57 protein-coding genes and 1 tRNA gene (2 of these 58 cut by a window edge) are annotated in these 55,887 nt (G+C 70.0%); 23 read left to right on the top strand and 35 right to left on the bottom strand.

Translation table 11 applies throughout. The annotated features are described in order from the left end of the window. The 8 genes from QBE02_RS15460 to QBE02_RS15425 form a co-directional block, all read right to left on the bottom strand. Positions 1–981, bottom strand: the 5' portion of a protein-coding gene (locus tag QBE02_RS15460; protein WP_279366508.1) for a DUF2510 domain-containing protein. 384 nt of this gene lie to the left of the window's left edge; the window shows 981 of its 1,365 coding nt (coding positions 1–981); it begins with the start codon at positions 979–981; its stop codon lies off the left edge, out of view. Between the two features lie 64 nt (positions 982–1,045). Further along, entirely contained in the window at positions 1,046–4,597 is a 3,552-nt protein-coding gene (locus QBE02_RS15455) for an error-prone DNA polymerase (protein ID WP_279366507.1), read from the bottom strand. A 39-nt stretch (positions 4,598–4,636) separates the two neighbouring features. Next, complete coding sequence (locus QBE02_RS15450) at positions 4,637–6,181, bottom strand: DNA polymerase Y family protein (RefSeq protein WP_279367903.1); 1,545 nt, start codon at positions 6,179–6,181, stop codon at positions 4,637–4,639. Further along, positions 6,181–6,909 carry a hypothetical protein gene (locus tag QBE02_RS15445; RefSeq protein ID WP_431844572.1) on the bottom strand — a complete coding sequence of 243 codons (729 nt, stop codon included), beginning with the start codon at positions 6,907–6,909 and terminating at the stop codon, positions 6,181–6,183. Before QBE02_RS15445 ends, QBE02_RS15450 begins: the two co-directional genes overlap by 1 nt. A gap of 144 nt (positions 6,910–7,053) precedes the next feature. Further along, positions 7,054–7,611 (bottom strand): cysteine hydrolase family protein, encoded by a 558-nt coding sequence (locus QBE02_RS15440; protein ID WP_279366506.1) that lies wholly within the window; start codon positions 7,609–7,611, stop codon positions 7,054–7,056. A gap of 67 nt (positions 7,612–7,678) precedes the next feature. After that, the gene (locus QBE02_RS15435) at positions 7,679–8,176 is read right to left on the bottom strand and encodes an HNH endonuclease (RefSeq protein WP_056229154.1); all 498 of its coding nucleotides are present in this window, start codon (positions 8,174–8,176) and stop codon (positions 7,679–7,681) included. Positions 8,177–8,514: 338 nt separating this feature from the next. After that, a complete protein-coding gene (locus QBE02_RS15430) occupies positions 8,515–9,435 on the bottom strand; it encodes a M23 family metallopeptidase (protein ID WP_279366505.1) in 921 nt (306 codons plus the stop codon). A 239-nt stretch (positions 9,436–9,674) separates the two neighbouring features. Next, complete coding sequence (locus QBE02_RS15425) at positions 9,675–10,373, bottom strand: metal-dependent transcriptional regulator (protein WP_279366504.1); 699 nt, start codon at positions 10,371–10,373, stop codon at positions 9,675–9,677. A 99-nt stretch (positions 10,374–10,472) separates the two neighbouring features. On the opposite strand from QBE02_RS15425, the gene serC reads away from it, so the two are divergent. After that, entirely contained in the window at positions 10,473–11,594 is a 1,122-nt protein-coding gene (serC, locus tag QBE02_RS15420) for a phosphoserine transaminase (RefSeq protein ID WP_279366503.1), read from the top strand. Between the two features lie 59 nt (positions 11,595–11,653). Here the strand turns inward: serC and QBE02_RS15415 are convergent, their stop codons facing one another. After that, positions 11,654–12,250 carry a DUF3027 domain-containing protein gene (locus QBE02_RS15415; RefSeq protein WP_279366502.1) on the bottom strand — a complete coding sequence of 199 codons (597 nt, stop codon included), beginning with the start codon at positions 12,248–12,250 and terminating at the stop codon, positions 11,654–11,656. Beyond that, positions 12,234–12,617 carry a cold-shock protein gene (locus tag QBE02_RS15410; RefSeq protein ID WP_056229171.1) on the bottom strand — a complete coding sequence of 128 codons (384 nt, stop codon included), beginning with the start codon at positions 12,615–12,617 and terminating at the stop codon, positions 12,234–12,236. Before QBE02_RS15410 ends, QBE02_RS15415 begins: the two co-directional genes overlap by 17 nt. Before the next feature lie 106 nt (positions 12,618–12,723). Between QBE02_RS15410 and QBE02_RS15405 the strand changes: the two genes are divergently transcribed. From QBE02_RS15405 to QBE02_RS15385, 5 genes are all read left to right on the top strand, one after another. Then, a complete protein-coding gene (locus QBE02_RS15405; protein ID WP_056229175.1) occupies positions 12,724–13,002 on the top strand; it encodes a hypothetical protein in 279 nt (92 codons plus the stop codon). A 4-nt stretch (positions 13,003–13,006) separates the two neighbouring features. Then, positions 13,007–14,728: a helicase-associated domain-containing protein gene (locus QBE02_RS15400; protein WP_279366501.1), complete on the top strand. Its 1,722-nt coding sequence runs from the start codon at positions 13,007–13,009 to the stop codon at positions 14,726–14,728. Between the two features lie 47 nt (positions 14,729–14,775). Further along, positions 14,776–16,425, top strand: a complete 1,650-nt coding sequence (locus tag QBE02_RS15395) for a DNA repair helicase XPB (protein WP_279366500.1) — start codon at positions 14,776–14,778, stop codon at positions 16,423–16,425. Positions 16,426–16,494: 69 nt separating this feature from the next. Then, on the top strand, positions 16,495–17,187 hold the full coding sequence (locus tag QBE02_RS15390) for a response regulator transcription factor (protein WP_055956651.1): 693 nt from the start codon (positions 16,495–16,497) through the stop codon (positions 17,185–17,187). Between the two features lie 134 nt (positions 17,188–17,321). Then, positions 17,322–19,001 carry a sensor histidine kinase gene (locus tag QBE02_RS15385; RefSeq protein ID WP_279366499.1) on the top strand — a complete coding sequence of 560 codons (1,680 nt, stop codon included), beginning with the start codon at positions 17,322–17,324 and terminating at the stop codon, positions 18,999–19,001. 150 nt (positions 19,002–19,151) lie between these two features. Here the strand turns inward: QBE02_RS15385 and QBE02_RS15380 are convergent, their stop codons facing one another. The 6 genes from QBE02_RS15380 to QBE02_RS15355 all read right to left on the bottom strand — a co-directional run bounded on the left by QBE02_RS15380 (position 19,152) and on the right by QBE02_RS15355 (position 23,708). Then, positions 19,152–19,460 (bottom strand): hypothetical protein, encoded by a 309-nt coding sequence (locus tag QBE02_RS15380; RefSeq protein ID WP_279366498.1) that lies wholly within the window; start codon positions 19,458–19,460, stop codon positions 19,152–19,154. Between the two features lie 234 nt (positions 19,461–19,694). Further along, positions 19,695–21,314, bottom strand: a complete 1,620-nt coding sequence (groL, locus tag QBE02_RS15375; protein WP_279366497.1) for a chaperonin GroEL — start codon at positions 21,312–21,314, stop codon at positions 19,695–19,697. Positions 21,315–21,484: 170 nt separating this feature from the next. Next, positions 21,485–21,685, bottom strand: a complete 201-nt coding sequence (locus tag QBE02_RS15370) for a cold-shock protein (RefSeq protein WP_056229192.1) — start codon at positions 21,683–21,685, stop codon at positions 21,485–21,487. Between the two features lie 131 nt (positions 21,686–21,816). Next, the gene (locus QBE02_RS15365) at positions 21,817–22,419 is read right to left on the bottom strand and encodes a LytR C-terminal domain-containing protein (protein ID WP_279366496.1); all 603 of its coding nucleotides are present in this window, start codon (positions 22,417–22,419) and stop codon (positions 21,817–21,819) included. Positions 22,420–22,454: 35 nt separating this feature from the next. Then, positions 22,455–22,709: a DUF3263 domain-containing protein gene (locus QBE02_RS15360; protein ID WP_279366495.1), complete on the bottom strand. Its 255-nt coding sequence runs from the start codon at positions 22,707–22,709 to the stop codon at positions 22,455–22,457. A 9-nt stretch (positions 22,710–22,718) separates the two neighbouring features. Beyond that, entirely contained in the window at positions 22,719–23,708 is a 990-nt protein-coding gene (locus QBE02_RS15355; RefSeq protein WP_279366494.1) for a DUF2332 domain-containing protein, read from the bottom strand. A 72-nt stretch (positions 23,709–23,780) separates the two neighbouring features. On the opposite strand from QBE02_RS15355, the gene msrB reads away from it, so the two are divergent. Next, the gene (msrB, locus tag QBE02_RS15350; RefSeq protein ID WP_056229208.1) at positions 23,781–24,200 is read left to right on the top strand and encodes a peptide-methionine (R)-S-oxide reductase MsrB; all 420 of its coding nucleotides are present in this window, start codon (positions 23,781–23,783) and stop codon (positions 24,198–24,200) included. After that, positions 24,197–24,766 (top strand): nitroreductase family protein, encoded by a 570-nt coding sequence (locus QBE02_RS15345; protein WP_279366493.1) that lies wholly within the window; start codon positions 24,197–24,199, stop codon positions 24,764–24,766. The genes msrB and QBE02_RS15345 overlap by 4 nt, the downstream gene beginning before the upstream one ends. 60 nt (positions 24,767–24,826) lie before the next feature. Here QBE02_RS15345 and QBE02_RS15340 read toward each other — a convergent pair whose 3' ends face one another. Continuing rightward, positions 24,827–25,768 carry a DMT family transporter gene (locus QBE02_RS15340; RefSeq protein WP_279366492.1) on the bottom strand — a complete coding sequence of 314 codons (942 nt, stop codon included), beginning with the start codon at positions 25,766–25,768 and terminating at the stop codon, positions 24,827–24,829. Between the two features lie 138 nt (positions 25,769–25,906). Here QBE02_RS15340 and QBE02_RS15335 point away from each other — a divergent pair, with 138 nt between their 5' ends. From QBE02_RS15335 to QBE02_RS15325, 3 genes are all read left to right on the top strand, one after another. After that, the gene (locus tag QBE02_RS15335; RefSeq protein WP_431844571.1) at positions 25,907–27,793 is read left to right on the top strand and encodes an amylosucrase; all 1,887 of its coding nucleotides are present in this window, start codon (positions 25,907–25,909) and stop codon (positions 27,791–27,793) included. Positions 27,794–27,796: 3 nt separating this feature from the next. Beyond that, positions 27,797–28,078 carry a hypothetical protein gene (locus QBE02_RS15330; RefSeq protein ID WP_074696645.1) on the top strand — a complete coding sequence of 94 codons (282 nt, stop codon included), beginning with the start codon at positions 27,797–27,799 and terminating at the stop codon, positions 28,076–28,078. A gap of 70 nt (positions 28,079–28,148) precedes the next feature. After that, the gene (locus tag QBE02_RS15325) at positions 28,149–28,622 is read left to right on the top strand and encodes a nucleoside deaminase (protein WP_279366491.1); all 474 of its coding nucleotides are present in this window, start codon (positions 28,149–28,151) and stop codon (positions 28,620–28,622) included. A 13-nt stretch (positions 28,623–28,635) separates the two neighbouring features. Here QBE02_RS15325 and QBE02_RS15320 read toward each other — a convergent pair whose 3' ends face one another. After that, positions 28,636–29,046: a hypothetical protein gene (locus QBE02_RS15320; RefSeq protein WP_279366490.1), complete on the bottom strand. Its 411-nt coding sequence runs from the start codon at positions 29,044–29,046 to the stop codon at positions 28,636–28,638. A 133-nt stretch (positions 29,047–29,179) separates the two neighbouring features. Here QBE02_RS15320 and QBE02_RS15315 point away from each other — a divergent pair, with 133 nt between their 5' ends. Then, the gene (locus tag QBE02_RS15315) at positions 29,180–29,485 is read left to right on the top strand and encodes a hypothetical protein (protein WP_268104395.1); all 306 of its coding nucleotides are present in this window, start codon (positions 29,180–29,182) and stop codon (positions 29,483–29,485) included. A gap of 27 nt (positions 29,486–29,512) precedes the next feature. On the opposite strand, the gene QBE02_RS15310 is transcribed toward QBE02_RS15315, so the two are convergent. The 3 genes from QBE02_RS15310 to QBE02_RS15300 all read right to left on the bottom strand — a co-directional run bounded on the left by QBE02_RS15310 (position 29,513) and on the right by QBE02_RS15300 (position 31,046). Continuing rightward, positions 29,513–29,585, bottom strand: a tRNA-Thr gene (locus QBE02_RS15310). Between the two features lie 60 nt (positions 29,586–29,645). Next, entirely contained in the window at positions 29,646–30,023 is a 378-nt protein-coding gene (locus QBE02_RS15305) for a hypothetical protein (RefSeq protein WP_279366489.1), read from the bottom strand. Positions 30,024–30,065: 42 nt separating this feature from the next. After that, on the bottom strand, positions 30,066–31,046 hold the full coding sequence (locus QBE02_RS15300; RefSeq protein WP_279366488.1) for a DsbA family protein: 981 nt from the start codon (positions 31,044–31,046) through the stop codon (positions 30,066–30,068). A gap of 213 nt (positions 31,047–31,259) precedes the next feature. Between QBE02_RS15300 and QBE02_RS15295 the strand changes: the two genes are divergently transcribed. Both QBE02_RS15295 and QBE02_RS15290 read left to right on the top strand, forming a co-directional pair. Further along, a complete protein-coding gene (locus QBE02_RS15295; protein WP_279366487.1) occupies positions 31,260–32,363 on the top strand; it encodes an ABC transporter ATP-binding protein in 1,104 nt (367 codons plus the stop codon). A 79-nt stretch (positions 32,364–32,442) separates the two neighbouring features. Beyond that, positions 32,443–33,765: a DUF4032 domain-containing protein gene (locus QBE02_RS15290; RefSeq protein WP_279366486.1), complete on the top strand. Its 1,323-nt coding sequence runs from the start codon at positions 32,443–32,445 to the stop codon at positions 33,763–33,765. A gap of 94 nt (positions 33,766–33,859) precedes the next feature. Here the strand turns inward: QBE02_RS15290 and QBE02_RS15285 are convergent, their stop codons facing one another. The 3 genes from QBE02_RS15285 to cysS form a co-directional block, all read right to left on the bottom strand. Further along, positions 33,860–34,501 carry an NAD(P)-dependent oxidoreductase gene (locus QBE02_RS15285; protein ID WP_279366485.1) on the bottom strand — a complete coding sequence of 214 codons (642 nt, stop codon included), beginning with the start codon at positions 34,499–34,501 and terminating at the stop codon, positions 33,860–33,862. Positions 34,502–34,622: 121 nt separating this feature from the next. After that, positions 34,623–35,621, bottom strand: coding sequence for a 23S rRNA (guanosine(2251)-2'-O)-methyltransferase RlmB (gene rlmB / locus QBE02_RS15280; protein WP_279366484.1), 999 nt, complete (start codon positions 35,619–35,621; stop codon positions 34,623–34,625). Continuing rightward, positions 35,614–37,014 (bottom strand): cysteine--tRNA ligase, encoded by a 1,401-nt coding sequence (gene cysS / locus QBE02_RS15275; protein ID WP_279366483.1) that lies wholly within the window; start codon positions 37,012–37,014, stop codon positions 35,614–35,616. The genes rlmB and cysS overlap by 8 nt, the downstream gene beginning before the upstream one ends. Positions 37,015–37,091: 77 nt before the next feature. On the opposite strand from cysS, the gene QBE02_RS15270 reads away from it, so the two are divergent. Next, positions 37,092–37,544, top strand: coding sequence for a GNAT family N-acetyltransferase (locus tag QBE02_RS15270; protein ID WP_279367900.1), 453 nt, complete (start codon positions 37,092–37,094; stop codon positions 37,542–37,544). On the opposite strand, the gene ispD is transcribed toward QBE02_RS15270, so the two are convergent. Together ispD and QBE02_RS15260 are read right to left on the bottom strand one after the other, a co-directional pair. Continuing rightward, a complete protein-coding gene (ispD, locus tag QBE02_RS15265; RefSeq protein WP_279366482.1) occupies positions 37,541–38,743 on the bottom strand; it encodes a 2-C-methyl-D-erythritol 4-phosphate cytidylyltransferase in 1,203 nt (400 codons plus the stop codon). The genes QBE02_RS15270 and ispD overlap by 4 nt on opposite strands. A gap of 115 nt (positions 38,744–38,858) precedes the next feature. Then, positions 38,859–39,341, bottom strand: coding sequence for a CarD family transcriptional regulator (locus QBE02_RS15260; protein WP_056229249.1), 483 nt, complete (start codon positions 39,339–39,341; stop codon positions 38,859–38,861). Between the two features lie 160 nt (positions 39,342–39,501). Between QBE02_RS15260 and QBE02_RS15255 the strand changes: the two genes are divergently transcribed. After that, the gene (locus tag QBE02_RS15255) at positions 39,502–40,062 is read left to right on the top strand and encodes a DNA modification methylase (protein ID WP_279366481.1); all 561 of its coding nucleotides are present in this window, start codon (positions 39,502–39,504) and stop codon (positions 40,060–40,062) included. Between the two features lie 56 nt (positions 40,063–40,118). Here QBE02_RS15255 and QBE02_RS15250 read toward each other — a convergent pair whose 3' ends face one another. After that, on the bottom strand, positions 40,119–40,802 hold the full coding sequence (locus QBE02_RS15250; RefSeq protein WP_056229258.1) for a response regulator transcription factor: 684 nt from the start codon (positions 40,800–40,802) through the stop codon (positions 40,119–40,121). Then, positions 40,799–42,013 carry a sensor histidine kinase gene (locus tag QBE02_RS15245; protein WP_056229261.1) on the bottom strand — a complete coding sequence of 405 codons (1,215 nt, stop codon included), beginning with the start codon at positions 42,011–42,013 and terminating at the stop codon, positions 40,799–40,801. The genes QBE02_RS15250 and QBE02_RS15245 overlap by 4 nt, the downstream gene beginning before the upstream one ends. Before the next feature lie 172 nt (positions 42,014–42,185). On the opposite strand from QBE02_RS15245, the gene phoU reads away from it, so the two are divergent. Then, positions 42,186–42,869, top strand: a complete 684-nt coding sequence (gene phoU, locus QBE02_RS15240) for a phosphate signaling complex protein PhoU (RefSeq protein WP_074696631.1) — start codon at positions 42,186–42,188, stop codon at positions 42,867–42,869. Positions 42,870–42,932: 63 nt separating this feature from the next. On the opposite strand, the gene QBE02_RS15235 is transcribed toward phoU, so the two are convergent. Then, a complete protein-coding gene (locus QBE02_RS15235) occupies positions 42,933–43,679 on the bottom strand; it encodes a phosphoglyceromutase (protein WP_074696629.1) in 747 nt (248 codons plus the stop codon). A gap of 62 nt (positions 43,680–43,741) precedes the next feature. Here QBE02_RS15235 and QBE02_RS15230 point away from each other — a divergent pair, with 62 nt between their 5' ends. Beyond that, positions 43,742–44,530, top strand: coding sequence for a class I SAM-dependent methyltransferase (locus QBE02_RS15230; protein WP_279366480.1), 789 nt, complete (start codon positions 43,742–43,744; stop codon positions 44,528–44,530). A gap of 3 nt (positions 44,531–44,533) precedes the next feature. Here QBE02_RS15230 and QBE02_RS15225 read toward each other — a convergent pair whose 3' ends face one another. From QBE02_RS15225 to QBE02_RS15210, 4 genes are all read right to left on the bottom strand, one after another. Next, positions 44,534–45,643, bottom strand: a complete 1,110-nt coding sequence (locus tag QBE02_RS15225) for an FUSC family protein (protein WP_279366479.1) — start codon at positions 45,641–45,643, stop codon at positions 44,534–44,536. Further along, positions 45,640–46,728 (bottom strand): YgfZ/GcvT domain-containing protein, encoded by a 1,089-nt coding sequence (locus tag QBE02_RS15220; RefSeq protein WP_279366478.1) that lies wholly within the window; start codon positions 46,726–46,728, stop codon positions 45,640–45,642. Before QBE02_RS15220 ends, QBE02_RS15225 begins: the two co-directional genes overlap by 4 nt. 2 nt (positions 46,729–46,730) lie before the next feature. Continuing rightward, complete coding sequence (locus tag QBE02_RS15215) at positions 46,731–47,330, bottom strand: FABP family protein (protein ID WP_279366477.1); 600 nt, start codon at positions 47,328–47,330, stop codon at positions 46,731–46,733. Between the two features lie 130 nt (positions 47,331–47,460). Beyond that, positions 47,461–47,751: a hypothetical protein gene (locus QBE02_RS15210; protein WP_279366476.1), complete on the bottom strand. Its 291-nt coding sequence runs from the start codon at positions 47,749–47,751 to the stop codon at positions 47,461–47,463. Positions 47,752–47,865: 114 nt separating this feature from the next. On the opposite strand from QBE02_RS15210, the gene QBE02_RS15205 reads away from it, so the two are divergent. From QBE02_RS15205 to QBE02_RS15185, 5 genes are all read left to right on the top strand, one after another. Continuing rightward, positions 47,866–48,558 carry a winged helix-turn-helix domain-containing protein gene (locus QBE02_RS15205; RefSeq protein WP_056229289.1) on the top strand — a complete coding sequence of 231 codons (693 nt, stop codon included), beginning with the start codon at positions 47,866–47,868 and terminating at the stop codon, positions 48,556–48,558. 56 nt (positions 48,559–48,614) lie between these two features. Further along, positions 48,615–50,783 carry an RNA degradosome polyphosphate kinase gene (locus tag QBE02_RS15200; RefSeq protein ID WP_074696623.1) on the top strand — a complete coding sequence of 723 codons (2,169 nt, stop codon included), beginning with the start codon at positions 48,615–48,617 and terminating at the stop codon, positions 50,781–50,783. Further along, on the top strand, positions 50,780–51,730 hold the full coding sequence (locus QBE02_RS15195) for an NUDIX hydrolase (protein WP_279366475.1): 951 nt from the start codon (positions 50,780–50,782) through the stop codon (positions 51,728–51,730). The genes QBE02_RS15200 and QBE02_RS15195 overlap by 4 nt, the downstream gene beginning before the upstream one ends. Beyond that, complete coding sequence (locus tag QBE02_RS15190; protein WP_279366474.1) at positions 51,727–52,368, top strand: hypothetical protein; 642 nt, start codon at positions 51,727–51,729, stop codon at positions 52,366–52,368. Before QBE02_RS15195 ends, QBE02_RS15190 begins: the two co-directional genes overlap by 4 nt. A gap of 107 nt (positions 52,369–52,475) precedes the next feature. Beyond that, positions 52,476–53,819, top strand: a complete 1,344-nt coding sequence (locus QBE02_RS15185) for an HNH endonuclease signature motif containing protein (RefSeq protein ID WP_279366473.1) — start codon at positions 52,476–52,478, stop codon at positions 53,817–53,819. A 359-nt stretch (positions 53,820–54,178) separates the two neighbouring features. Here QBE02_RS15185 and QBE02_RS15180 read toward each other — a convergent pair whose 3' ends face one another. Then, positions 54,179–55,477, bottom strand: a complete 1,299-nt coding sequence (locus tag QBE02_RS15180; protein WP_279366472.1) for a M1 family metallopeptidase — start codon at positions 55,475–55,477, stop codon at positions 54,179–54,181. Further along, positions 55,474–55,887, bottom strand: partial view of a Pls/PosA family non-ribosomal peptide synthetase gene (locus tag QBE02_RS15175; protein ID WP_279366471.1) — the 3' end only. It continues 3,525 nt past the right edge of the window; only the last 414 of its 3,939 coding nucleotides appear in the window; its start codon lies beyond the right edge, outside the window; it ends in the stop codon at positions 55,474–55,476. The genes QBE02_RS15180 and QBE02_RS15175 overlap by 4 nt, the downstream gene beginning before the upstream one ends.

Raw genomic sequence — 55,887 nt, 5'->3', positions numbered from 1 at the left:
GGAGTACACACCGGCGTAGAAGGAGTCTCGGAAGTACGACGACCAGTCGAAGATGACTATTCCGAGCAGGTTGAGCACCGGGAGGAAGACCATGAGCCACACCCACACGGTGTTGGTCTTGATGTCGCGGCGAGGGGCCGCGGTGTCGTACGACACCGGGGGTGCGCTCGGGTAGCCCGGAACCGCGGCGTAGCCGGCCCCGGCCGCTCCGGCGTACGCCGGAGCGGAGGGGTACGCCGGAGCGGAGGAGGAAGCCGGCGCGCCCGGGAAAGCCGGCGCGGACGTGTAGGCAGGGGCTGCGGGCGGAGCGACGGGGGCGGTGGGCGGAGCCACGGGGGCTGCGGGCGGAGCCACGGGCGGCACGCCCGCGCCGGCGGCTGCCCCGGCGGCGGAGTACGCCGAATCCGGAGCCGCCGAGGGCGCGGAGTCGGACGATGTCGAGCCGTGCGACGCCGAGCGGTGCGAGGCGGACTCGGGCGCTGCGGAGTCATGCGACGGGGACTCGTGCGCGACAGAGTCGTGCGCGGCTGAGTCGTGCGCGACAGAGTCGTGCGGAGCCGGGTCGTGCGGAGCAGGAGCCGCCGGCTCGGAGGCGGTGAGCGGCACGGCCGCACCGTGCGCGCCGACAGGGCCGTGCGTGTCGTGGCTGTCCGCACCGCCTGCGGCGTACGCCGACGGGGTTTCGTGCGACGGAGTGCCCGCGTGCGCCGAAGCGTCGGCCGACGCTCCCTCGTGCGCCGCGCCTGCGGAGTGCTCCTGCGGGTCGAGGCTCGACGAGATGTCGTACGACGACCCTTCGGTGGCCGCGGAGCCCTGGTCCGCCGAGCTGTCGCCGGGTCGCGGCGCGGCGTCGTGCGCCGACGCGGATTCCGTGGCGGAGCGCACCTCGTCGGTCCAGCCGGTGCCGTTCCAGCGGCGCAGACCGCCCCCTCCGGCGGGGTCGGGATACCAGCCGTCGGGCGGAGTGGGAGTGTCGGTCATGTCGTTTCCCCTGTCAGGTGCGGAACCGGGCGAGATGGCCCGAGTCTAGTGATGGCGTCCGACGTCATCGGAAGTCTCGCGACGCGTGGGACACTCCCACGCGCAGATCGGTGAATCCGTCGGCGACCACGTTGGTCACTCCCTCAACCGAGCGTTCCAGCATCCCGCGCACGATGAGAGCGGGTGATTCGCGCGCGACGCGGCGGTATCTGTTCCACACGCCGACCGAGCAGATGATGTTCATCAGGCCGTGTTCGTCTTCGAGGTTGAGGAACGTGATCCCGGATGCCGTGGCCGGCCGCTGTCGGTGCGTCACGAGCCCCGCCACCTCGATGCGCCGGTCGGTCTCGAAGGTGCGGAGCTCACGCGAGGTCAGCACCCCGCGGGCATCGAGCGCGGCCCGGAAATGGGTGAGCGGATGGTCGTCCGCCGACAGGCCCGTGGCCCACAGGTCGGATGCGAGGATCTCGTAGCTCGACGGGTCGGTGAACAAAGGAGGCTGGACGGCCACCAGGGAGTCGGGGAGGAACTCCGGACGGTCGAGGGCGGCCGACCCCGACAACCAGATCGCCTCGCGCCTCGTGTGCCCGAGGCAGTCGAACGCTCCCGCCGTGGCGAGGGCTTCGAGCTGAGCCGTGACCAATCCCGTCCGCCGCACGAGGTCGCGCAGGTCGCGGTAGTCTCCGCCGTTCTCTCGCTCGTCGACGATGCGCGCGGCGACCTTGGCTCCGATTCCGGTGACGCCGGCCAGCCCGAGACGCACGGCGAAACCCCCGTCGCGGCGATGGGCGAGCGTCTCATCGGCCTCGGCGGGGTCGAACTCCCCCGTCGGCGGCTGGATCGCGTGAGCACACGCCTTGAGCCCGGTCGCCGGCCTCCTCGCCCGCCGCGGTGCCGAACCCGGTGACGCCGCCCCCGCCGGATCCGCCCCCGCGGCATCCGCCCCTCTCGCCGCCCCCGCGGCATCCGCCCCTCTCGCCGTCCCCGCGGCATCCGTCCGCTCCGATCCCCTCTCGCTGTCCGTGTCGTCCACAGGCTCGAGGGTCGCCTCGACCCCCGAGCGCAGCAGATCGGGCCGACGTACCTGCACCCCGTGCCGGCGGGCATCGGCGGTGAGTGTGGCGGGCGAGTAGAACCCCATGGGCTGTGCGCGCAGGAGCCCGGCGAGGAAGGCGGCCGGGTAGTGCAGCTTGATCCAGGAGCTGGCGTAGACCAGAAGAGCGAACGACAGCGAATGCGACTCCGCGAAACCGAAGTTCGCGAAGGCCTGGATCTTGGCGTAGAGCTCGTCGGCGACCTGCCCCACCAGGCCGTTCTCGGCCATGCCCGCGTAGAGCGTCTCCCGCAAGGAGTCGATCCGCTCCAGACCACGCTTGGATCCCATGGCGCGACGCAGCAGATCGGCGTCTTCGGCGGAGCAGTTGCCGATGGCCACGGCCATCTGCATGAGTTGTTCTTGGAACACCGGTACTCCCATGGTGCGTGAGAGCACCGGCTCGAGCTTGGGGTGCACGTAGGTGATCGGCTCCTGGCCGAGCTTGCGGCGCACGAACGGGTGGACGGCCCCGCCCTGGATCGGGCCGGGGCGGATGAGGGCGATCTGCACCACGAGGTCGTAGAACGTGCGGGGCTGCAACCGGGGCAGAAGACCCATCTGCGCGCGCGACTCCACCTGGAACACCCCGATCGAATCCGCACGGCAGAGCATGTCGTACACCGCCTTCTCTTCCTTCGGCAGAGTCGACAGTTCCCACTCCTCCCCCGTGGCGTCGCGGATCAGGTCGAAGCAGTACTGCAGGGCCGCGAGCATGCCGAGGCCCAGGAGGTCGAACTTGACCAGCCCCATCCACGCGGCATCGTCCTTGTCCCACTGGATCACCGTGCGGTTCTCCATCCGCGCGTGCTCGATGGGGACGACCTCGCCCACCGGGCGGTCCGTGAGCACCATTCCCCCGGAGTGGATGCCGAGGTGGCGCGGCGCCTTCAACAGCTCCGACGCGAACTCGATGACCTGGTCGGGGATGTCGTGATCGGCTCCGCTCTCGAGGGTGGCTCCCCACCGCTCGACCTGCTTCGACCAGGCATCCTGCTGGCCCGGGGAGTGCCCGAGCGCACGGGCCATGTCGCGCACGGCGTTCTTGGGGCGGTACTGGATCACGTTCGCGACCTGCGCCGCTCGTTCACGCCCGTACTCGCCGTAGACCCACTGGATGATCTCTTCGCGACGGTCGGAGTCGAAGTCGACGTCGATGTCGGGCTCTTCGTCGCGCAGGCTCGAGAGGAACCGTTCGAACGGCAGCTTGTAGAAGATCGAGTCGACGGCGGTGATGTCGAGCAGATAGCAGACGGCGCTGTTGGCCGCCGACCCCCGCCCCTGGCACAGGATTCCGCGCCGCCGCGCCTCGGCCACGATGCCGTAGACGATGAGGAAGTAGCCCGGGAAATCCTTCATCTCGATGACCTCGAGCTCGCGTTCGATGCGTCGCCGGTCGTCGTCGGACAGATTCGGGTACTTGCGCGGTACGGCCGCCCAGACCAGGTGCCGCAGCCACGACATGGGCGTGTGCCCCTCGGGTACCTTCTGCTTCGGCAGGGCGGGCTTGGCCCGACGCAACGGAAAAGCGATCTCATCGGCGAGCTCGACCGTGCGCGCCACCGCTCCCGGGTAGCGCCGGAACCGCGCCGCCATCTCGACCCCCGAACGCAGATGCGCCCCGGCATGGGAGGGGAGCCAGCCGTCGAGCTCGTCGAGGCCCCGGTTCGCCCGCACCGCGGCGACGGCGGCGGCCAACAGCTCCTTCTGCGGAGCGGCGTAGTGCACGTTGTTGGTGGCGAGGATCGGCAACCCTCGCTCGGCGGCGAGCGCGGCCAGGACGTCGTTGCGGCGCGAGTCGAGCGGATCGCCGTGATCCATCAGCTCGACATAGACCGCCTCGGTGCCGAACAGGTCGACGAGGGTGTCGAGTTCACGCGCGGCTCCGGCCGGACCCTCGAAGGCGAGCGCCTGGCGTACCGCCCCCTTGCGGCATCCGGTGAGTACCGCCCACTGCGGGTCGCCCGGTCCCCCGGCTCGTTCCGCGAGGTCTTCGAGGTCGTAGACCGGCCGGCCCTTCTCTGCACCGGTCAGCTGGGCGTGGGTGATGGCGGCGGCGAGGCGGTGATAACCCTCCTCCTGGCGGGCCAGGACGAGCAGGTGCGAGCCGGTCGGGTCCGCCTCCCCGTTCTGGGGGCCGGGGAGCCCGAGCGACAACTCCGCGCCGAAGACGGTGTTCACGGCCCGCTGTTCGGCCGCCTCGGCGAATCGCACGATGCCGTAGAAGCCGTCGTGGTCGGTGAGGGCGAGAGCGTGCAGCCCCAAGCGCTCGGCCTCTTCGACGAGTTCTTCGGGTGAGGACGCGCCGTCGAGGAACGAGTACGACGAGTGCGCGTGGAGCTCGGCGTAGGGCACCGTATCGGTGGGCCGCTCGATCGAGGGCGGTACGTAGGCTCCGCGTTTGTGCGACCAGGCGGGGCTGTCACCGCCGTCGCCGTTCGGCGGTGCGCCGGTGGGTCTGCGGGCGTCGCTGAGCACGCGCTCGAGCTCGGACCACTTCACGGGAGGGTTGGTCCACCCCATCAGCGCGACCCCTTCTGCGGACCGGGGGTGCGCGGAGCCTCAGTCATAGCGTCCCTCTGCTCTCCACTCGCCCTCTTCGACCACCAGCAACCAGGCACCGCCATCGGTGTCGACCACCTGGAACCGGTGAGCCTTGCGCGCCCGCAGGGCATCCCACCCCCGCTCGCTGATCGGCCACGGACCCGCCCACTCGCTGATGCGGCGTCGCTGCCCGGCGGTCTCGAGGACGGCCGGCGGAGCGCTCAGCACGTCGCGTTCGCCCACCGTGACCGGCGCACCGGCGATGTCGGTGACCCCCACCAGACGCGGCTCCGGATAGACGGTGGCGGGCAGAGGGTCGGGGAGGCTGCCCGGCCACGGCCGCGTCCGCACCTTCTCGGTGATCGCCCGATCACCCCACGGCACGAGCACCTGACGCTCGGCGAGCCAGCGTCCGCCACCGATCGTGGGGGTGACCACGCCGCGGTGGCCGAGCATCGCCTGGACGCGAGAGAGAGCGTGATGCACCCGCTCGTCGGGTCCGGCCCCGAACAGCCCCTTGGCGTGGTGCGCTGCGGCGTCGACGGCCTCCGGCTCGATGTGCACCCCCGCGACCCCGCTACCGAAGATGCCCTGCGCGTCTTCGGCGAGCTGCCAGCGCACGCGGTCGACCACCCCGGCGGCGTCGAACGAACCGGGGTGCAGCCACACGCGCTCACTGCGTTCTCCTCGTTCACCCGAGAGCACGACGCGCAGCTCGGTGCACACCAGATCGTGCACGCCGAGCTGGGCGATGAACTCCTCGGCGGCGACACGCATGCCGAAGGCGACCTGGTCGGCGAGCTCGAGAGGCGGTTCGAAGGCGACGTCGCGGTGCAACTCGGGAGGGGGCGTCCGTGGCTGGACCGGCTGCGAATCGAGTCCCCCGGCGAGGGCGTGCAGGCGAACCCCCCTCTCGCCGAACCGTTCCCGCACCCGCTCGACCTGGAGTCCCGCCAGTTCGCCCAGGGTGTGCACTCCCAGTCGAGACAGCAGGCTGCCGAACTCGGCGTCGTCGAGAGTCGCGATCGACAGGGGCGCGAGGAAGGCCCCGGCCCCACCGGGCTCGACGATGCGGACGGGGTCGTCATCAGGTGCCGTCCGAGCCGCCTGCTCCGCGGTGAACACCCCGTCGGCGACACTCGCGCGCACGCCCCCGAACCCGTCGTCGTCGAGCTGCCGGATCAGCATGCGCGCAGCCTCGACCTCACCGCCGTAATAGCGCGCCGGTCCTCGTGCGCGGAGGGCACAGAGACCGGGCCGGACGACCTGAACGCCGGGAGCGCGCTCCTCGATCCGGGCGACGACCGGGGCGAATGCTCGTGCATCTCGCACGGGATCGGCCGGCACCACCTGCAGTCCCGGGCACAGCGCCTGCGCATCACGGCGCTTCTGTCCGCGGCGCACGCCCTGCGCCCGGGCGGCCCACGAGCAGGCGACGACGACATTGTGGGAGAACACCGCCACCGCGGCATCCGGCCGGGGAGGGCTCACCGCCTCGTTCGAGAACGCCGTGATGGGCCAGTCGGGGAACCACAGCACGAGGCTGCGCGTGGGGGCCTGCATCATCCCACCGCCCGCACCGGGAAGGCATCGCGCTCGCGCGGAACCAGTCGCTCCGCCGGAGCACCCAGCAGCTCGATCGTCCCGTCTGCGGCGGGCAGCAGCATGCGCGCGCGTCGGGCGTTCGGCGAGCGTCGGCTGGTCACGGACACGGTCAGCTCACGCCCGGCGAGGTACCCGTGTCCGTGGCCGAGCCCTGACCACCGCGGATCGGCGACATCGATCACCGCCTCGGCCTGGGGCCAGGCTCCCTGCACGAGCAGGACCGAACCGCGATCGCGGAGCCGCGCGGCCAGTCTCGTGGTCTCGGCACCTCCGCGGGCGGCCGTCGACCCCGAGGGAGGGCGCACCGCCACCACGGGTAGCACTTCGGAGATCGTCGCCGTCACGGCGAGCCATCGGGGACCCGGGTCGGGGATGAACACGAGTCGATCGAGGTCGAGACCGTACTTCTCGGCGGCCTCGACTCCGAGCTCGGGCATGCCGATCACCCCGCACCACGCGCCGTCCTGCGAGGGTCGCGCCATGAGCGCCAGCAGAAGAGACGCCGAGCGGGCCAGCGCGTATGCCGACCCCGACCGCAATCCCCCACCGGGCAGCAGCGAAGAGAAAGCCGGATGCGTCGGCAGGACCGGTGCGTCCATGCGCCGCCCCTGCATGCGCTCGAGGCGATCGCGCAGCGCATGGATGTCGGGTACGTCCTGTACCTGGTCTCTCACGATCGCCCTCACTCCCACAGGTTAGAACATCTGTTCGATGACCTCAATCCCTGTGGGTCGAAGATACGATCGACCTCCGACATTGGGCGGACAGCCCCGATCGCGCGACCGGATCAGCACACCGGCTCCCCCGCGTCCCGCCGGTGACAGCCCCGCTCAGACCAGATCGGCCGTCGCCGCGATCCGCGCGAATCCCCCCTGCTGCAGCACGATGGCGGTGTTCGCCATGAGCTCCGCCGCCGTGCGGGTGACGGTACCGAGCCCCGCGACCTCCCCGGTCAGGTCGAAGGTGCGCGTGGCATCCAGGACGACCGTCACGTCGTAGCCGAGGTTGCCCGCCATCCGCGCCGTCGTCTCGACGCACATGTTCGTCTGGATGCCGCAGATCACCAGTTCCCGGATGCCGCGCTCGTGCAACCACACATTCAGATCGGGATCTCCGTAGAACGCCGAGTTGACGCTCTTCGAGACGACGAGAGCGGCGGGAGCAGCGGCGACCGCGTCGACGAGCCCGTTGCCCTCGGCATCCGGGTGAAGGGGGGAACCGACGGACGCCGACTCATGGCGTACCACGACGATCGGCTCGTCGTCACGACGCCACGCATCGATCAGCGCCGCGACATGCGCCTCGCAATCCGGATTCGCGGTCGGACCCCAGAACGAGAGGTCGTCGAAACCCCGCTGCATGTCGATGACGAGAAGAGCACGAGTCATGCCCCCATCCCATCACCCGGAACGCCTCACCCACCACACGTGCGCAGAAGGATCCCGGATGCCGGTCTCACGCGGCCAACGCCAGGTACGGCTCCCACCGCGGGTCGCTCTTGTCCACACCGCGCACCGTCCACGACGATCCCCTCGGAGGCGCCGGGACGAGCCGCAGCTCCCACCGCATCTCCTGAGGAGTGCGATCGCCCTTGACGTTGTTGCACAGCAGGCAGCACGCCACGAGGTTCTCCCACGTGTCCTTGCCGCCGCGCGAACGGGGCAGCACGTGATCGATCGTCGACGCGGCCTTGCCGCAGTATCCGCAACGGTGGGCGTCGCGGCGCAGGACCCCTCGACGGGTGACCGGCACCTGGCGGGCCCCCGGAACCCGCACGTAACGGGTCAGGATGATCACCGCCGGGCGATCATAGGTTCCGTGGGCGGCCCAGACCGGGTCTTCGTCGATGCTCTCGACGACGGTGGCCTTGTCGTTCATCACGAGCACGAGGGCTCGCTTGAACGACACGACCGCGAGGGGCTCGTAGCCCGCGTTCAGCACCAGTGTGCGCATTTCTCGTCCTCTCGAATGGCCGAGACGGCTTCTCGGATGTTCGACTCGCGACGACGGAAGGTGCGAAAGGGTATGAAAAAGGCGCTGTCTAGGCAGACAGCGCCTGGGAGGTCACGGTGAAACCGCGGCATCCGAACACACGATGCCGAAGAACGAGCAGCCCGAGCGCATCCATGGTGCGGATGCGCGGACTGGTGTTCATCGGCATGTCCCTTCGGTTCTTCCGACGTCGCTGACAGGCTAACCCACTGCGACACGCCCGGGGTCGGCCGCGGAGGGAAACAAGAAGCGGCGTGTCGGAGAACGATGTCCTCCGGCACGCCGCCTCGTGTGGAATATCAGCCGGCGTTCTGCTGCAGCCAGGCGTAAGGATCGACGACCGAGCCGTTGATGTGCACCTCGAAGTGGAGGTGGTTGGCGGTCGAGCTGCCCGTCGAGCCGACCAGGCCGATGAGCTGACCCGGGGCGACGGTCTGTCCGGCCTGCACCTGACGGCTGCCGTACGTCATGTGACCGTACGTGGTCGAGACCTTCTGACCGTTGATCACGTGTTCGATCACGATCGCGACACCGTAGCCGCCGTAGCTCTCCTGCGAGACGCTGACGACTCCGCCGGCCGCCGCGAAGATGGGCTGTCCGCCGGGGGCGAGGAGGTCGACTCCCTGGTGGTAACCGGAGTCCCACAGGCCACGGCCGAGCGTGTAGCTCGTCAGCGGCCAGCGCACCTCACCCGATCCGGGTGCGGTCATGTTGAGGTCGATCGAGCTCACCGACGTCGACGCCTTCGTGGCGTTGGCGGCCAGCTGACGCGCGCGCTCCGCGGCGGCAGCCGCGGCGGCTTCTTGATCCTTCTTCTTCTGGATCTCGTCGGCGGTCGTGGCGGAGTAGCTGCTGCGGTCGAGGGTCTCGGCGGTGGCGTCCGAGGCCACGACGAGCGACTGGTTGTCGGCGGCCGACATCTGCTGGAGCGTCATGGTCTCGGCGGCCGGCATGGTCGCCGCGTACGCGGGGATGGCGACCGTGGCGACGAGCCCGGCGACCATCGACAGGATGACGGCGCTGCGCAACGGCTTGCCGACGCGACGCGGCGACGAGGCGCTACGAGCGGGAGCGGTGCGTGCGACGGGTGCGGTCGCGGGGGCCGTGATCTGCAGGGCGCGACCGGTCGGGCGGGTCACCGCGGCGCGCGCGCCCTTGCGGGTGGGTCCCGTCGCGGCACCTTCGGGTAGGTCCGCTGCGGGCTCGTTGTGTTCAGCCAAAGTTCCTCCGGCGCCTCTGCGTCTTCGGGGACGCTGGCTCGTCAGCACTCGAATGTGGGGCACGATGTGCGGGCTGGGCCCTGCGCGGACGACGAGCCGATGAGGCAAACCGCGAGGGGTCCGACGGCGGGCTTCTCGCCTGTGGACTTTCTGAGGCTACCCGAAGATAACGAACATGTCACGCTTCAGTAACCGCTCCCAGGCGATGCTCGGCCCGGCACCGTCGAACGCGGCCGCGCTCAGTCCTCGGCGACGAGGAAGATGTGCGAGGCGACCTCGACGGGCAGCTCGAGTCCCTCATCGACGCCGTCCATCTGCACGAGCACGTAGCCCTCGTTGAAGCGGTAGTCGCCGTGAGCACCGGGGAGCACTCCCGCGGCCTTGAGCTGCTGCAGCAGTTCGGGGTCGACCTGCGCGGGCTCGGCGAGGCGGCGGACCGTGCCCGAGACGGGGCCGCCCGCATCGGTGAGCTTGCGGACGAGGCCGACCACGCCGTCGTCGAAGGTGACGCTGTTGGCGTCGCCGAGCTGGTCGAGACCGGGGATCGGATTGCCGTACGGCGACTCGGTGGGGTGGCCGAGCAGTTCGACGAGGCGACGCTCCACCTGCTCGCTCATAACGTGCTCCCAGCGGCAGGCCTCATCGTGCACGTACGCCCAGTCGAGACCGATGACGTCGCTCAGCAGGCGCTCGGCGAGCCGGTGCTTGCGCATCACGTCGACGGCCTTCTGCCGACCGTCGTCGGTCAGCTCGAGGCGACGATCTTCGGAGACCACGACGAGACCATCGCGCTCCATTCGTCCCACGGTCTGGGAGACGGTCGGACCCGAGTGCCCCAGGCGCTCGGAGATCCGCGCGCGCAGCGGCACGATCTTCTCTTCTTCGAGCTCGAGGATCGTGCGCAGGTACATCTCGGTGGTGTCGATCAGATCGGTCATTCAGGTGTCCTCGATGTCGCGCGGCAAGTCATCCCAGCCTACCGACCCCCTCCGACATGAGGACGGGGCCCATCCGGGGGTGACCCTAGAATCGGTCCCATGTCGCACGTGGAACTGCCCACCGATCTCCTGCCCGCCGACGGTCGCTTCGGGTGCGGCCCTTCGAAGGTGCGCGGCGCGCAGCTCGAGGCCCTCGTCACCCGCGGAGCCTCGATCCTCGGAACCTCGCACCGCCAGGCGCCCGTGAAGAACCTCGTCGCCAGCACGCGCGAGCGTCTGTCGCAGCTGTTCCGCCTGCCCGAGGGCTACGAGATCATCCTCGGCAACGGCGGATCGACAGCCTTCTGGGATGCCGCCGCCTTCGGCCTGATCGAGAAGCGCAGCCAGAACCTCGTCTTCGGCGAGTTCGGCGGCAAGTTCGCCGCGGCCGCCACGGCTCCCTGGTTGCAGGCACCCGACGTCCGCAAGGCCGCACCCGGCACCCGCTCGATCGCCGAGGCCGTCGACGGCGTCGACGTCTACGCCTGGCCGCACAACGAGACCTCGACGGGGGTGTCCGCTCCCGTCCAGCGTGTGAACGCCGACGCCGGCGCACTCACCGTCATCGACGCCACCAGCGCCGCCGGCGGCATCGACTTCGATCTCACGCAGGCTGACGTCTACTACTTCGCGCCCCAGAAGAACCTCGGTTCCGACGGCGGCCTCTGGTACGCGGCCATGTCGCCCGCCGCGATCGAGCGGATCGAGCGGATCGCGGCCTCCGACCGCTACATCCCCGAGTTCCTCAGCCTGAAGAACGCGCTCGACAACTCGCGACTGCAGCAGACGCTCAACACCCCCGCCCTCGCGACGCTCCTCCTGCTCGACGAGCAGCTCGGGTGGATCCTCGACAAGGGCGGCCTGTCGTGGGCGGGCGCCCGGACGGCGGAGTCGTCGACGGCCCTGTACGAGTGGGCCGACGCGAGCGAGGTGGCCGCCCCCTTCGTGAGCGACCCCGCCGACCGCTCCCCCGTGGTCGTCACCGTCGACTTCGACGACAGCATCGACGCGGCGGCGATCGCGAAGAGCCTCCGCGCGAACGGGATCGTCGACACCGAGCCGTATCGCAAGCTCGGACGCAACCAGCTGCGCGTGGCGACCTTCGTGTCGATCGAGCCCGACGACGTGCGTCGCCTCATCGGTGCGATCGACTACACGATCGAGCACCTGCCGCGGGCCTGAGCCCCGGATCGATGAAGGCCGCCCCGCATCAGCGGGGCGGCCTTCATCGTAAAAGACGTTCAGTAACTGCGTTCGCGCTCGTCGTCGTCGTCGGAATCCTCGTCGTCGTCGTCGGACTCGTCGTCGTCGGATTCGTCGTCCTCCGCCTCGTCGTCGTCGGCCGGATCGTCCGTGTGCGTCGCGTCCAGCTCGTCGATGTCGACGCCGTCGAGGTCTCCCGCGTGGAAGCGCGCCTTCGGCTCCTCGTCGTCGGAGTCGTCCTCGTCATCCGAGTCGTCGTCGTCCGCATCCTCGTCGTCGTCGTCGGAATCATCGTCGACGGCGGCCGCCGCCTGTGCCGCCTGGTACTCCGCGAGTCGCGTCGCCCACGGCACCCAGTCGGGAGCGAGCAGCGCGCCGTCACCGGGCAGCAGTTCGACCTCGAGCACGGTCGGTTCAGAGTCGTCGACGACGGCGACGCTGACCGTCCAGAACCATCCCGGGTACCCGGCGAGGCGCGTGTGGAACCGCAGCGAAACCGCCCCGTCGTCCTCGGCGGTGTACCCGGCCGCGGGTCCGACGGTGCTGGCGGGGGTGATCTCGTGAAGGGCGGCGAGGGCCAGGTCGTGGGCGCCGATCAGACGCTCATCGACGGGCTGCTCAGGCTTCGAAGTCATCGGCGACCTTGCGCAGGACCGCGGCGATCTTCTGGGCGTGCGGGCCGTTGGGGTAGCGACCGCGTCGCAGGTCGCCGCCGATGCCGTCGAGCAGCTTGACGAGGTCCTCGACGATGATCGCCATGTCATCCGCGGGCTTGCGCGAGCGCTTCGACAGGCTCACGGGGGCGTCGAGAACGCGCACCGAGAGGGCCTGGAGGCCCCGCTTGCCGTCGGCCACGCCGAACTCGAGGCGCGTCCCGGCCTTGGGTCCGGGGGCTCCGGCGGGCAGGGCGGTAGCGTGCAGGAACACGTCCTGGCCGTCATCGGTGACGATGAAGCCGAAGCCCTTCTCGTCGTCGTAGAACCTGACCTTGCCGGTGGGCATGGACACCTCGCTGGATGAGTGCGCGCAAGCGCGGCGGAACACGGGAGCCGATCGGATCCCGGTCTTCCAGCCTACGGCACCTCCGCCAGGCAGTAGGCTGAGCCCGATGAGCACCCGCACCTCCGGTGGCAGCACACCGGGCGACGACGTCCCCGTCCGCCGCATCGACCGCATTCTCGCGTTCATGTCGCTGGGCCTGCTCGCGCTGTCGATCGTGTGCTTCTTCGCCATCATCATCGGCTCGAGTTCCGGAGCCGACATGGGTTCGGGTGTGTGGCCCGTCATCGGCCTGCTCGTCTACATCGCCCCGCCGGTGGCCTTCGCGTGCCTGCTGGCCGTGCTAATCATGAGCTTCGTCCGAAGGGCCCGGGCCAACAAGGCCTGACGACGTGCCCGAGACCTCCGCACAACGCGCACTGGCGGTCTCGTTGAGCGCGCGCAGCGACGCCGACCTCGCCCGCCTCTTCGCCGAACGCAGCATCTCCCCCTCGAGCACCTGGCGCGACATGTTCGACGCCGCCGAGGCGCTTCTCGACCCGGCCTCGGTCGCCCGCGGCCTGCCGGCTCTCAACCGCGATGAAGCCGCGGCTCTGCTCGATGCGGAGCACCCCGCACCCGCCGGAGTCCGCGAGCAGTTGGCATCCCATGCCCTCGTCGGAGAGGACGGACTCCCCTTCCCGTCCGTGTTCGAGACGGCGCGCGAGATCCTGCCCTCGGGGATGCCGGATGCCGTTGCCCCGCGCCGCGCGACGTCGACGCCCGAGAGCACGGGGGCCGCCTCCGAGGCGGTGTTCACCAACGCGGCATCCGTCGCCGACATCCTCATGCAGACCCTCGATGCCCCGCTCGGGCGCATCGGCTCCGGATCGCTCGGAGCCACCGAGAGACGTCGCCTCGTCGATGCCGGTGCCGTCACGACCGCGACCGAAGCGGACCTCCTCGTGGGGCTCGCCGCCGACGTGGGCCTGCTCGGCACGAACGACCGCGCGTGGCTCGTGTCTCCGGCCGGGCGCGAATGGCTGCGGCTGCCGACCCTCGAGCGCTGGCAGCGCACCGCCGAGGCTTTGCGCGACGCCCTTCCGCGGGCCTACCGCTCGTCCGACGGCGGCTGGATCCCCACCGAGCAGTGGGCCCAGGCGACGCCCTTCGACCCCGAGGGACCCGACCGCGCGGCCCTCTGGATCAAACGACTCGTGCGGTGGGGTCTTCTCGACGCCGCCGGTCACGCGACGCCGTGGGCACGCCCCCTGGCGGAGGGCGGCGACGTCGACACCTCGGCGCTGCGCGAGCTCCTGCCTCCCGAGGTCGATCGCGTGTACCTGCAGAACGACCTCACGGCGATCGCGCCCGGGCCGCTGGCCCCTCACCTGGACGTGCGGCTGCGGTCGATGGCCGCCCGGGAATCGCGCGCCCAGGCCTCGAGCTATCGCTTCAGCGCCGCCACCATCGGCGCGGCGATCACGGCGGGAGAGACCGCCGACTCGCTGCGCGAGTTCCTCACCGGGATCTCGCTCACCGGTCTGCCCCAGCCTCTGGCGTACGTCATCGAGCGCACCGCCGCCGAACACGGACGCGTGCGTGTGACCACGGATGCCGCCTCGCATCTCACCCGTGTCATGACCGACGATGAGACGCTCCTGCGGTCGATGGAGGTCGATCAGTCGCTCCGGTCGATCGCCCTCACGCGCACGGACGACGAGCTGGTCTCCCATGTCTCGGCCGACGTCGTGTTCTGGGCGCTGACCGACGCGCACTACCCGGCGGTCGCCGTCGACGCCGACGGACGTCCCCGCGCACTCGAACGCGCGAAGCTGGCGGCCCCCGCCTCACCCGAAACCGCCCCCGCCGACACCTACGCCGACCTCATCGGGCGACTGAGGACGGGAGGGGAGGACTCGGATGCCGCGTGGCTCGAGCGCGAGCTCGACCAGGCGGTGCGCGCTCGCTCGGTCATCGACGTCACGGTGCGCCTGCCCGACGGTTCGGCGCGCGTCTTCCGGCTCGAAGCGACGGGTCTCGGCGGAGGCCGACTGCGCGGTCGCGATCGCGGCGCCGACGTCGAGCGCACCCTGCCCCTGTCGCACATCGACGGGGTCGCGCCCGTCGAGTGACGGCCGTGCACGCCCCGCCCTCCCCGACCCCGGTAGACTCGAACGCTATGGCTGACGGCCCCCTCATCGTGCAGAGCGACCGCACCGTACTCCTCGAGGTCGCGCACCCCCAGGCGGAGACGGCGCGGCACGAGCTCGCGGTCTTCGCCGAGCTCGAGCGCGCACCCGAGCACATCCACACGTACCGCATCACCCGCCTGGGCCTCTGGAACGCTCGAGCGGCCGGTCACGACGCCGAGTCCATGCTCGACACGCTCGACCGGTGGTCGCGCTTCCCCGTGCCCGCCTCGGTCAGCACCGACATTCGAGAATCCGTCAACCGTTACGGGCGTCTCGTCATCGAGCGCAACGACGACGGGGAGCTCGTCCTGCGCTCCTCCGATGCGGCCGTCCTCAGCGAGGTCTCGCGCAACAAGCGCATCGCCCCGCTGCTGATCGGTCGCCCGAGCGACGACAGCTTCCTGGTCGACGCCTGGGCACGCGGCCACATCAAGCAGGAGCTGCTGAAGATCGGCTGGCCCGCCGAAGACCTTGCCGGGTACACCCCCGGCACCCCGCACCCGATCGATCTGGCCGAAGACGGGTGGAGCCTGCGCCCCTACCAGCGTCAGGCGGTCGAATCCTTCTCGGAGGGCGGCTCCGGTGTCGTGGTGCTCCCTTGCGGGGCGGGCAAGACGCTGGTGGGTGCGGGAGCCATGGCGGACACCCGGACCACCACCCTGATCCTCGTCACCAACACCGTCAGTGCCCGTCAGTGGCGCGACGAGTTGTTGCGCCGCACGAGTCTGACCCCCGAGGAGATCGGCGAGTACTCCGGCCAGGTCAAGGAGATCAAGCCGGTCACCATCGCGACCTACCAGATCCTCACCGCCAAGCGGAAAGGCCAGTACGCCCACCTCGCCCTCCTCGATGCCCTCGACTGGGGCCTCGTGCTGTACGACGAGGTGCACCTGCTCCCGGCTCCCGTGTTCAAGCTCACGGCCGACTTGCAGGCCCGCCGCCGCCTCGGCCTCACGGCGACCCTCGTGCGCGAGGACGGTCGCGAGGGCGATGTCTTCAGCCTCATCGGTCCGAAGCGCTTCGACGCCCCCTGGAAGGAGATCGAGGCTCAGGGCTTCATCTCCCCCGCGGCCTGCTACGAGGTGCGCATCGACCTCCCCGCCGACGAGCGGCTCGAATACGCCGCCGCCGCCGACGAGGACCGGTACCGTCTCGCCGCCACCGCCCCCGCCAAGATCGAGGTCGCGCGCCGGCTCGTCGAACGGCATCCGGGCGAGAGGGTCCTCGTGATCGGACAGTACCTCGATCAGATCGACGAGTTGGCGGAAGCGTTGAACGCCCCGCAGATCACGGGCGCCACGCCGATCCCCGAGCGCGAAGAGCTCTTCCAGGGGTTCCGCGACGGATCGATCCCGTTGCTGGTGGTGTCCAAGGTCGCCAACTTCTCGGTCGACCTTCCCGAGGCGTCGGTCGCCATCCAGGTGTCGGGGTCGTTCGGCTCGCGCCAAGAAGAGGCCCAGCGGCTCGGTCGCCTGCTCCGTCCGAAGCAGTCGAACCACACCGCGAGCTTCTACACCCTCATCGCCCGCGACACCGTGGACCAGGATTTCGCCCAGAATCGCCAGCGATTCCTGGCCGAGCAGGGGTACGCCTACACGATTCTGGATGCCGACGGAATCGACGCAGAAGCCGCCTGACGCATACCAGCACGCGGCTTTCCGTTCCATATCCAGCACATTGCTGGGTCAGATCACGATAATGAGGGCATGACAGCTCCTCGCATCCTCGTCGTGGACGACGAACCGAACATCCGCGACCTGCTCATCACGAGCCTGCGTTTCGCCGGGTTCCAGGTGCGAGCCGTGGCCAACGGCGCGCAGACGATCTCGGCCGTGCTCGAAGAGGAACCCGACCTCATCGTGCTCGACGTGATGCTCCCCGACATGAACGGGTTCAGCGTCACCAAGCGTCTGCGCGGCGCCGGCTACACCGCTCCGATCCTGTTCCTCACCGCCAAGGACGAGACCGAAGACAAGATCGAGGGCCTGAACGCCGGCGGCGACGACTACGTCACCAAGCCGTTCAGCCTCGACGAGATCGTCGCCCGCATCCAGGCGATCCTGCGTCGCACCATGCAGGCCGACGAGGAGTCGATCATCCGCACGGGCGAGCTGACGATGGATCAGGACACGCACGACGTCAGTGTCGGCGACGTCTCGATCGACCTCAGCCCCACCGAATTCAAGCTTCTGCGCTACCTCATGCTCAACCCGAACCGCGTGCTGTCGAAGGCGCAGATCCTCGACCACGTCTGGGAGTACGACTTCAACGGCGACGCGGGCATCGTCGAGAGCTACATCTCGTACCTGCGGCGCAAGATCGACCCGCACTCCTCCGAGCCGCTCATCCAGACCAAGCGCGGCTTCGGCTACATGCTGAAGTCGGGCAAGACCGCCTGAGAGAAGGCGTCCTCCTGTCGCATACCGACGATTCGCTCACGCGCTGGTGGCGCGGGCTGAGCCTGCGTACCAAGGTCACCGGCGTCACCGTCGCGCTCCTCGCCATCGGGTTGTTCACCGCGGGCATCGGAACCATGGTGTTCCTGCGCACCACCCTGGTGAACAACCTCGACGAGCAGCTCGCTCAGCAGGCCGCCGGAAGCATCGCGAACAGCATCTTCACCACCGCGCCCGTCGACGGCCGCGTCGTCTTCTCGCAGGTCGACAACGCACCGCAGATCGGGTCGATGGTGGTCGTCTACGGTCCCGACGGCCAGCGCGAGGCGTTCTACAACGGCACGTCGACGACCGCCCTCCCCGACATCCCGTCGACCTTCACGGTCGAGCAGACCTACAGCCAGATCGATCGACGCATCGACCTCGAGTCGCCCGAGTCGGGGCAGCACTTCCTCGCCCGCGTCGGGGTGCTGCAGGTGCCGGGGAATCCCGGCGTCTACACCCAGATGGTGATCCAGCCGCTCGCCCCGACGGATCGGATTGTCGCGGCTTACCTCGGCATCTACGCCTTCGTGGCCCTGCTCATCCTCATCGCGACGGCTCTGCTCACGCGCTGGCTCGTCACCCTCGCCTTCCGCAACCTGCGGCAGGTCGAGACGACGGCCATGGACATCGCGGCGGGAGACTTCAGCCAGCGCTTGACCGACATCGTCCCCGACACCGAGGTGGGTCGGCTCAAGACGGCCATCAACGCGATGCTCGCTCGGATCGACGGAGCCCTCGGGCAACGGGATGCCACCGTGCGACAGATGCGTCGATTCATCGGCGACGCCAGCCACGAACTCCGCACTCCCCTCGTGACCATGCGCGGCTACGCGGAGCTGTACCGCATGGGTGCGATCCGTTCCGACGAGGACGTCGCGCAGTCGATGGAGCGCATCGAGAAGGAGGCGATCCGGATGGGCGCCCTGGTCGAGGATCTTCTGGCCCTCGCCCGCCTCGACGAGCGTCGTGACGTCACGATCATCGCCCTCGATCTGCGCCCGATCGCCCGCGATGCCGCCCTCGACCTGCGCGTGACCTCCCCTCAGCGCGAGGTGACCGTCGACGACACCACCTCGCGCGACGAGTTGGTGCTCCCCACGATCACCCTCGACCCGCTGCTGGACTCTGGTGGACGACCCGCGAGCGGCACAGGTCGACGCCGCACCGCCCCCACCACGTCGGCGATGGCGATCGCGGGCGCGACCCTGTCCCGGTTGCGGCGTCGGTCGAAGGACGGCGCAGAGCCCACGGCATCCCCCTCGTCCGAAGGCGAGCCCGCGCAGGGCACGGCCCCCCTCGGTGTGGTCCGGCCCGTACCGCGTCTCGCCCCCATCGTCATGGGCGACGAGAACAAGGTGCGTCAGGTCGTCGCCAACCTGCTCGGCAATGCCCGCCGCTTCACCGCCGAGGACTCCCCCATCGGTCTGCGCGTCGGCGTCGACGCCGAGAGCGACATGGGCTGGATCGAGATCATCGACCACGGCGAGGGAGTGCCCGAGCAGATCCGCGAGCAGATCTTCCAGCGCTTCTGGCGCGCCGACACCTCGCGCACCCGAGAGACCGGCGGCTCGGGTCTGGGCCTGTCGATCGTGGCATCCATCGTCGACCTCCTGCACGGCACGGTCGATGTGCGCGACACCCCCGGGGGTGGAGCGACCTTCCGTGTCTCCCTTCCCCTCGCTGATCGTCGCGACGCCCAGGAGCACGCGCTCATCGAGACGCAGCCCCTCGAACGCCTCCCCGAGAACTACCGACCCGCGAACGACGCCTGATCAAGCGGGGTTCGCCCCGGAGGCCGGATCGTGATCACGGTTGCTCGCGCCCTTCTGCTCGCTCGGACTCCCGGAACCGGCGCTCCATCCCGTGGCCGTCGATGACGGCTTGGGCGATCTCTTGCGCGTCAGCGGGTGGTTTTTCCACCCTCACCTGAGGTTGAGGAACCCCCACCTCCACGCGATGGCGCGCACTGCCTGCTCGGACAGGCCCGGGAAGAGCGCCCTGAGCTTTTCGTGAAGCCGTTCCCTCAACCCGTCATCGAAAGGCGCCACCTCTTCCGGTGTGATCGCCTCCGATCGTACGAGGGTCTGAACGATCATCGAGGTGAGCTCGAGCCCCTCGTTCGGATGCGCTTTCCTGACCGCGGACATCTCATCGAGAGGGAAGGGTGAGCGGTCTTCGCCGATGTAGCGCACGATCGCGTCGCTGACAAGGAAGTCATCGGGGGAAGACATGACCGACCTCCTGCGTCACGGCACCGTGATGCGCAATGGCTCGATCCGAGCGATAGCCGCCTCGGCTTCACGAGAGGAGAAGAGGTCTGTCACTCGGGTGATGGTAGTCCCCGAGTCCATGACCCGCGTCAAAGATGTGACAAACCTCACCCTCCCTCCGGCGTCACCCCCCCTGCCCCGAAACGAAGAACGCCCCCTCCCGGAGGAGGGGGCGTTCTCAGGCGTCAGCGTGGATCAGAAGTCCATGCCACCGGTCGGGTCGCCCGCGGGAGCGGGGTTCTTCTCCGGCTTGTCGGCGACGACGACCTCGGTCGTGAGGAAGAGGCCGGCGATCGACGCGGCGTTCTGCAGAGCCGAGCGGGTCACCTTGGCGGGGTCGATGATGCCCTGTGCGAACAGGTCACCGTACTCGCCGGTCGCGGCGTTGAGGCCGTGGCCCACGGGGAGCTCGGCGACCTTGTTCGCGACGACACCGGGCTCGAGACCGGCGTTGAGCGCGATCTGCTTGAGCGGGGCCTCGATGGCGACCTTGACGATGTTCGCACCCGTCGCCTCGTCGCCCGAGAGCTCGAGGCCCGCGAGGGCGTTCTTGCCGGCCTGGATGAGCGCGACGCCACCACCGGCGACGACACCCTCTTCGACGGCGGCCTTCGCGTTGCGCACGGCGTCTTCGATGCGGTGCTTGCGCTCCTTGAGCTCGACCTCGGTCGCGGCTCCGGCCTTGATGACGGCGACGCCACCGGCGAGCTTCGCGAGGCGCTCCTGGAGCTTCTCGCGGTCGTAGTCGCTGTCGGTGTTCTCGATCTCGCGGCGGATCTGGGTCACGCGACCCTCGATCAGCTCCGACTCACCGGCACCCTCGACGATCGTGGTCTCGTCCTTGGTGATGATGACCTTGCGGGCGCGGCCGAGCAGGTCGACGGTCGCGTTCTCGAGCTTGAGGCCCACCTCTTCGGTGATGACCTGGCCGCCGGTGAGGATCGCGATGTCCTGCAGCTGAGCCTTGCGGCGGTCGCCGAAGCCGGGAGCCTTGACGGCGACCGACTTGAAGATGCCGCGGATCTTGTTGAGCACGAGCGTCGCGAGGGCCTCGCCCTCGACGTCCTCGGCGATGATGAGGAGCTCCTTGCCCTCCTGGATCACCTTGTCGACGATCGGCAGAAGGTCCTTGATGTTGGAGATCTTCTGGTTGGCGATCAGGATGTACGGGTCTTCGAAGACCGCTTCCTGACGCTCGGGGTCGGTGACGAAGTAGGGGTTGATGTAACCCTTGTCGAAGCGCATGCCCTCGGTGAGCTCGAGCTCGGTGCCGAAGGTGTTGCTCTCTTCGACGGTGACGACGCCTTCCTTGCCCACCTTGTCGATGGCCTCGGCGATGAGCTCGCCGATCGCGGGGTCGGCGGCGGAGATCGACGCGGTGGCGGCGATCTGCTCCTTGGACTCGACCTCCTTGGCGGAGGCGAGCAGCTCGTCGGTGACGGCCTTGACAGCCTTCTCGATGCCCTTCTTGAGCGAGATGGGGTCGGCGCCGGCGGCGACGTTGCGCAGGCCCTCGCGCACGAGCGCCTGGGCGAGAACGGTGGCGGTGGTGGTGCCGTCACCCGCGACGTCGTCGGTCTTCTTGGCGACCTCCTTGACCAGCTCGGCGCCGATCTTCTCGTACGGGTCGTCGAGCTCGATCTCCTTGGCGATCGAGACACCGTCGTTCGTGATCGTGGGGGCGCCCCACTTCTTCTCGAGCACGACGTTGCGACCGCGGGGGCCCAGGGTCACCTTGACGGCGTCGGCGAGAGTGTTGAGGCCGCGCTCGAGACCGCGCCGGGCCTCTTCGTCGAAAGCGATGATCTTTGCCATAAGTGTGTCGTCCCTCCCGGACGGGTGACTTGCAGATTTTGGCACTCGACGAAAGCGAGTGCTAACTCATTCTGGCACTCGCCCCTGGGGAGTGCAAGCCGCGCACCGTCCCGGAAACACCGAACGCCGCGGCATCCGGAACTCGGATGCCGCGGCGTTCTGATCAGAGCTCAGGCCAGTCGCACGGACTCCGCCTGGGGGCCCTTCTGACCGGTGCCGACGGTGAATTCGACGGCCTGCCCCTCCTCGAGGACGCGGAAGCCCGACATCTCGATGCTCGAGTAGTGAACGAAAACGTCCTGCCCGTCATCGACCGTGATGAAGCCGAAGCCCTTCTCGGCGTTGAACCATTTGACAGTGCCCTGCGTCATGCGAATCTCCTGTTGCTGAACGACGAGGTCATCGTAAGCACGGGGGGTGCCACCGAATCGGGGTTCGGGAGCATTGTTGACGCGCGTGCATCCAAGTTGTTACTCCGCGGAAACACGCGGCCCGCGAGCGGTCAGGATGAGGGCGAGGCGGACGGCTGACCGGATGCCCGGTCGAGGCCGATCACGACGATCAGACGCTTGACGTTGCTCTCGTCGTCGGGGGTGTTCGGGTCATCGGTGGGCTGCAGGAAGTCGCTCTGCGCGACCTGCGCGCCACCGATCGTCTGCGCCAGCCCCTCGGCCGCCGCCTCATCGCTGGCGAGACGGTAGTAGATGGTCGTGTCAGCGAAGTCGGTGCTGTCGGAGGTGCCGGTCTCGACGGTGTCGCCGCTCCACCCCGCCGCCACGATCTGGTCGCGGACGGAGGCGGCGAGACCGCTGTCGGGCGTGCCGTTGAGCACCACCACCGAATACGACGTGTCGACCACGGCCGGGGTCGTCGGCTCCGCCGAGGCGATCGGGGTGGGAGCGTCGGCGGGGCCCAGCGAGATACGGCCCGAGACCACGAGCGTCGCGAAGATGCCGGCGATGATCAGCACCAGGGTGGCGATGGCCGCCCACAGGAAGACGATCCACCCGCGCAGGCGCGGGTTCTCGGCCCGGTGGGCGCCGACGCGACCGGAGTCGGCCGGGAGGTCGTCGAAGCGATCCCGAGGGAAGGTCGATCTGGCCATTGGACGATGCTATCGGTCGCGTCCGAGCGAACCCGTCAGCGTTCCGCCGTCCGACCCAGGCGCGCGCGGTGCTGGGCAGCCGCATCATCGCGCCGACGGCGCAGTCGACGCACGAGCATGGGGTCGTGCTTAAGGGCCTCGGGGGTGTCGATCAGCCGGCCGAGCAGTTGGTAGTACCGGGCGGGCGTCAAGGCGAATTCCGCGCGGATGGCTTCTTCTTTCGCACCCGCATGGCGGCGCCACTCCCCCTCGAAAGCGAGGAAGGCGAGGTCACGGTCCGACAGGGTCACGCCGTCACGCTACTGCGCCGCCGCCCGCGATTCCGGATGCCACGCCACCCACGCCCCGAGCGGATCGACCTCCGCGAGGACCTCGCCGTCGAGGGCGAGGACGAACCCGCCGCGCGCGGGCTCCGGGCGTCTCGTCCACCCGTCGTGCAGCCCGGGCGCGTCGAGGGTGATCCACCTGCCCGCCGTCCGCGCGGCGTCGATCACCGCGGCGCGATGGACGCGGGGGACGTGCGCGAGCACTCCGGGGGTCGTCACGACGAGCGTTGCCCCGGCCGGAGCGGCCGCGGCGAGCGCGGGAAGCGCGCCGGCCCCATCACCGGCGACGAGGACGGGCGGAGCGGCCGCGGCGATGTCGAGGGCTCGCTCGATGCGCTCGAGGCGCCCCCGTTCGCCCGGCCACACGAGACCCGTGAGCCACGAGCGGTCCTGCTCGCTTCGAGCGTCGAGGGGGCTCAGGTCGATCCCGGCCCGCCAGACGATCTCGGGCACGCGCAGGTCGGGGTGTCCCTCGAGGTCGCTGTCGAGCACGACGGAGCTCGGCCCGTCGGCGGGATCGAGCGTGACGAGCTCGCCGCCGCGGCGATACCGGTACGAGTACCGGTCCGGAAAGAGGCACAGCCCCGCGCTCGCTCCCACCTCGAGCAGGGCGATCGGCCCCTCGATCAGCGAAAGCGCCGGCAGCAGGGCGGCGCAGCGCAGAGGCTCGTTGGTTTGAACGCTCCGGCGCCCGCACTCGGCGACGATCGCGTCGGCGTGGTCGAGGACAAACGAGCCCCACGCGTCGACGTCGTCGAGCGGCGCTCCGAGCAGGCGCATGACCGCGAATACGAGGGGAGGCTGCCGCCGTGCCTCGGGGATGCGCGCGAGCGCCGCGGCCACCGCGGCGTCGTCCGTGACGCGGCGGGCCCACGCCTCGTACACCGCCGAACGGCCGGGGGCTTCGTCTCGCGCGAACCGCCGGTAGCGGTCGACGACGGCGGTCACGGCATCCTGAGTCACCCGGGAGATTATGCCGTCACGACCTGACCGTCTTCGGGCACGAGAGAATGGAAGCGAAGAAGGAGAGTGAACATGACCTACGCCGTCGACAAGTCCGACGACCAGTGGCGCGCCGAGCTCAGCCCCGAGCAGTACGCGGTGCTCCGTCAGGCGGGAACCGAGCGCGCCTGGACCGGTGAGCTGCTCGATGAGAGCCGTGCCGGCTTCTACACCTGCGCCGCATGCGGGAACGAGCTGTTTCAGAGCGGCACCAAGTTCGACTCGCACTGCGGGTGGCCGAGCTTCTACGAGTCGGTCCGTCCCGAGGCCGTCGAGCTGCTCGAGGACAACAGCCACGGTATGCAGCGCACCGAGGTCCGCTGCGCGAACTGCGGGTCGCACCTTGGTCACGTCTTCCCCGACGGATTCGGCACGCCCACCGGCGACCGATACTGCATGAACTCGCTGTCGCTGAACTTCACCCCCGCCGACTCCCCCGTCGACGAGGCATGAGCGCGCTCGAGGCGATGCGCGACCGCCGGTCGTGGTCGAAGGTCACCGACCTCGCCCCCACCGGCCCCGAGCTCGAGACGTTCGTCGCCGCGGCCGGTCGCGTCGCCGATCACAAGAGCCTGCGCCCGTGGCGGCTCATCGAGATCCGCGGCGCCGATCGCGACGTGCTCGCGCGAGCTCTGAACAAGGCCGACGGCAAGAAGGGGTACTCGTCGAAGCCCCGCCGCGCTCCGCTGATCATCGCGGTCGTCGCCGACCTCAGCTCGAAGAAGATCCCCGCGTGGGAGCAGGAGGCCGTGGCATCCGGGGTCGCCCACATGCTCAGCCTCGTGCTCGATGAGGCGGGCTTCGGCGTGTTCTGGCGCACCGACGACAACACCCGCAGCAAGGTGCTCGCGAAGGCGCACGGGCTCGCGAAGGGCGAGGTCCTGCTCGGCTGGCTGTACGTCGGCGGGAAGCCCCCGCGCACCCGCGCCACTCGACGAAAGACCGTGGATGCCGCGAAGCACCTGTCGCGCATGCCCGGAGGCTCGAAGAAGCGCACGGTCGACGAGACGCGTCTCTGACCTTCCTCCGATCGACGCCGCCGTGGGACAGCCGTCCTCGGCGGCGTCGTCGTTTCGCGGTCAGCGGCGGCGGCGCCTCCACGGCACGGCGGCGACGGCCACCCCGGCGATGGCCACGGCTGCGGCGAGCAGGGCCACCGGAGTGGAGGGGGCGGCCGGGGCCGGCCAGAGCGCGTCGAGCAGCACGGAGGTCGTGAGAAGACCGACCACCGACCCGAGGCCGAGCAGCAGCACCCCCGTGCGGCGCACGACGACGGACGACAAGAAGATGTAGATCACGCCCACCGCCCCGCCCAGATAGAGCCACGGCTCGGTCGGGATCGTGCGCGGAGCCCCCACGAGGCCGACGTGCACACCTGCGGCAATCACGAGGACCACCGTCCCGCCGATGAAGTTCACCAGCGTCGCGGTGAGCGGGCTCTCGACGCGCACGCGCAGGCGACCGTTGGTGCCCTGCTGCCAAGCCACTCCTGCTCCCGCGATCGCGGGGACGACGAGCATCCACAGCGGAACCCCGCCGAGCGCGTCGCCCGACAGGCACACGACGACTCCGGCGATGGCGAGCAGAGCGCCGACCAGACGGCGAACCGTCACCGGTACGACCCCGGCGGGCCCGTAGCCGATGCGGTCGAGCACCATTCCCCCGGTGGTCTGACCCGCGACGAAACCGACCGTGAAGAGTGCCACGCCGATGGTCGCGACCGTCAGCCCCTGGCTCGCGACGGTGAACGCCCCGACCAGACCCCCGAGCAGCATCCAGGGCGGGATGGTTCGGGTCCGGATGCCGGCGACCAGGCGACCGAACCCGCGTCGGCCCCCGGGAATCAGGGCGGACAGGACGATGAGGATCACGAGTCCGGAGCTGAACGACACCGCGGCCGCGACGAAGCCGTCGCCGATCTCCGCCCCGAGGGTGCCGTTGATACGCGCCTGCAGCGCGGTGAGGGCGCCGATGAGCACCGCTCCCCCGACGGCCACGCCGACCGTTCCCCGCTCCGCCACGGCTCTCCCCTCGCGCCCCCGCACGGGGGCCACCGTCGATCGTACGACGCGGGGTCGGGCCACCCCGCCCTCGCCCCCGAGCCCGCGGCGGCACGTCGCTGTCGACCGCTGACCTCCGGATGCGTCAGGCTGTGATCCGTGACCCAGCTCCACCCCGGCTCCGACGACGTCTCGCGTCTGATCGACGACCTCCGCGCGGCCGACACCGACCGCGAGTTCCTCGCACATGCCGAGCAGCACCTTCCGCGCCTGCACGATCTGTTCACGCGGCTGTACGGCGAGCGTCCCGACGGCCTCGAGCGTCTGGCATCCGTCGTCGATCTCGCACGCACGTCGTGGCTGGCGCGTCCGCGGACGCTGAAGGCCCTCGACCGCGAACGCGAGAGCGCACCCGGCTGGTTCGAGAGCGAGGGCATGCTCGGTGGCGTCTGCTACGTCGACCGGTACGCGGGCGGACTCCACGGCATCCGGGAATCGATCCCGTACTTCCGCGAACTGGGTCTCACCTACCTGCACCTCATGCCGCTGTTCGAAAGCCCCGAGGGCAACAGCGACGGGGGCTACGCGGTGTCCAGCTATCGGCGCGTGAACCCCGCGCTGGGAACGATGGACGAGCTGGCCGCCCTCGCGACCGAGTTGCGCCGGGCGGGGATCTCGCTCGTGGTCGACTTCATCTTCAACCACACGAGCAACGAGCACGAGTGGGCGCAGAAGGCCCTCGCGGGCGAGGCGGGGTACGAGGACTTCTACCTGATCTTCCCCGACCGCGAGATGCCCGACGCCTACGAGCGGACCACGAGGGAGATCTTCCCCGACGACCACCCGGGTTCGTTCGTCCAGCTCGACGACGGCCGCTGGATCTGGGCGACGTTCTACCACTTCCAGTGGGATCTCAACTACGCCAACCCCGCCGTCTTCGAGGCGATGGCGGGCGAGATGCTCTTCCTCGCCAACCAGGGCGTCGAGATCCTCCGCATGGATGCCGTGGCCTTCATCTGGAAACAGCTCGGCACCACCTGCGAGTCCCTCCCCGAGGCGCACCTGCTGCTGCAGGCTTTCAACGCGGTCCTGCGCATGGCGGCCCCGGGCCTGCTGTTCAAGTCGGAGGCCATCGTGCACCCCGACGAGGTGATCTCTTACATCTCGCCGGACGAGTGCCAGATCTCGTACAACCCTCTGCAGATGGCCCTCACCTGGGAGGCTCTCGCTACCCGCGACGGCCGCCTGCTGCAGCAGGCGCTCGAGCGCCGCCACGCCCTCCCGCCCGGCACCGCGTGGGTCAACTACGTGCGCAGCCACGACGATATCGGGTGGACCTTCGCCGACGAGGATGCCGCCGAGCTGGGCATCGACGCGTCCCCGCACCGCCGATTCCTCAACGACTTCTACGTCGGCCGGGCCGAGGGTTCGTTCGCGCGCGGCGTGCCGTTCCAAGAGAACCCGCGCACGGGAGACGCCCGCGTCACGGGAACCACCGCCTCGCTGGCCGGGGTCGAAGCGGGAGACGCCGGGGGCGAAGACCGGGTCGTGCTCGCCCACGCCCTCGCGCTCTCGACCGGTGGCATCCCCCTGCTCTACCTCGGTGACGAGGTCGCCCAACTGAACGACTACACCTACACCGAACGAGCGGACGAGGCCGACGACAGTCGGTGGGTCAACCGCCCCTTCCGTCCCGCGCAGAACTATGAAAATCGAACGGATGCCGGCACCCCGGCCGGTCGCGTCTTCTCTCGGCTCTCGCGCCTCACCGAGGTCCGCCGGTCGACGCCGGAATTCGCGGGCAACGAACTGATCGCGTTCGGTGCGAACGTGGCATCCGTCGTCTCCTTCCTCCGCCCGGGACGCGAATTCTCGGTCCTGGTGCTGGCGAACGTCGCCGATTCGTCGGTCGAGGTCGACGCCCTAACCCTGTCAGGACTGGTCCCGGAGGCGCTCGACCTGGTGTCGTCGCACCCCGTGTGGCTGGGTGCCGGAATCACCCTCGCGCCCCACGGTGTGCGGTGGCTGCGCGTGCGGATGCGCTGAGTCGTGCCCGAGGATTCCCGTCCCGCACGCAACCACGCGTGGCACCTCGCCGCGCTGGGCGCGGGGGTCGTCGCGATGGCGACCTCGGTCTGGGCACCGCCCGGGTTGATCGGCGATCTTCTCGTCCTGGTGGTCTCGGTCTGCACCCTCCTGTTCGCCCTGGACGGAAGCCGCCGCAGGGGACCCCTTCGCGCCCTCGCCATCGCCGGGGCTCTGCTGGCGGGCCTGGCCATGATCGTCGCGGCGGCGGTGTTCCTCGTCGCTCTGGCGCGGGCTCTGTCGTGAACGCCTGGCACGCCGACCGTGGGGAGGGCAAGGGCCGATCCGCGTCGGGCTGAACGCCTACGGTGAGGCCATGAACGACGCCGAGCTCTCCGCCCTGACCATCTCCCGAGCCAGGGAGAACGTCCGGAACGGGGGAAAGCCCTTCGCCTGCCTCATCGTGAAAGACGGCGAGATCATCGTCGAGGCGGTCAACCACGTCTCGCAGGAGGGCGATCCGACGGCGCACGCCGAGATCCGCGCCATCCGCGCCGCCGCGGAGAAGGGCATCTCCGACCTGACGGGCTTCGACATGTTCGTCACCGCCTACCCGTGCCCCATGTGCCTCGGCGCCGTGTACTACGCGCAACCCGATCGTCTCGTGTACGCCGTGACGCGGGAAGAAGAGGGCGAGCACTACGAAGACGGCAACAGACTCATGAGCCTGGCCACCTTCTACGACGAGTACGCCAAACCGGTGGAGGAACGCGCCCTGCCCTCGGAGCAGATCCCGGTCGACGATTCGACCTCGCCGTTCCGCGAGTGGACCGCCGCGCACGAAAGCTGAGTCCGCGAGGACGTCAGCGGGGGTTCGAGGGCGCCGCGCCCGCGGAGGATCCTCGCTGGCCGCTCTCGCGGTCCCACTCGAGCGACTTCCACTGGAGGAACGTGCAGAGGTTGCTCGCCACGACGAGTTCGGCGGCGAGACTGGCGATCTCGTGCACGGACAACCCGAGTTCCCGAGGCTGCGGGGAGATCGTCATCTCCCACAGGGGGTCGTCGTATCCGCGCGGCTTCATGTAGACCGAGGACGATGCGTACAGGAGGCGCACGATCACCAGTCCGGTGTCATCTCCTCCGTCGTCCTCCTGGGGCGCCACCGAGATGCTGCCCGCGATGCAGTGCTCGTTCTCTTCGAACTCGTCCACCCAGACCTGGAGTTGCTCGCGGGAGCGCCGCGGCGGGGAGTCTTCGATGTCGGCGACGGTCACGGGGCGAGCTTACGTTTCCGAGGCGCGTTCCGGTGAAACTCCCTCGGGGGTTGACGTCCCGCAGTGTGCCTCGCGCTCCCCCGTTCCGGCAACCCCCGTCCGGCATCGATGGAACACGCCTACCGTGCGTGTCATGGGACAGAGCATCGAACGATTGCGGATCGCCGTCGACGGCGTCTCGCACGCGCTCGCGCCCCTTGAGCACGCGGACGACCTGCGCCGTCAGGTCCTCGCCGCCGTCCACGCCGGTGGAGGCTTCCTGACGGTGACCACCGACGACGGCAGCAAGCTGAGCATTCTCGTCACCCCCGCCACCTCGGTCACCATCTCCGTCGTGACGGTTCATCTGCAGGAGGACACGGCGGATGCGCAGCAGGCCGCCTGGGCGCCGCCGTCGATCAACTACGACGACGACGACACGCCCTTCGACGTCATCTGAGCGATCCCGCGCAGGGAATGAATGGGGTGCCGGCTACAGGACTTGAACCTGCAACCCCCGTATTACAAGTACGGTGCGCTACCAATTGCGCCAAGCCGGCGTGAGACGGGGAGCGTCTCGATGGACGAGTCTAGAGCGGCGGGCGGGCCGCTCCGACGCATCAGACGGTGTGGGTTCCGCTCTCGCGGTCCCACTCGAGGGACTTCCACTGCAGGAACGCGCAGAGGTTGCCCGCGACAACGAGTTCGGCGGCCAGGCTCGCCATCTCGTGGGGCGTGAGGGTGAGATCGTCGGGACGCGACGTCAACGTCGCCTCCCACAGCGGCTCGTCGTAGCCCTTGGGCTGCATATAGATCGACGCGCGCGCGTTCATCAGGTTCATCACCACGAGACCGGTGTCCTGACTGTCGGCGTCCTCTTGCTCGACGACCTTCAGCTGGCCGGCGAACAGGTGCCCCTGCTCACGGAACTCCTGCACCCAGACCTTCAGCTGCGCCAGGGACCGCCGCGGCGGGGAGTCCTCAAGCTCCTCGTTCATATGACCAGAATTGCACACCACGGGCCTCTCCGAGGGACCGACTCAGCCCGCGGGCGTCGTCGAGGGCGTGCTCGACGGCGTTGGGGTGGCGGTCGAGTAATACGCGTTGCTGTCGACGGTGAGCACGAACTGGGCGAACTCTTTCGCGTCGTCCATGTTCCCGACGTACTCCGTGCCGTTGACGAGCACGGTCGGGGTCGCCGTCAGCGCCTGCCCCTTCGTGCCGGGCAGCCCCTTGATGGCACGATCGGTCGCCGCCTTCGCCCAGGCCGTGTACGTCTCGTCTTCGATGCAGTCGCGCACGGTTCCGATGTCGCTCACGCCCGCGCCCTGCGCCATGTCGGCGAGCTGCTGGTCGCTGTAGCCGTCGGAGTCGACCGCGGGCTGGTTGGTGAGCAGCTCGTGATTGAACGCGAAGAACCGGTCGGACGAGTGGGTCGCGACGCAGGCGGCAGCACCGGCCGCACGCAGGCTGTACTTCGTGCCGTTAGACTTGGACGTCAACATCGCCACGGGGTAATAGGTGAGGGTCGCGGCCTTGTCTCCGACCCACTTCGACAGCTGGCTGGCGTTCGCGGACTGGAACTCGCGGGCCTCGGCCGACATGTAGTCGACGTACACGCGGATGTCGACGGGAGCGGCCGTGCCCGTGGGCTCCGGCGTCGCCTCGGCGGTGGGCGCCGGCGCGTCTCCGGGCGGGGTGGCCTGAGCCGACGTCGTGGCGGCGCTGCCGTCGACGGTCTGGTCGGCGAGGGGGTCAGCCACCTGCGAGGCGTTGGTGATCACGAAGCCGTCGTCGGTCGCCGCGTCGGGGAGAGCCTGCGAGCGGGCCTCGCGGGAGTTCAGCGCGAGCGAGACTCCCACCGCGGCGACCGCGATCACGGCGACGGCGCCCACACCCAGCAGCGAGCGGCGCACGATGCGCCATCGCGTCTGCTTCGCCTTGACCTGCTGCGCCTTCTCGCGCACCGCCTCACGGCGGTCGCGTTCTGCTGGCACATTCGGTGACTGGTCGTTGGACATGAAACCTTCCGGGCACGGACGATGCCGCATGAAATCAGGGGGGCCGCGCGGGTGGGGCGACCGAGCATCGATGGTAGCCAGGCTGGCTGAGAAATGACCAGACACGTGCGATACTGACGAATACGCCCAGCGTCGGGCGCACGGGGTCGCCCCCGTTCATTCCATTCACTACGGATCGTCCGGCACGTACCTGCCGGTGAAGGAGAAGAAAACATGGCGTCCGTCACCTTCGACAACGCAACCCGTCTGTACCCGGGCGGCACCCGCCCCGCGGTCGACAAGCTGAACCTCGACGTCGCCGACGGCGAGTTCCTGGTCCTCGTCGGCCCCTCGGGCTGCGGCAAGTCCACGTCGCTGCGCATGCTCGCCGGCCTCGAAGAGGTCAACTCGGGTCGCATCCTCATCGGCGACCGCGACGTCACCGACGTCCCGCCCAAGGACCGCGACATCGCGATGGTGTTCCAGAACTACGCGCTGTACCCGCACATGACCGTCGCCGAGAACATGGGCTTCGCGCTCAAGATCGCCGGCGTCGGCAAAGAAGAGCGCGCCGCCCGCGTGCTCGAGGCCGCCAAGCTGCTCGACCTCGAGCAGTACCTCACCCGCAAGCCCAAGGCCCTCTCGGGTGGTCAGCGTCAGCGCGTCGCCATGGGTCGCGCCATCGTGCGTCAGCCCCAGGTCTTCCTCATGGACGAGCCGCTGTCGAACCTCGACGCCAAGCTCCGCGTGCAGACGCGCACCCAGATCGCATCGCTGCAGCGTCGCCTCGGCGTCACCACGGTCTACGTCACCCACGACCAGACCGAGGCCCTGACCATGGGCGACCGCATCGCCGTGCTGAAGGACGGCCTGCTCCAGCAGGTGGGCACCCCGCGCGACCTGTACGAGACCCCGAAGAACGTCTTCGTGGCCGGCTTCATCGGCTCGCCCGCGATGAACCTCTTCACCGCCGACCTGGCCGAGGGTGGCGTGCAGTTCGGCAACCTGGTCGTTCCCGTCGAGGCCGACACCATCGGCAAGGCCAACGGCTCCGAGGTCACCATCGGCGTGCGTCCCGAGGACATCCAGGTCGCTCCCGCCGACGGCCGCGGCCTCTCGGTCGTCGTCGACCTCGTCGAGGAGCTCGGCGCCGACGGCTACCTCTACGGTCACACCGACATCAACGGCAAGCGCACCGACCTGGTCGCGCGCGTCGACGGTCGCCGTCACCCCAACGCGGGCGAGACGGTCGTGCTGGCCCCGGTCCCCGGACACGTCCACGTGTTCGACCTCGAGTCGGGCGAGCGCCTGACCGACCGGGCCATCGCTTCGGCCTGACCCACGCATCGACGCGGCGCGTCCTCGATCCCGATCCGTCGGGTCGGGGGCGCGCCGCACCGTTTCCCCGGAGGTACCCGTGTCCGAATCCCTCAGCATCACGGCGAGCACCGTCGACCCGGGCCTCCTGCAGCTGCCCTGGTCGACCGGTCTCGCCGACTGGCCCAGCAGCCACATCGTGGCGCTCCCGAAGGGCATCTCGCGGCACCTCGTGCGCTTCGCCAACCTGTCGGGTCGGGTCGTCGCCATCAAAGAGACGACCGAAGAGATGGCGCGGCGCGAGTACGACATGCTCGGCAACCTCGACCGTCTCGACGCCCCCTGCGTCGACCGCGTCGCCGTGATCGCCGGTCGCACCGACGCCTCGGGTCGCCCCCTCCCCGCCGCGCTCGTCACGGCGCACCTGCGCTTCTCGCTCCCCTACCGCGCCCTGTTCACGCAGGTGCTCCGTCCGCACACCGCGACGCGCCTCGTCGATGCCCTCGCCGTGCTGCTGGTGCGCCTGCACAACGTGGGCTTCTACTGGGGCGACGTCTCACTGTCGAACACCCTCTTCCGCCGGGACGCCGGCGAGTTCGCCGCGTACCTGGTCGACGCCGAGACGGGTGAGCTGCACGGCAACCGCCTGACGCCGGGTCAGCGTGCGCACGATCTCGACATCGCCCGCATCAACATCGCCGGCGAGATCATGGATCTCGAGGCCGGGGGCCGCCTCGAGGGCGGAGTGGATGCCGTGGCCATCGCCGACGGTCTCGTCTCGTCGTATCACTCGCTGTGGGGGGCTCTCACCGACAAGGAGTCCTTCGCCGTCGACGAGTCATGGCGCATCACCGAGCGCGTGCATCGGTTGAACGCCCTCGGCTTCGACATCGGCGAGATGTCGATCCGCACGGCCAGCGACGGCACGAAGGTGTCGATCCAGCCCAAGGTGGTGGATGCCGGACACCACCAGCGCCGTCTGCTCCGCCTGACCGGCCTCGATGTCGAAGAGAACCAGGCCCGTCGTCTGCTCAACGATCTGGACGAATTCCGTGCCCGGGTGTCGCGCCTCGGTGCCGACGAGGAGATGGTCGCGCACGAGTGGCTCACCCGCGTGTTCGAGCCGATCGTCATGGCGATCCCGTGGGACCTGCGCGCCAAGCTCGAGCCCGCCGAAGTGTTCCACCAGGTGCTCGAACACCGCTGGTACATGTCGCAGGCGCGCGGTCGTTCGGTGCCCCTGGCCGAGGTCGTGAGTTCGTACATCGACGACGTCCTGCGTCACCGTCGCGACGAGGCCACCGTGATGGGCCCGCCCACCGACACGATGTCCCTGCCGACGGTCTCCGACGCCGACGCTCCCGAGACCGGCGAGGTCCCCACGACCGACACCGACGCGGTGGACTGGCGCGACCTGGTCTGATCGCCCCTCGGGCCGGGCACCGCGCGCCCGGAACGACGGAGGCCGTGGCATCCGGATTCGATCCCGGATGCCACGGCCTCGGTGTCTCGCGGGCTCAGTACCCCACGGTGAAGCGCTCGCGCGAGTGCTTCGGGTTCTCGATCTCGTCGAGCACCGCGATCGCGAAGTCGGCACCGCCGATGAACGAGTTGCCTTCGTCGTCGACGACGAGCACGTCGCCGCCGTCGCGGTATGACCCGGTGCGCTCTCCCGGTGCCCACGCGCCGAAGCCTCCGGCGGGGTGGATGTAGAACCAATCGCGACCGGTGTCGTCGGCCTGGAGGTCTTCGAGGATGCCGTACGCCTCGAGGGCCTCGGGCTTGAACTCCTCGGTGAACTCGGCGGTGTCGACCAGGCGCGGGCCGCCCTCGGCGACCAGCGATCCACCCGCGCCGCCCACGACGCCGATGCGGACGCCGTCGGGGAGCGCGGCCACGAGCTCGGCGATCGCGGGGCGCAGCTTGCCCTCCATGTCACCGCGCGGGGCCACGGCCGACACGACCACGTCGACCCCCTCGAGCTCGGCGACGAGCCCGGGGACGTCGAGCACGGTGCCCTCGACGTAGGTCGCTCCCTCGATGCGCTCGGCCGGAACCGACCGGGCGACCGAGACCACGGTGTGGCCGCGGCGCACGGCTTCGGTCACGATGTGGCTGCCGGCGTAGCCGGTGCCTCCGATGACGGCGATGCGGGGCATGGGCGTTCCTTTCGTCAGTCTGCTGGACGGAACCACGTCCTCATCCAGCGTGCCGTGATCGGGGCGCCCGGGCAATGCGACCCGGCGTGTTCGTCGGGCTTTCAGAGCCGGATCGTGGAGGTCACCGAGCCGCGCGGAGCGTCGACACCTGGTAGAGGGCGACGGATGCCGCGATGCCGGCGTTGAGCGACTCGGTCACGGCCGAGATCGGGATCGACACGACCTGGTCGCAGGTCTCGGTGACCAGGCGCGACAGGCCCTTGCCCTCCGAGCCGACGACGATCACGACGGGACGATCCGCGAGCTCGAGGTCGGGCAGCGAGACGTCGCCGTCGCCGTCGAGGCCGAGCACGAAGACGCCCTGCTTCTTGAACTCCTTCAGCGTGGCCGTCAGGTTGGCCGCCAGGGCGACGGGGATGCGGGCGGCGGCCCCGGCGCTGGTCTTCCACGCGGCGGAGTTGACGCTCGCCGACCGACGCTGCGGGATGATCAGCCCCTGACCGCCGAACGCGCCCGTCGAGCGGATGATCGCGCCGAGGTTGCGGGGGTCGGTGACGCCGTCGAGCGCGACGAGCAGGGGCACCTGGCCCTTGTCGATGATCTGCTCGAGCAGGTCCTGCGGGTGGGCGTACGCGTACGGGGGCACCTTGAGGGCGACGCCCTGGTGCACGCCGTCGAAGCCGGCCATGCGGTCCAGCTCGGGGCGGGTGACCTCGAGCACGGGGATGCCGCGGTTGGTCGCCATCGACAGCATCTCTTTGACGCGGTCGTCCATCTCGATGCGCTGGGCGACGTACATCGCCGTGGCGGGGATCTTCGCGCGGAGCGCTTCGAGCACCGAGTTGCGGCCGGTGACCGTCTCGGTATCGTCGGCCGCCTTGGGGCTCTTGCGGTTCGGGTTGCTGCCGACGGCGCGCACGCCCGGCTTCGCCTTGCCGCCGGCGGCGGCGTAGCGCTCCTGGGCGGCCTTGCGCTTGCCCGCGGGGTGCCAGGCGCGGTCCTCGGCCTTGGGGGTGGGTCCGCGCCCCTCGAGTCCCTTGCGGACGTGGCCGCCGGTCCCCTTCAGGGGTCCCTTCTTCTTGCCGGGGTTGCGTGCTCCCGGGCGTCCAGGCTTAGCCATCGATACTCCAATGCGTTCCGGCCGGAGTGTCCTCCAGCGTGATTCCTGCGGCGGCGATCGCGTCTCGAATGCGATCCGCGGCCGCCCAATCCTTGTCCGCGCGTGCCTGCGCACGCTGCGTGATCATCGTCTGGACGAGGGCGTCCAGAGCGGCGGTCTCCGCTCCCCCGCCGGTGCCACCCCACTGAGAAGAGTGAGGGTTGAGACCCAGGACGAGCGTCATCTGCGAGACGTCCGAGACGTCCTGCTTCGCTTCATCGTACTTGCCGGCGTCGAGCAGCGCATTTCCCGAGCGGATGCTCGTGTGGATCGCCGCCAGCGCCCGTGGCACCGAGAGGTCGTCGTCCATCGCTTCGACGAACTCCGTCGGGAGCCCCTCCTTCGCCTCGGACCATCCCGGCTTCACGAGGCGACCGGCTCGGTCGAGGAAGGTCCGGATGCGACCGAGAGCCGCCTCGGCCTCGGCCCAGGAGGCTTCGGTGAGGTCGAGATTCGAGCGGTAGTGGGCCGCAGCGAGGGCATAGCGCACCACGAGCGGTTCGTGGGCGTCGAGCACGTCGGAGGCGAGGGTGAAGTTGCCCAGCGACTTCGACATCTTCTGCCCGTCGACGGTGACGAGCCCGTTGTGCACCCAGTACCGGGCGAACGGGTCCCCGGCGGCGGTCGACTGGGCGATCTCGTTCTCGTGGTGAGGGAAGCGCAGGTCGAGGCCGCCACCGTGGATGTCGAACTCCGGCCCCAGGTATCGACGCGACATCGCCGAGCACTCGATGTGCCAGCCCGGGCGCCCCGCACCCCACGGCGAGGCCCAGGTCGCCGAAACGGGCTCCCCGGGCTTCGCGCCCTTCCACAGGGCGAAGTCGCGCGCGTCCCTCTTGCCCCGGGGGTCGGCGTCGGCGGCCGGCTCCATGGCATCCAGGCTCTGCCGCGTGAGCTCGCCGTAGGCGGGCCACGATCGGACGTCGAAGTACACGTCTCCGGCAGCGGCGTAGGCGTGACCGCGCTCGATGAGCTCCGAGATGAGCTCCTGCATCTGCGTCACCGAAGCGGTCGCGCGGGGCTCGTACGTCGGGGGAAGGATGCCGACGGCCTCGTAGGCCCGCGAGAACTCGAGCTCCATGCGATAGGCGAGGGCCCACCACGGCTCGGTGTCCCGCGCGTTGGCGAGGACCTTGTCGTCGATGTCGGTGACATTGCGCACGAAGGTGACGCGACCGTAGCGGTGGGCGAGCCAGCGGCGCAACAGGTCGAACGCGAGAGCCGCGCGGACGTGACCGATGTGGGGACCCGACTGCACGGTCGGCCCGCAGACGTACACCGTGACGTTCGAGGGGTCGAGGGGGACGAAGTCGCGCAGAGCCTGCGCCTTCGTGTCGTAGAGCCGAACAGTCACCGCCCCAGCCTACCGGCCGCCTTCCCGCGCGACCCGAGCGTGAAACACGGGGTCGTTAGGGTGCGGGAGTGCCCCTCATGATCCGCCCCGATGACCTGTCCGGAGACGCCACGCGCGCTCTCGTCGCCGCGCACCTCGCCGGCATGCTCGAGAACACACCCGTCGAGAGCGTGCACGCGCTCGACGTGGACCGTCTCGCCGCCGACGGCGTCACGGTGTGGTCCGCGTGGGTGGACGACGAACTCGCCGGTATCGGCGCGTGCAAGGACCTGGACGGGGGCCGGGCCGAGCTGAAGTCGATGCGGGTCGTGGAGGGCTTCCTCGGCCAGGGGATCGGTCGCGCCATCCTCAGGCACATCATGGACGATGCGCGGGAGCGCGGCATCCGAAGTCTGTGGCTCGAGACCGGGAGCACCGACAACTTCGTGCCCGCGCGACGCCTCTACGCCAGCGAGGGTTTCGTCGAATGCCCGGCGTTCGCGCCCTACGCGCCCGACCCGCTCTCCACCTTCATGTCGCGCGAGCTCTAGGCCGGCAGGAGCAATGCCGACGCGAAGGCGGCCACACCCTCGGTGCGTCCCGTGAAACCGAGACCGTCCGTCGTGGTGGCGCTCACCGATACCGCCGCACCGCCGAGGGCGGCCGACAGCACCTGCTCGGCCTCGACGCGACGCGACGCGAAGCGCGGGCGGTTCGCCTGCACCTGCACCGACACATTGCCGATGCGCCACCCTGCGGCTCCGAGCAGTCCGACGGTGTGCGCGAGGAAGGCGGCGGCGTGCGCCCCGGCGAATTCGGGCCGGTCCGTGCCGAAGTGCGTGCCGATGTCACCGAGACCCGCGGCCGCCAAGAGCGCGTCGACGATCGCGTGGGCGACGGCGTCACCGTCGGAGTGGCCCGAGAGCGCCTGCTCCCCCGGCCATTCGAGGCCCGCGAGCCAGAGCGTCCCCTCGCCGCCGAAACCGTGCACGTCGGTGCCGATCCCCACGCGCGGCGCCGTGTGCACCGGCGCCTGGACGAGGGATGCAGCGGGAATCGCCTGCAGAAGAGCTCGAGCACGGTCGAGGTCGGGTCCGGTCGTGATCTTGAACGCCACGGCGTCCCCCTCGACGGTGACCACGGAATGCCCCGCTGCGGCGACGGCCGCCGCGTCGTCGGTGTGGTCGACATCGACCGACGCGAGCGCCGATCGGAGCACGGTCCGCAGGAAGCCCTGAGGGGTCTGAGCGGCGGCGAGCTCCGAGCGGTCGACGGGTCCGACCACGCGTCCGTCCTCATCGACCCGCTTGATGGTGTCCACCACGGGGAGCGTCGGAATGACCGCCGCGGCTCCGGCGTCGATCGCCGCGACCACACGGTCGAAGACGGCGGCGGGCGTCAGCGCGCGCGCCGCGTCGTGGACCAGGACGATCTCGACGTCGGCCCACAGCGCGTCGAGGCCCGCGAGGACCGATTCCTGACGAGTGGCGCCGCCCACCACGACGGTGACGAGATCGGCGCGATCGCCCGCGGCATCCCGCGCATCGGTCAACGCCTCGCCCTCGTACCCCGTGGGCACCACGACGACCACCTGCGCGGTCGTCGCCGCGAACACACCGCGCAGGGCGTGGTGCAAGATCGACCGGTCGTCGATGCCGACGAACGCCTTCGGCGCTCCCCCCTTCAGACGGGTGCCGGAGCCGGCGGCGACGACGATGACCGCGAGACGGGGAACGGGGGTGAGAGTCACCCGTTCACGCTAGCGCGACCCGACAGGCGCCGCGGAACGCCGAAAGCCCCGGCCTCGTTATCGGTTCTCGACGACGGGGGCGGGGCGTCAGCGCGGGGGTCCCGGCGCCGGGGCGTCAGGACGCGAGGACCTCGTCGAGCACGACGCTCGCACGGTCTTCGTCGGTCTTCTCGGCCAGAGCGAGCTCGGACACGAGGATCTGACGGGCCTTGGCCAGCATGCGCTTCTCGCCGGCGGACAGACCGCGGTCCTGATCGCGGCGCCACAGGTCGCGGACGACCTCGCTCACCTTGATCACGTCGCCCGACGCGAGCTTCTCGAGGTTCGCCTTGTAGCGACGCGACCAGTTGGTCGGCTCCTCGGTGAAGGGTGCGCGCAGCACCTCGAAGACGCGGTCGAGACCCTCTTTGCCGATCACGTCGCGAACGCCGACGAGGTCGACGTTGTCAGCCGGGACCTCGATGACGAGGTCTCCCTGCGTGACGTTGAGCTTCAGGTATTTCTTCGTCTCACCCTTGATAACGCGTTCCTTGACCTCGATGATCGTGGCCGCGCCATGGTGCGGGTAAACGACGGTCTCGCCAACCTCAAAAAGCATGGAGTTATGTCCTTTCGGCAACATCCAGGATACCACAGGCCCGCATGCGCTAAGGTTCCGCCCACCCCGCGACCTTCCGCTCCTCGCGCGCGTGGGGGCGGCTCGACACCGCGGACCCCGTAGGATGATCTGGATGCCGTCTGTCGATCTTGGAGGATCCGTGAAAACGCGCCTGATCGCGTCCATCGCCGTGGGTGCCGCTGTCGTGCTCGGCACGACTGGATGCAACATCCTCGCCCCGCAGGCGACCACCATCGATTACTCCGCTTCGGACGGCGTGAACGTGCCGGCCGACTCCGGCCCGCTGCACGTGCGCAACGCGCTGATCGTCGCCAACGACGACGGCACGACCGGCAACTTCGTCGCGGCCATCGTCAACGACACCACCGAGCCGCTCACGCTGCGCCTCGAGGTCGGCGAGGGTTCGACCGCGGTCCGCTCCTCGGTGAACGTTCCCGCCAACCGGACCCTCAGCCTCGGCGACCTGGCCGACGACGTCGAGCCGCTGCGCCTCGACGACATCGACGCCGTGCCCGGCTCGACCGTGCCCGTCTACTTCCAGTCCGGCGACGGGCAGGGCGCACTCATCCAGGTCCCCGTGCTCGATGGTGCACTCGAGTACCTTGCTCCCCTGGCACCGAGCCCCGAGGCCACGTTCTCGATCCCGGCGACGCCCTCGGCCACGCCGACCCCGACTCCGAGCGCGACTCCCGCGTCCTGAACGAACGACGAAGGCGCCGACGGTCTCCGTCGGCGCCTTCGTCGTTCCCGCGGGGGTCAGGCTTCGAAGCGGTACCCCAGACCGCGCACGGTCACGAGCATGCTCGGCTCGCTCGGGTTCTGCTCGATGCGCGAGCGGATGCGCTTGATGTGCACGTCGAGGGTCTTGGTGTCGCCGAAGTAGTCGGTCCCCCACACGCGGTCGATGAGCTGACCGCGCGTGAGCACGCGGCCGGCGTTGCGCATGAGCACCTCGAGCAGCTCGAACTCCTTGAGGGGGATGTTGATCTCGCCGCCGTCCACGGCGACCGTGTGGCGATCGATGTCCAGCACGACCCGCCCGCCCGACAGGACGCGGTCGTCGAGGTCGGCCTCCTCGGGCGTGCGGCGGCGCAGCACGGCCCGCATCCGCGCGAGGAGTTCGCGGGTCGAGTACGGCTTGGTGACGTAGTCGTCGGCGCCGAGTTCGAGGCCGACGACGATATCGACCTCGGAATCCTTCGCCGTGAGCATGATGATCGGCACCTGAGAGGTCAGACGCACCTGACGGCACACCTCGGTCCCCGGCATCCCGGGGAGCATGAGATCCAGCAGGAGGATGTCGGCTCCGCGCTCGCGGAAGGCGACCAGTGCGAGGGCGCCGTCCTCGGCGATCTCGACCTCGTACCCCTCCCGGCGCAGTAGGTAGGCCAGCGGGTCGGCCAGATCGGGTTCGTCCTCGACGATCAGAACGCGGGTCATGCGGTGTCTCCCTTCGCGGGTACGGGGGTCGTCGCGGAGCCCTTGCGGCCCTTGCGACGGGGTTTGGGACGGACGCTCTCGAGGTCGGGAGCTTCCGACATCGGAAGGCGGATGGTGAAGGTCGAGCCGCGGTCGGGCCGCGACCACAGCCGCACCTCTCCCCCGTGGCGCTGGACGGCGTGCTTCACGATCGACAGGCCGAGTCCCGTTCCGCCGGTCCGGCGCGAGCGCGCCTGGTCGGCGCGGTAGAAGCGCTCGAAGACGCGGTGCTGGTCGCTCTCGGGGATGCCGATCCCGCGGTCGGTGACGGCGATCTCGACGACCGTGTCGTCGAGCTTGATGCCCACTCCGACCTTCGATCCCTCGGGCGAGTAAGCGATGGCGTTGGCCACCAGGTTGCCGACGGCCTCGGTGAGGATCTGCGGCTCCCCGCGCACCCACAGGCCCTTCGTCCCCCCGCGGACCACCGTGACCTGGGCGGCATCCGCCTGGATCGCGTACCCCTCGACCGCGGCCGTGACGACCTCGTCGATCGAGACGTCGCGCACGTCGCGCAGCTCGTCGGAGGCCTGCAGGCGCGAGAGGCTGAGGATGCGGTTGACGAGCGCAGCCAGTCGGGTGACCTCCGCCTGCAGGCGCGACGAGAAGTGCCGCACCTGGGCGGGGTCGTCGGCGGCGGACTCGATCGCCTCGGCGAGAAGGCTCACCGCGCCGACGGGGGTCTTCAGTTCGTGACTCGTGTTGGCCACGAAGTCTCGGCGCATCTCTTCCACGCGCTCGTGCTCGGTGATGTCGCGCAGGACGAGCAGGGTGAGGCGGGCCGAGATGGGCGTGGCCCGCACGGCCACGAGGCGCGGTTCGGCGGGAGCGGCGCCGCGGCGCAGGCGCAGGTTCTCGGCGATGCCCGAGCCGGTGTCGCGCGCCACCCGGGACACGCGCTTGAGCTCCTCGCTGGCGATCACCTCTCCGGCGTGGACGCCGAACACCTCGGCGGCCGGCGAGAGCGCCAGCACGGTCGATGAGGTGTCGCAGACGAATGCGGGGTCGTCCATCGCCCCCAGCATGGCCTCCACACCCTCGGGGACCTCCGAGGAGGTCTGTGCGAGGGAACGGTCGCGGGCGCGGAGGGCTGCGACCACGAGGCCGACCACCGCGGCCCCGACCAGGAGTCCTGCGAGGAGCGCGAGCAGCACGAGCTGCGGTTGTTCCATGCCCCCAGCGTAGAGCCGCCTCTCGGGCGTCACCGGCCGTTCACCCCCGTGCACGCCGCGGCAGAGGCTACTATTCACTGTCACAGCACCACTCGTTAACCTTCGCTGGGAAGAATCCCCGAGGGTTGCGGGACACCTATGTGCCGTGCCGCCGACGAGGAAGGTACCCGCCATGCGCGAAGTATTCCACCAGTCCCTCGAGGACGTTCAGAGCCGACTGGTCGAAATCGCCGACCTCGTGACCGTCGCGATCGACCGCGCCACGCGAGCCTTCGGCACGAGCGACGTCTCCCTCGCCGAAGAGGTCATCGAAGCCGACGCCGTCATCGACGAGAAGGCCTTCGAGCTCGACGAGCTCGCGATCGAGATCCTCGCCCGCCAGCAGCCCGTCGCCCGCGATCTGCGCATCGTCGTCACCGCCCTCCGCGTGAGCGCCTCGCTCGAGCGCATGGGCGACATGGCCGAGCACATCGCCCAGCTGGCGCGTTCGCGCTTCCCCGAGCGGGCCATCCCCAAGGGCCTGAAGAGCACCTTCACCCGCATGGGCGAGCTCGACGTCGAGGTGGCGCGCAAGCTCGCCGAGCTGCTGCGCACGCAGGACCTCCGCATCGCCGAGGCCATCCGCGACGCCGACGACGACATCGACGAGCTGCACGTCAGCGTCTTCGAGAAGGTGCTCGGCGACTCCTGGAAGGGCGAGGCCACCGCCACGGTCGACGCCACCCTCGCCAGCCGGTACCACGAGCGCTTCGCCGACCACGCCGTCTCGGTCGCGAAGAAGGTCGTCTACCTCGCGACGGGCGACTGGGCCGGCGCCGACGACGAGTCCGCTCACGAACCGAGCCCGGTCATCTGAGCCCAGAACAACAGAAGAGGGGGTGGATGCCGATCGGCATCCACCCCCTCTTCTGTTCCGGCGTCAGTGCTTGTTGCCCTGAGCGGCGACGGCGGCGGCACCGGCGGCCGCGGCCTCGGGGTCGAGGTACTCGCCCGGGCCGAGCGGCTTCATGTCGTCGTCGAGGCGGTACACCAACGGGATGCCGGTGGGGATGTTCAGCTCGGCGATATCGGCGTCGCTGATGCCCTCGAGGTGCTTGACCAGCCCGCGCAGCGAGTTGCCGTGCGCGGTGACGAGCACGGTTTTGCCCGCCTGCAGGTCGGGGACGATGTCGCTGTGCCAGTAGGGCAGCATGCGGTCGATGACGATCTTCAAGGACTCGGTGTCGGGCACCTCGCCGTCGATGCCGTCGTAGCGGGGGTCGCCCACCTGGCTGTACTGGTCGTCGGCGGGCAGCGCCGGCGGCGGAACGTCGAACGAGCGACGCCAGAGCATGAACTGCTCGTTGCCGAACTCCTCGAGGGTCTGCGCCTTGTCCTTGCCCTGCAGGGCGCCGTAGTGACGCTCGTTGAGGCGCCACGACCGCTTGACCGGGATCCAGAGGCGGTCGGCGGCGTCGAGGGCGAGGTTGGCCGTCTGGATCGCGCGGCTCAGCACCGAAGTGTGCAGCACGTCGGGCAGGACGCCGGACTCGGCGAGCAGTTCGCCGCCGCGCTTCGCCTCGGCCTTGCCCTGATCGGTGAGTCGCACGTCGACCCAGCCGGTGAACTGGTTGGTCTTGTTCCACTCGCTCTGCCCGTGGCGGAGGAGGATCAGCGTGTGAGGCATGACTCCATGCTACCGAGACGAGCGCCGCTGACCGGGGCCGCGAGGCCTGGCAAAATGTTCGGGTGACCCCCTCCCCCGTCGGCCGGCCCACGCGCGGCACGACCGGGGTCAATCGCCTCCGCCGGATCGATCGCTGGATCGCCCGTCACCCCGTCCTCCGCCGCACCGACGACCCCCTCGTGGTCGATCTCGGCTTCGGCGCGAGTGCCGTGACACCCCTCGAGCTTCTCGCCCGTCTGCGCAGTCAGCGACCGGATGCCGAGGTCCTCGGTCTCGAGATCGACCCCGACCGCGTCGCCCGAGCACGCGAGCAGGCCGCCGGCGTCGAGGGCGTGTCCTTCGCGCGCGGCGGGTTCGAGGTGCCGCTGCCCGGGAGCCGTCGCCCCGCGGTCATCCGCGCCATGAACGTCCTGCGGCAATACGACGAGGGCGACGTCGACGACGCCTGGGGCCGCATGTGCGCGCGGCTGCAGCCGGACGGCATCCTGGTCGAGGGCACCTGCGATGAGATCGGTCGCATCGCGACCTGGGCCGAGGTGGGGGCGGATGCCGTTCCCCGCAGCCTCACCATCTCGCTGCGTCTCGCCGAGCTCGACTCCCCCGCGATCGCCGCCGAACGCCTGCCGAAGGCCCTGATCCACCGCAACGTCGAGGGCGAGCGCGTGCACGAGTTCGTGGCATCCCTCGATCGGGAGTGGACCCGCGCTGCGGTGGTCGCCCCGTTCGGGCCGGTCCACCGCTGGCGCACGGCGATGCGGGCCCTGGCGGACGCGGGGTGGCCCCTGCTGCGCCGCGAGCGGTGGAGACTCGGCGAGGTGGGCGTGGCGTGGGAGGCCGTCGCTCCGCGCTGACCCTCAGACGCGCGGCAGGAGTTCGCGCGCGTCGGCCGAGGGCATCCCGGCAGCGACGAGCAGATCGACGGCGAGCGGACGCAGGGCCGCGATGAGGTTGAGCTCACCGACGCGCCCGTCCGGGAGGAGGACCGCCGGGTCGAGCCGCCGAGCGACCGCCCCGATCGCCTCGCGGGCGACGGGCTCGAGTGAGATGTCGTCGAGGCCGTCGCGCACGAGCCCCGCCCCTCGGGCCAGCTCGGCCAGAAGGTCGGCGGGAACGGGCCGGCTCTCGCCGTCGGCGCAGAGGTACGCCGCACGCCGAGCGACGACGCGCAGATTCCGCGTCGTGAGATCCAGCGCCCCGCGCACCCGCTCGTGGCGGTCGAGTTCGGTTCGCTGGCGGCGCAGGAACGGCGAGATGCGGGCGACCTCGCGACCGGATTCGAGCGACCCGCTCCACGCGTCGACGTAGGTCTGCAGCGAACGGGCACGCTCGAGACCGCGCTCCGCCCGGGCCCGGTCGCCCTTGCGCAGGGCCCGAACGATCGTGTCCATGGCCGCGTCCATAGCGTCGAATAGCTCGTCGGCATCGCGCAACTCGGTGCGACGCAGAGTTCGCGGGATGAGCGCGGTCACGATCAGCGCCGCGACACCCCCGACCGCGCCGTCGACCAGGCGGAGGAACGGGACGCCCGAGACCAGGACGAGGGCGATGAGCGACTGCACCACCGCGGCGAGCGCGAACCCCGGCTGCGGCGAGAGGAAGCGTGCGACCACGAGCGTGACCGTCATCGCGAGGGCGATCTGCCACCATCCCGCGCCCGCCACGATCAGCACGACCTCGGCGATCAGGATGCCGACCAGCATGCCCATGACCGTCTCGGCCACCCGCCACGGACGTGCGTCGCGGACGAGGCCCAGGCTCGACACCGTCACGGTCGCCGCCAGCAGCGGCACCGGATGCCCGAGGACGACGTGGGCGAACGCGAAGGCGGCCGTGGCGGCGACGACGATCTGGGCGATCGCGGGGAGCGACTCGCGGACGCGGACGAAGCGACGACCCAGCGTCGTGCGCCAGCGCGAACGGGCGACGACGACCCCGACGGTCGTCGAGGAGTCGTCGGTGCTCATTCCGCGGCGCGGCGGCGCCCGAGGCGCGGCAAGCGGGGAACCGAGGCGGTGGCCCCGGCGTCGGCCGGCACGACCGTCTCGGCTGCGGCGGCGAGCGGGCCGTCAGCGGTGTCGACGACGAGAGGCTCACCCTCGGGGGCGGTGCGCTTGACGAGGGCGAGGGCGATGGGGCCCTCCTCGTGGTGCACGGCGACCGAGGTGATGGCCCCGATCACGGTGTCGCCCGCGCGGACGACGTCTCCGCGAGAGGGGAGGACGTTGTCGCTGCCGTCGAGCTGCAACGCCACGACGCGACGCGGCGGGTGACCGAGGTTGTGCACCTTGGCGACCGTCTCCTGGCCGCGGTAGCAGCCCTTCGACAGGTGCACCGCCGTGCGGAGCCAGTCCATCTCGTGCGGGAGGAGCCGCTCGTCGGCGTCGACGGACACCCGGGGACGCCACGCGGCCACGCGCAGCGCCTCGACGGCGTCGAGACCGGCCAGAGCCGTCCGCCCCGCCGCGGCGGACGCGATCACGCGCTCGAACTCCGCGGCATCCACGATCGCTTCGGCCCAGTCGCGGTCGGCACCCGGGTGCGGGTCGACACGGGCGTACGCCCAGCCGCCGGGAGAGACGTCGGGCCACGGATCGACCCAGACGGGTGCGACGGTCGTGAGGGCGCTGACGGCCTCGCGCGTGCCACCGAGGACGAACAACTCGTCCGAACGATCGGTCACCACGACGCGCAGACGGAACCGCATGCGCGTGAGCCAGGTCGCGAGGGCCTCGGCGTCGGAGGCGTCGACGACGAGCCACGTGGTCTCGCCGTCGTCGACGACCGAGGCGGCGTGTTCGACACGGCCCTGCGGGTCGAGGATGAGGAACTCGGTCGAGACCCCGGGCGCCAGGTGCGTGAGCGCCTGCGACGACAGGGAATCGAGCCAGCTGCGTCGATCCTCGCCCGAGACCGTGATGACTCGGCGGTCACCGAGCGGGGCGAGGGCGGATCCGGATGCCAAGCGGCGCTGCTCCGCGACGGGAGCACCGACGTGGCGGAGGCCCCGGTCGTCGACGACCGCACCGGGGACGTCCGAGAACGAGGTCATGCTCACTCCGCCCGAGCCAGTCGAGCCGAGGCGTGCGAGCCGAGCTCGCGACCGAGGGCGGCGATGTCCCAGGCCCACAGCAGGTGGTTGTCGACGAGACCGTAGAGGCGGGTGGCCGCGGTGTAGGTCTTCGCTCCGGCCGTGCGGACGACGGCATCCGTCGCCAGGTCGATGCGCGGGCCCTTCACCTGCCCGACGTAGAGCTCGAGGATGCCGTCGGCGTGCGCCAGGCTCACCTCGATGTCGAAGCCGCCGTCGGTGTTGCGAAGCGCTTCGACGTCATCGGCCGTGCGGGTCACCGGGGCCGCAGTCGCCGGGAGCAGTCCGGGACCGGCATCGGCGTCTCCGACCGGCCGCGCGAGGCGCCAGTAGCCGATCTCGGAGACGAGCGGTCGCCGCTCTTCTCCCTCGAGGAGCCACGCGTCGGCGGAGTAGTTCAGGAACGCACCGCCATCGTGGCTGAAGCTCACCCGGTGGGCGAACTCACCCGAGAAGGATCGACCGTCGACCTCGTAGTCGATGACGCCGGTACCCTCCCAGACGCCGACCAACCACGAGAGCGGAACGAGGTCAGCCGGAAGATCGGTCGGGATCTCGATCACGACGCGCTCAGCGCTGGCCGCGGTAGAGGTTCCAGATGACCGTCCCGGACACGAAGGCGATCGCCAGCGAGGCGAGGCCGAGAAGTCCCACGAAGAACGCTTCGAGCGCGAAAAGGTCCATGGCTCGATCCTAGCCGGACACCAGCGCGGCGAGACCGAACCCCGCCGTGATGATGCCGAGCACCACCACCGCGCCGACGCTGCTGAGCGCCATGCGCTGGATGAAGGCCTGCGAGCGCCCGTACCAGAGCTGCACGGCGAAGGCCACGATGATGCAGCCGCCCAGGGCCACGGTGATCCACTGCGCGCGCCAGGGCTCGGGGGCGAACAAACCGATGAGCACACCCGCCACCGCGGCGAGCACCCACACGGCGACGACGCCGCCGAAGGTGCGGCGCGGCGCGAGGTCGGGCGTGGACATGCCCCCATCATCACCCACGACCCCCCTGATGCGCACGCGCAGCGCCGGTGTCGAGGGGCTGCGCCGGTCACCCTAAGATGATCGGGTGCGCGGCACGCCGCACGGGAGGTCCTCTTGGCACAGCTTCTGGTACTCAGCTCCGCCCCGGGCGGCGGCGCGGCCCTGCCTGCGCTCGAACTGCTGAGCCACCGCGTCCGACAGATCCCCGCCGAGGCCGCGCAGCTGGTGAACGCCCCCAGCGCCGACGTCATCTTCGTCGACGCGCGCTTCGACCTGGTCGGCGCGAAGTCGCTCAGCAAGATCCTGACGACCACCGGCGTCGAGGCGCCGCTCGTGCTGATCGTCACCGAGGGCGGACTCACCGCGGTCTCCACCGACTGGGGCATCGACGACGTCGTCCTGGTCGGCGCCGGTCCCGCCGAGATCGACGCGCGCATCCGACTCGCGATGGGCCGTCGCGCCGCCGATCAGGTCTCCACGCGCATTCAGACCTCGGGCATCACGATCGACGAGTCGTCCTACTCGGCGAAGGTGCACGGCAAGCCCCTCGACCTCACCTACAAGGAGTTCCAGCTCCTGCACTTCTTCGCCACGCACCCCTCGCGCGTCTTCACGCGCGAGCAGCTGCTGAGCGAGGTCTGGGGCTACGACTACTTCGGCGGCACGCGCACGGTCGACGTGCACGTGCGACGCCTGCGCGCGAAGCTCGGCGATCTCGAGCAGCTCATCGGCACGGTGCGCAACGTCGGGTACCGGTTCAACGTCTACGAAGACGACGCCCCCGCCGCGGCATCCCCCTCCGCATAAAGCCACACGCACCGCGTGTTCACTCCCGTGTCACCGACCCCTGCAATGATGTGGGGATGATGGAACACGACTCGCTGGATGCCGGTCTCGGCGACGCCGACGACGACGACTTCGACGAGGCCGTAGAGGCCGAGGACGACCAGCTTCCCGACCACCGCTACCTCGACCGCGAGATCAGCTGGCTGTCGTTCAATCAGCGCGTGCTCGAACTGGCCGAAGACCCCACGGTCCCCGTGCTCGAGCGCGCGAACTTCCTCGCGATCTTCGCCAGCAACCTCGACGAGTTCTTCATGGTGCGCGTCGCCGGCCTCAAGCGCCGCATCGTCACGGGCCTGGCCGTCCCGACCAACGTCGGTCGCGCCCCGCTCGACGTGCTCGCCGACATCTCGGCCGAGGCGCACCGCCTGCAGCTCCGCCACGCCGCCGCCTGGACCGAGAAGGTGCGCCCCGCTCTCGCCGACGCCGGTATCGAGGTCGTCACGTGGGACTCGCTCGACGAGCCCACCGCCGAGCGGCTCACCGAGTACTTCCAGCGCAACGTCTTCCCGGTGCTCATGCCGCTGGCCGTCGACCCCGCGCACCCGTTCCCGTACATCTCGGGCCTGTCGCTGAACCTCGCGATCCGCATCCGCAACGCCCGCACGGGCCGCCAGGAGTTCGCGCGTCTCAAGGTGCCCCCCATGCTCCCCCGCTTCGTCGAGATCGGCGGAGACGGGCCCGGCGTGCGCTACCTGCCGCTCGAGGAGCTCATCTCGAACCACCTCGGCGACCTGTTCCCCGGGATGGAGGTCCTCGATCACCACGCGTTCCGCTTGACGCGCAACGAGGACATGACGATCGAAGAGGACGAGACCGAGAACCTCATCCAGGCGCTCGAGGCCGAGCTCCTGCGTCGCCGCTTCGGCCCGCCCATCCGCCTCGAGATCACCGAGGACATGGACGACGTGACCCGCTCGCTGCTGCTGAGCGAGCTCGACATCACCGAGCAGGAGGTCTACCGCCTTCCCGGCGCCCTCGATCTGCGCGGCCTGTTCGACCTCTCGCGCATCGACCGGCCCGATCTGCGCTACCCGCCGCACGTACCCAAGACGGCTCTGGCCTTCCAGCCGCCCGAGCAGAACGGCCGCGCCGACCTGTTCGGCGCGATCCGCAAGGGCGACGTGCTCGTGCACCACCCCTACGAGTCGTTCGCGACGAGCGTGCAGGCCTTCCTCGAGCAGGCCGCCCGCGACCCGCACGTGCTCGCGATCAAGCAGACGCTGTACCGGACGTCGGGCGACAGCCCCATCGTGCAGGCGCTCATCGACGCGGCCGAGGCCGGCAAGCAGGTGCTCGCGCTCGTCGAGGTGAAGGCCCGCTTCGACGAGGCCAACAACATCGTCTGGGCGCGCAAGCTCGAGAAGGCGGGCGTCCACGTCGTCTACGGCCTCGTCGGCCTCAAGACCCACTGCAAGCTCGCCCTCGTCATCCGCGAAGAAGAGGGGCGCCTGCGCCACTACAGCCACGTCGGCACGGGCAACTACAACCCCAAGACGAGCCGTATCTACGAGGACTTCGGCCTGTTCACCGTCGACGACCAGGTCGGTCGCGACCTCACGCGTCTGTTCAACGAGTTGAGCGGGTACGCGATCGAGAAGAAGTTCAAGCGTCTGCTCGTCGCACCCCTGCACCTGCGCCGAGGGCTCCTGCGCCACATCGACAAGGAGCGCCGCAACGCTCTCGAGGGCAAGCCCTCGGGGGTGCGGATCAAGGTCAACTCGATGGTCGACGAAGAGATCATCGATGCCCTGTACCGCGCGAGCCAGGCGGGCGTGCCCGTCGAAGTGTGGGTGCGCGGCATCTGCTCGATCAAACCCGGCGTCCCCGGGATGAGCGAGAACATCACGGTGCGCTCCATCCTCGGCCGCTACCTCGAGCACTCCCGCATCTTCACGTTCGAGAACGACGGCGACCCGCAGGTGTTCATCGGCAGCGCCGACATGATGCACCGCAACCTCGACCGCCGCGTCGAGGCCCTTGTTCGCGTGGTCGACCCCGTGCAGGTGCAAGAGCTGACGACCCTGTTCACCCTGGCGATGGACGACGGCACGAGCTCGTGGCACCTGGGCTCCGAGGGCGAGTGGACGCGGCACAGCGTCGACGATGCCGGGGCGCCCCTCATCGACCTGCAGGAGCACACGATGGCTCTCGTCCAGCGCAAGCGTCGGGCCCGGACGGCGCGGTGACGAGGACCGAGATCGAGACCGCCGTCTACGCGGCCGGCGGTGTGGTGTGGCGGCAGGTCGAGGGGAAGCTCCGCATCCTGCTCATCCACCGCACGAAGTACCGGGATCTGACCCTCCCGAAGGGCAAGGTCGACCCCGGCGAGACGCTCGCCGAGACCGCCGTGCGCGAGATCCGTGAAGAGACCGGCATCCGCGTCTCGCTCGGGGTGCCCGTCGGGGTCTCTCGATACCGGATGCCGAGCTCACGCACCAAGATCGTGCACTACTGGGCGGCCGAGGCGACCGATGCCGCCGTGCGCAGCTCGACGTTCGTGCCGAACAAAGAGGTCGCGGCGATCGAGTGGGTGAGCCTGAAGAAGGCCCGAAAGAACCTCAGCTACCCCGTCGACATCGAGATCCTCGACGAGTTCACGCGGATCGTCGAAGAGGGGGCCCTGCCCACCTTCCCGATCGTCGTGTTGCGCCACGGCAAGGCGCGGGCCCGCGAGGAGTGGGAGGGCTCCGACAGCGCCCGCCCCCTGACCCCGCGCGGGCGCCGCCAGGCCGAGGCGATCGTCGGTCCCCTCCTCGCCTTCGGTGTGCGTCGGGTCTACTCGAGCCCCGCCGAGCGCTGTGTCCGCACCGCCGCTCCCCTCGCCCAAGCCCTCGGCCAGCGCATCCACCTGACCGAGGCTGTCAGCCAGGACGCGTGGGAAGAGGGCCACGCCGACGCCCGGTCGCTCATCGGCGAACGGGTGCGCGCGCGCAAGCCGGTCGTCGTGTCGAGCCACCGACCCGTCCTGCCCGACATCCTGCACGAGCTCGCGCTCGCGACCGGAACCATGGGCGGCTCGTACCTCGGGAGCGCTTCGGCGCTGGAGCCCGCGGCGTTCTCGGTCGTGCATATCCCCGTCGAGCACCCCGGCGCCGGCATCGTGGCCATCGAGACGCACGAACCAAAGGTGTGACGCTTCCCAGCGGCATCCGTCTCGTCTGGCGCGAGGTCCCCGCGGGCTCCGCGCGCCGAGACGTGTCGCGGGCTCTGCTGGCCGAGCTCCTGCCGGGCGCTCGGTTCCGCTCACGCTGCCCCGCGTGCGGCGGGGACCACGGCCGCATCCGCGTGGAGGGGGCGGATGCCGCGGTCTCGGTGTCGTACGTCGAGGGGTGGGCCGTCGCGGTGGCGGCGCGGGGTTACGAGCGCGTCGGGCTGGACGCGGTGCCCGCCGATGCGGGGGGTCTGGAGCGGGTGCTTCCGGCGGAGGCGTATCTCTGGCCCACCGGGGTTGCCGAGAGAATCACCCGGGCGTCCCCTGCGGGGGGACCGGACCGCGCGCAGGCCCGGGCGTGGGCGCGGGTGGAAGCCGTCCTCAAAGCGGACGGACGGGGCATCGTCGTGGACCCGCAGCAGGTGGAGGTGGCGCTCGACGGTACGACATGGCTGGCTCGGGTGCGGCCGGTTCCGCGTGGTCAGGCGTGGTCGAGAAGCGACGACGAGCTCGTCGCAGGCGCTCGCGGATGGCGAGGATGGGACCTCGACGGTCCTGACGGCGTCGTGCTCGCTGTGGCGACGCCTGCGCCCGCGGAGACCGTCGCTGCAGACGCCTGACCGTCCCTCTCGACGCCGTTCCTCCACAGGACTGCTCCGCGATAAGTTATCCCCACCTGGGGTTTTCCTCCCGTCGCAATGTCGGAGGTCCCCGCTAGCATGCACACATGCACGATGGCTCCTCCGCGACGAACCCCACCGACGGACCCCGCGTTCTGTCGGTGCTCGTCGACGAGGTCCACCGCGCCAGGACGGCTCTCGCTGCAGCCGACGCTGCCCGCACCCGCGCCCTCGCCGAGGCCGGCCACCTCGCCCTCGACGTCATGGCGGGACAGTGCGCGTCCTCCCGCGCCGCCGAGCTCGCCCTGCGCGAGGTGGCATCCGAGATCGCCGCGGCCGAGAACCTCTCCGACCGCACCGTGCAGACCCAGATCACCCGGGCGATGACCCTCGTCGACGACTACCCCGACACGTTGTCGGCGTGGGAGGCCGGTGCCCTGACCCGCACCCACGTGAACACCATCCTCGATGTCGGCTCACCCCTCCCCGTCGAGGTGCGGGAACAGTTCGACGCCCTCGCGGTGAGCACCGCAGAAGGCCTCAGCCCCGGGCGCCTCCGCTCACGCCTCGCCGCCCTCGCCGAACGCCTGTACCCCACCACCCTCACCGAGCGCCACCACCGCGGCCGCGACACCCGATGCGTGAGAATCGTGACCGGCCCCGACGGAATGTCGGACCTCGTCGCCACCCTCCCCACCGTCCTCGCCATCGGAATCCACGACCGCCTCACCCTCCAAGCCAGAGCCCTCATCGACGCCCGCCTCGACGACCCCCAGGCAGCCAGCGACGAACGCACCACCGCGCAGCTCCGCGCCGACATCCTCACCGACCTGCTCCTCACCGCAGCCCCCGAAGCCGACCCCACCCGCACCGACGACGGCCCCGGCACCCTCGGAACCATCCGCGCCCGCGTCCAGGTCGTCGTCCCGGCCCTCACGATCCTCGACCCCACCGCCGAGCATCACGACCCCGCCGACCTCATCGGGCACGGCCCCCTCGACGCCGCCACCGCCCGCAGCCTCGCCGAAGCCACCACCCTACCCTGGGACCGCGTCATCACCCACCCCGTCACCGGTGCCGTCCTCCACACCGACACCTACCACCGCACCACCGCCATCGACCGCTACCTCCGCGCCCGCGACCGCCGCTGCCGTTGGCCCGGGTGCACCGTCCCCGCCATCCGCTGCGAAGTCGACCACACCCGCGACCACGCCCTCGGCGGCCCCACCCACGTCGCAAACCTCGCCCACCTCTGCCAACGCCACCACACCCAGAAGCAGTTCACCCGCTGGAGCGTGAAACAACTCCCCGGCGGAATCCTCCACTGGACCAGCCCCACCGGCCGCACCTACACCGACGAACCCCTCCCCTACTCCCCCGCCGTCCGCTTCCTCCCCGACGACCCACCCCCGCCCGACCCCGACGACGACGGCACACCCCCACCCTTCTAACGGGCGGCGGGGTCTCGAAGGTCAGAGCGCGACGCCGTCCGATGGTTTCCGTGATCCCCGGCAGGTGCGTCCGCATCCGGGCGCGCCCGACCGCACGCCGGCGCCTGCGTGCGCGGCGCCGGGATCGCGAAACCGCGTGAGCGCACCAGGATCATGGCCGCGCGCGAGCGCATCGCGATTCGGGCGCAGGGGGGAGGGATCGACGTGCTCATCCCCACCAGAAGGTTCACGCACCGTCGTCGCGGCGCGCTCGTACCCCCGGATTGTCCGACCCTTCAGACGCATGCGAGCGCCGGGCGGTGGTCCAAGAAGCCGGGATCGCGACCCGCTGGAGCAGAGCTCGTCGCGCGAGCCGGCCGTCAGGGTCGCGCGGGCACTGCCACGTCGTCGATCCACCGCGACAGCACCGCCGCGGCATCCGGTCCCCCGGCGCGCTCGACCGCGGCGCGGAAATCATCCGTGGTGACGAGGGCATGGCGGTGGTCCGCCGTCCACGACCGCAGGAGATCGAAGAACGCCTCGTCGCCGAGGGTGCGACGCAGCGCGTGCAGCGTCAGGGCCCCGCGCTTGTAGACCCGGTCGTCGAACATGTCATCGGGTCCGGGATCGACCAGCAGGAGGTCGCGCGGCTTCGCGGCGAGTCGCGCGTAATAGTCCGCGACGCACGACTCGACGGAGGCCCCGCCCGAGGTCTCCGACCACAGCCACTCCGCGTAGCAGGCGAAGCCCTCGTTGAGCCAGATGTCGCTCCACCGGGCGATGCCGACGCTGTTGCCGAACCACTGATGGGCCAGCTCGTGCGCCACCAGACGCTGCGCGGCGGGAACGAGGTGGTTCATCCCGAACACGGCGAGCCCCTGCGCCTCGAGGGGGATCTCGAGCTCGTCGGCGGTCACCACGAGGGTGCACGCTTCTTGGGGGTACGGCCCGAAGAAGCGGTCGAAGGCCCGCAGCATGTCGGGCACCGTCGCGAAGGCGCGATCGACCGCGGCGGTCAGGGCGGGAGGGGCGGTGACCGTGACGGCGGGCACCAGGGCGTCACCGGTGCCCTCGAGCTGACGCGTGCGGTACCGACCGACGTGCACGGCCGCCAGGTACGTCGCCGTGGGGACGTCGGAGACGAACGTCGTCGTCGTCCGGCCGCCCCGCCGCGTAGTGGGGCCCGCGACGCCGGTGGCGGCGGCGACGTAGCCGTCGTCGACCGTGATCTCGAGGCGCATGCGCGCCCTGTTGTCGGGGCGGTCGTTGCACGGGAACCATGTCGGGGCGCCGATGGGCTGCCCCGCGACGAGAGCGCCGTCGGACAGCTCCTCCCAGCCCACGGTTCCCCACCGCGACCGGCGGGGAGCGGGCGCACCCGCGTAGGTCACCTCGACCTCGAAGCGGTCCCCGGCGGCGAGAGCCCGCGGGGGTGTCACCCGCAGGACCCGCGGCCCCGCCGAGAATCGCGCGATCGCACCGTCGACGCGCACGCGCGACGTTCGAAGGCCGACGAGATCGAGGGCGAACGACGGCACGGCCTCCCGCGCGACCGCGACGATCGTGGCGACGCCGTCGAGGCGGTTCGTGCGGACGCGATAGCCGATCGCGAGGTCGTACGACTCGACGTCGTACGAGAGGTCGCCGCTCTGCGGGGCGTAGGGGTCGGCCACGCTCACGTCGTCGACTGGTACGCGCGCACCTTCACCGCGCGCCACGGACCGATGGGGTTGCCGCTCCACCGCGAACCGACCGGGACGGTCTCACCGCGCATGACGAGCGAGGCGGGCCCCACGGTCGCGTGCGCGCCGAGGGTGGAGGCGGGGAGGACGACGCTGTGCGGACCGAGGGTCGACCCCGGCTCCAGCTCGACGGTATCCATACTCATGATTCGATCATGGAACAGGTGCGTCTGAACGACGCATCCGCGGTTGACGGTTGACGCGTCGCCCAACGTGACCAGGTCGGGTTCGGGCAGCCAATAGCTGTCGCACCACACGCCGCGACCGATCTTCGCGCCGAGGCTGCGCAGCCAGACGGCGAGCGCCGGGGTTCCCGCCGCCGCGCGCGCGAACCACGGGGCCGCGAC

The organism is Microbacterium testaceum (assembly GCF_029761935.1).
Lineage (GTDB): Bacteria > Actinomycetota > Actinomycetes > Actinomycetales > Microbacteriaceae > Microbacterium > Microbacterium testaceum_A.
Note: the sequence above shows the minus strand (reverse complement) of the source record. Positions and strands in the feature narration are given on the sequence as shown.

What these genes read in the sequence shown, in the direction of transcription:
- QBE02_RS15455 (WP_279366507.1), bottom strand. Translation starts at nt 4,597, where the DNA reads ATGGGGTGGACCAACCCTCCCGTGAAGTGGTCCGAGCTCGAGCGCGTG.
- QBE02_RS15450 (WP_279367903.1), bottom strand. Translation starts at nt 6,181, where the DNA reads ATGCAGGCCCCCACGCGCAGCCTCGTGCTGTGGTTCCCCGACTGGCCC.
- QBE02_RS15440 (WP_279366506.1), bottom strand. Translation starts at nt 7,611, where the DNA reads ATGACTCGTGCTCTTCTCGTCATCGACATGCAGCGGGGTTTCGACGAC.
- QBE02_RS15435 (WP_056229154.1), bottom strand. Translation starts at nt 8,176, where the DNA reads ATGCGCACACTGGTGCTGAACGCGGGCTACGAGCCCCTCGCGGTCGTG.
- QBE02_RS15425 (WP_279366504.1), bottom strand. Translation starts at nt 10,373, where the DNA reads ATGACCGATCTGATCGACACCACCGAGATGTACCTGCGCACGATCCTC.
- serC (WP_279366503.1), top strand. Translation starts at nt 10,473, where the DNA reads ATGTCGCACGTGGAACTGCCCACCGATCTCCTGCCCGCCGACGGTCGC.
- QBE02_RS15415 (WP_279366502.1), bottom strand. Translation starts at nt 12,250, where the DNA reads ATGACTTCGAAGCCTGAGCAGCCCGTCGATGAGCGTCTGATCGGCGCC.
- QBE02_RS15410 (WP_056229171.1), bottom strand. Translation starts at nt 12,617, where the DNA reads ATGCCCACCGGCAAGGTCAGGTTCTACGACGACGAGAAGGGCTTCGGC.
- QBE02_RS15405 (WP_056229175.1), top strand. Translation starts at nt 12,724, where the DNA reads ATGAGCACCCGCACCTCCGGTGGCAGCACACCGGGCGACGACGTCCCC.
- QBE02_RS15395 (WP_279366500.1), top strand. Translation starts at nt 14,776, where the DNA reads ATGGCTGACGGCCCCCTCATCGTGCAGAGCGACCGCACCGTACTCCTC.
- QBE02_RS15390 (WP_055956651.1), top strand. Translation starts at nt 16,495, where the DNA reads ATGACAGCTCCTCGCATCCTCGTCGTGGACGACGAACCGAACATCCGC.
- QBE02_RS15385 (WP_279366499.1), top strand. Translation starts at nt 17,322, where the DNA reads ATGGTGTTCCTGCGCACCACCCTGGTGAACAACCTCGACGAGCAGCTC.
- QBE02_RS15380 (WP_279366498.1), bottom strand. Translation starts at nt 19,460, where the DNA reads ATGTCTTCCCCCGATGACTTCCTTGTCAGCGACGCGATCGTGCGCTAC.
- groL (WP_279366497.1), bottom strand. Translation starts at nt 21,314, where the DNA reads ATGGCAAAGATCATCGCTTTCGACGAAGAGGCCCGGCGCGGTCTCGAG.
- QBE02_RS15370 (WP_056229192.1), bottom strand. Translation starts at nt 21,685, where the DNA reads ATGACGCAGGGCACTGTCAAATGGTTCAACGCCGAGAAGGGCTTCGGC.
- QBE02_RS15365 (WP_279366496.1), bottom strand. Translation starts at nt 22,419, where the DNA reads ATGGCCAGATCGACCTTCCCTCGGGATCGCTTCGACGACCTCCCGGCC.
- msrB (WP_056229208.1), top strand. Translation starts at nt 23,781, where the DNA reads ATGACCTACGCCGTCGACAAGTCCGACGACCAGTGGCGCGCCGAGCTC.
- QBE02_RS15345 (WP_279366493.1), top strand. Translation starts at nt 24,197, where the DNA reads ATGAGCGCGCTCGAGGCGATGCGCGACCGCCGGTCGTGGTCGAAGGTC.
- QBE02_RS15325 (WP_279366491.1), top strand. Translation starts at nt 28,149, where the DNA reads ATGAACGACGCCGAGCTCTCCGCCCTGACCATCTCCCGAGCCAGGGAG.
- QBE02_RS15315 (WP_268104395.1), top strand. Translation starts at nt 29,180, where the DNA reads ATGGGACAGAGCATCGAACGATTGCGGATCGCCGTCGACGGCGTCTCG.
- QBE02_RS15305 (WP_279366489.1), bottom strand. Translation starts at nt 30,023, where the DNA reads ATGAACGAGGAGCTTGAGGACTCCCCGCCGCGGCGGTCCCTGGCGCAG.
- QBE02_RS15300 (WP_279366488.1), bottom strand. Translation starts at nt 31,046, where the DNA reads ATGTCCAACGACCAGTCACCGAATGTGCCAGCAGAACGCGACCGCCGT.
- QBE02_RS15295 (WP_279366487.1), top strand. Translation starts at nt 31,260, where the DNA reads ATGGCGTCCGTCACCTTCGACAACGCAACCCGTCTGTACCCGGGCGGC.
- QBE02_RS15285 (WP_279366485.1), bottom strand. Translation starts at nt 34,501, where the DNA reads ATGCCCCGCATCGCCGTCATCGGAGGCACCGGCTACGCCGGCAGCCAC.
- rlmB (WP_279366484.1), bottom strand. Translation starts at nt 35,621, where the DNA reads ATGGCTAAGCCTGGACGCCCGGGAGCACGCAACCCCGGCAAGAAGAAG.
- QBE02_RS15270 (WP_279367900.1), top strand. Translation starts at nt 37,092, where the DNA reads ATGATCCGCCCCGATGACCTGTCCGGAGACGCCACGCGCGCTCTCGTC.
- QBE02_RS15260 (WP_056229249.1), bottom strand. Translation starts at nt 39,341, where the DNA reads ATGCTTTTTGAGGTTGGCGAGACCGTCGTTTACCCGCACCATGGCGCG.
- QBE02_RS15250 (WP_056229258.1), bottom strand. Translation starts at nt 40,802, where the DNA reads ATGACCCGCGTTCTGATCGTCGAGGACGAACCCGATCTGGCCGACCCG.
- QBE02_RS15245 (WP_056229261.1), bottom strand. Translation starts at nt 42,013, where the DNA reads ATGGAACAACCGCAGCTCGTGCTGCTCGCGCTCCTCGCAGGACTCCTG.
- phoU (WP_074696631.1), top strand. Translation starts at nt 42,186, where the DNA reads ATGCGCGAAGTATTCCACCAGTCCCTCGAGGACGTTCAGAGCCGACTG.
- QBE02_RS15235 (WP_074696629.1), bottom strand. Translation starts at nt 43,679, where the DNA reads ATGCCTCACACGCTGATCCTCCTCCGCCACGGGCAGAGCGAGTGGAAC.
- QBE02_RS15225 (WP_279366479.1), bottom strand. Translation starts at nt 45,643, where the DNA reads ATGAGCACCGACGACTCCTCGACGACCGTCGGGGTCGTCGTCGCCCGT.
- QBE02_RS15220 (WP_279366478.1), bottom strand. Translation starts at nt 46,728, where the DNA reads ATGACCTCGTTCTCGGACGTCCCCGGTGCGGTCGTCGACGACCGGGGC.
- QBE02_RS15210 (WP_279366476.1), bottom strand. Translation starts at nt 47,751, where the DNA reads ATGTCCACGCCCGACCTCGCGCCGCGCCGCACCTTCGGCGGCGTCGTC.
- QBE02_RS15200 (WP_074696623.1), top strand. Translation starts at nt 48,615, where the DNA reads ATGATGGAACACGACTCGCTGGATGCCGGTCTCGGCGACGCCGACGAC.
- QBE02_RS15185 (WP_279366473.1), top strand. Translation starts at nt 52,476, where the DNA reads ATGCACGATGGCTCCTCCGCGACGAACCCCACCGACGGACCCCGCGTT.